General features: G+C 71.3%; 49 protein-coding genes and 1 tRNA gene (2 of these 50 only partly in view). 18 read left to right on the forward strand and 32 right to left on the reverse strand.

Annotated elements, in window-relative coordinates; genetic code table 11:
- The 7 genes from GQQ95_RS09170 to GQQ95_RS09200 form a co-directional block, all read left to right on the forward strand.
- On the forward strand, positions 1-755 hold the 3' portion of the coding sequence (locus GQQ95_RS09170; RefSeq protein ID WP_157427364.1) for a 1-phosphofructokinase family hexose kinase. Its footprint begins 229 nt before the window's first position; only the last 755 of its 984 coding nucleotides appear in the window; its start codon lies beyond the left edge, outside the window; the stop codon is at positions 753-755.
- Positions 752-1,606 (forward strand): class II fructose-bisphosphate aldolase, encoded by an 855-nt coding sequence (locus GQQ95_RS09175; RefSeq protein WP_157427365.1) that lies wholly within the window; start codon positions 752-754, stop codon positions 1,604-1,606. The genes GQQ95_RS09170 and GQQ95_RS09175 overlap by 4 nt, the downstream gene beginning before the upstream one ends.
- A complete protein-coding gene (locus GQQ95_RS09180; RefSeq protein ID WP_157427366.1) occupies positions 1,603-2,391 on the forward strand; it encodes a DeoR/GlpR family DNA-binding transcription regulator in 789 nt (262 codons plus the stop codon). Before GQQ95_RS09175 ends, GQQ95_RS09180 begins: the two co-directional genes overlap by 4 nt.
- Complete coding sequence (locus GQQ95_RS09185) at positions 2,388-3,542, forward strand: N-acetylglucosamine-6-phosphate deacetylase (protein ID WP_157427367.1); 1,155 nt, start codon at positions 2,388-2,390, stop codon at positions 3,540-3,542. The genes GQQ95_RS09180 and GQQ95_RS09185 overlap by 4 nt, the downstream gene beginning before the upstream one ends.
- 442 nt (positions 3,543-3,984) lie before the next feature.
- Positions 3,985-6,036 carry a sigma-70 family RNA polymerase sigma factor gene (locus GQQ95_RS09190; protein ID WP_157427368.1) on the forward strand — a complete coding sequence of 684 codons (2,052 nt, stop codon included), beginning with the start codon at positions 3,985-3,987 and terminating at the stop codon, positions 6,034-6,036.
- A 40-nt stretch (positions 6,037-6,076) separates the two neighbouring features.
- Entirely contained in the window at positions 6,077-6,949 is an 873-nt protein-coding gene (gene purU, locus GQQ95_RS09195) for a formyltetrahydrofolate deformylase (RefSeq protein WP_157427369.1), read from the forward strand.
- 77 nt (positions 6,950-7,026) lie between these two features.
- On the forward strand, positions 7,027-7,392 hold the full coding sequence (locus GQQ95_RS09200; RefSeq protein ID WP_246205338.1) for a YrdB family protein: 366 nt from the start codon (positions 7,027-7,029) through the stop codon (positions 7,390-7,392).
- Positions 7,393-7,465: 73 nt separating this feature from the next.
- Here the strand turns inward: GQQ95_RS09200 and GQQ95_RS09205 are convergent, their stop codons facing one another.
- A complete protein-coding gene (locus GQQ95_RS09205) occupies positions 7,466-8,518 on the reverse strand; it encodes a hypothetical protein (RefSeq protein ID WP_157427370.1) in 1,053 nt (350 codons plus the stop codon).
- A gap of 92 nt (positions 8,519-8,610) precedes the next feature.
- Here GQQ95_RS09205 and GQQ95_RS09210 point away from each other — a divergent pair, with 92 nt between their 5' ends.
- Positions 8,611-9,201: a TetR/AcrR family transcriptional regulator gene (locus tag GQQ95_RS09210; protein WP_157427371.1), complete on the forward strand. Its 591-nt coding sequence runs from the start codon at positions 8,611-8,613 to the stop codon at positions 9,199-9,201.
- Positions 9,202-9,254: 53 nt separating this feature from the next.
- Here the strand turns inward: GQQ95_RS09210 and GQQ95_RS09215 are convergent, their stop codons facing one another.
- The 9 genes from GQQ95_RS09215 to GQQ95_RS09255 form a co-directional block, all read right to left on the reverse strand.
- The gene (locus GQQ95_RS09215; RefSeq protein WP_157427372.1) at positions 9,255-10,040 is read right to left on the reverse strand and encodes a glucosamine-6-phosphate deaminase; all 786 of its coding nucleotides are present in this window, start codon (positions 10,038-10,040) and stop codon (positions 9,255-9,257) included.
- Positions 10,025-10,951, reverse strand: a complete 927-nt coding sequence (locus GQQ95_RS09220; protein ID WP_157427373.1) for an ROK family protein — start codon at positions 10,949-10,951, stop codon at positions 10,025-10,027. Before GQQ95_RS09220 ends, GQQ95_RS09215 begins: the two co-directional genes overlap by 16 nt.
- Positions 10,948-12,486 carry a glycoside hydrolase family 3 protein gene (locus GQQ95_RS09225; RefSeq protein WP_157427374.1) on the reverse strand — a complete coding sequence of 513 codons (1,539 nt, stop codon included), beginning with the start codon at positions 12,484-12,486 and terminating at the stop codon, positions 10,948-10,950. Before GQQ95_RS09225 ends, GQQ95_RS09220 begins: the two co-directional genes overlap by 4 nt.
- Positions 12,483-13,412, reverse strand: coding sequence for a carbohydrate ABC transporter permease (locus GQQ95_RS09230; RefSeq protein ID WP_157427375.1), 930 nt, complete (start codon positions 13,410-13,412; stop codon positions 12,483-12,485). The genes GQQ95_RS09225 and GQQ95_RS09230 overlap by 4 nt, the downstream gene beginning before the upstream one ends.
- Positions 13,409-14,392: a carbohydrate ABC transporter permease gene (locus GQQ95_RS09235; RefSeq protein WP_157427376.1), complete on the reverse strand. Its 984-nt coding sequence runs from the start codon at positions 14,390-14,392 to the stop codon at positions 13,409-13,411. The genes GQQ95_RS09230 and GQQ95_RS09235 overlap by 4 nt, the downstream gene beginning before the upstream one ends.
- 131 nt (positions 14,393-14,523) lie before the next feature.
- Positions 14,524-15,771 carry an extracellular solute-binding protein gene (locus tag GQQ95_RS09240; protein WP_157427377.1) on the reverse strand — a complete coding sequence of 416 codons (1,248 nt, stop codon included), beginning with the start codon at positions 15,769-15,771 and terminating at the stop codon, positions 14,524-14,526.
- A gap of 69 nt (positions 15,772-15,840) precedes the next feature.
- Positions 15,841-17,076 carry an ROK family transcriptional regulator gene (locus GQQ95_RS09245; RefSeq protein WP_157427378.1) on the reverse strand — a complete coding sequence of 412 codons (1,236 nt, stop codon included), beginning with the start codon at positions 17,074-17,076 and terminating at the stop codon, positions 15,841-15,843.
- Between the two features lie 85 nt (positions 17,077-17,161).
- Positions 17,162-19,045, reverse strand: a complete 1,884-nt coding sequence (locus GQQ95_RS09250) for a heavy metal translocating P-type ATPase (protein WP_157427379.1) — start codon at positions 19,043-19,045, stop codon at positions 17,162-17,164.
- Between the two features lie 119 nt (positions 19,046-19,164).
- Positions 19,165-20,382, reverse strand: a complete 1,218-nt coding sequence (locus GQQ95_RS09255; RefSeq protein WP_157427380.1) for an NADP-dependent isocitrate dehydrogenase — start codon at positions 20,380-20,382, stop codon at positions 19,165-19,167.
- Between the two features lie 193 nt (positions 20,383-20,575).
- On the opposite strand from GQQ95_RS09255, the gene GQQ95_RS09260 reads away from it, so the two are divergent.
- Together GQQ95_RS09260 and GQQ95_RS09265 are read left to right on the forward strand one after the other, a co-directional pair.
- Complete coding sequence (locus tag GQQ95_RS09260) at positions 20,576-21,028, forward strand: GNAT family N-acetyltransferase (protein WP_157427381.1); 453 nt, start codon at positions 20,576-20,578, stop codon at positions 21,026-21,028.
- 36 nt (positions 21,029-21,064) lie between these two features.
- Positions 21,065-21,379, forward strand: a complete 315-nt coding sequence (locus GQQ95_RS09265) for an MGMT family protein (RefSeq protein ID WP_157427382.1) — start codon at positions 21,065-21,067, stop codon at positions 21,377-21,379.
- A 10-nt stretch (positions 21,380-21,389) separates the two neighbouring features.
- On the opposite strand, the gene GQQ95_RS09270 is transcribed toward GQQ95_RS09265, so the two are convergent.
- A complete protein-coding gene (locus GQQ95_RS09270; protein WP_157427383.1) occupies positions 21,390-23,165 on the reverse strand; it encodes a sensor histidine kinase in 1,776 nt (591 codons plus the stop codon).
- Positions 23,165-23,827, reverse strand: coding sequence for a response regulator transcription factor (locus tag GQQ95_RS09275; protein WP_157427384.1), 663 nt, complete (start codon positions 23,825-23,827; stop codon positions 23,165-23,167). The genes GQQ95_RS09270 and GQQ95_RS09275 overlap by 1 nt, the downstream gene beginning before the upstream one ends.
- A 212-nt stretch (positions 23,828-24,039) precedes the next feature.
- Between GQQ95_RS09275 and GQQ95_RS09280 the strand changes: the two genes are divergently transcribed.
- Positions 24,040-25,455 (forward strand): type III PLP-dependent enzyme domain-containing protein, encoded by a 1,416-nt coding sequence (locus GQQ95_RS09280; RefSeq protein ID WP_157427385.1) that lies wholly within the window; start codon positions 24,040-24,042, stop codon positions 25,453-25,455.
- A gap of 80 nt (positions 25,456-25,535) precedes the next feature.
- Here GQQ95_RS09280 and GQQ95_RS09285 read toward each other — a convergent pair whose 3' ends face one another.
- From GQQ95_RS09285 to sp36, 18 genes are all read right to left on the reverse strand, one after another.
- Complete coding sequence (locus GQQ95_RS09285; protein ID WP_157427386.1) at positions 25,536-27,341, reverse strand: ABC transporter ATP-binding protein; 1,806 nt, start codon at positions 27,339-27,341, stop codon at positions 25,536-25,538.
- Positions 27,338-29,221, reverse strand: coding sequence for an ABC transporter ATP-binding protein (locus tag GQQ95_RS09290; protein WP_157427387.1), 1,884 nt, complete (start codon positions 29,219-29,221; stop codon positions 27,338-27,340). The genes GQQ95_RS09285 and GQQ95_RS09290 overlap by 4 nt, the downstream gene beginning before the upstream one ends.
- 342 nt (positions 29,222-29,563) lie before the next feature.
- Positions 29,564-30,817 (reverse strand): dimethylargininase, encoded by a 1,254-nt coding sequence (ddaH, locus tag GQQ95_RS19765; RefSeq protein ID WP_157427388.1) that lies wholly within the window; start codon positions 30,815-30,817, stop codon positions 29,564-29,566.
- A gap of 31 nt (positions 30,818-30,848) precedes the next feature.
- Positions 30,849-31,979 (reverse strand): Glu/Leu/Phe/Val dehydrogenase family protein, encoded by a 1,131-nt coding sequence (locus GQQ95_RS09300; protein WP_157427389.1) that lies wholly within the window; start codon positions 31,977-31,979, stop codon positions 30,849-30,851.
- 147 nt (positions 31,980-32,126) lie between these two features.
- Positions 32,127-33,737, reverse strand: a complete 1,611-nt coding sequence (purH, locus tag GQQ95_RS09305) for a bifunctional phosphoribosylaminoimidazolecarboxamide formyltransferase/IMP cyclohydrolase (RefSeq protein WP_157427390.1) — start codon at positions 33,735-33,737, stop codon at positions 32,127-32,129.
- Positions 33,734-34,324 (reverse strand): phosphoribosylglycinamide formyltransferase, encoded by a 591-nt coding sequence (gene purN / locus GQQ95_RS09310; RefSeq protein ID WP_157427391.1) that lies wholly within the window; start codon positions 34,322-34,324, stop codon positions 33,734-33,736. Before purN ends, purH begins: the two co-directional genes overlap by 4 nt.
- A 60-nt stretch (positions 34,325-34,384) precedes the next feature.
- Entirely contained in the window at positions 34,385-35,947 is a 1,563-nt protein-coding gene (locus tag GQQ95_RS09315; RefSeq protein ID WP_157427392.1) for a cell division protein PerM, read from the reverse strand.
- 31 nt (positions 35,948-35,978) lie between these two features.
- Positions 35,979-37,661 carry a hypothetical protein gene (locus GQQ95_RS09320; RefSeq protein WP_157427393.1) on the reverse strand — a complete coding sequence of 561 codons (1,683 nt, stop codon included), beginning with the start codon at positions 37,659-37,661 and terminating at the stop codon, positions 35,979-35,981.
- Between the two features lie 195 nt (positions 37,662-37,856).
- The gene (sucD, locus tag GQQ95_RS09325; RefSeq protein WP_157427394.1) at positions 37,857-38,759 is read right to left on the reverse strand and encodes a succinate--CoA ligase subunit alpha; all 903 of its coding nucleotides are present in this window, start codon (positions 38,757-38,759) and stop codon (positions 37,857-37,859) included.
- A gap of 18 nt (positions 38,760-38,777) precedes the next feature.
- Complete coding sequence (gene sucC, locus GQQ95_RS09330; protein WP_157427395.1) at positions 38,778-39,944, reverse strand: ADP-forming succinate--CoA ligase subunit beta; 1,167 nt, start codon at positions 39,942-39,944, stop codon at positions 38,778-38,780.
- 139 nt (positions 39,945-40,083) lie between these two features.
- On the reverse strand, positions 40,084-40,365 hold the full coding sequence (locus GQQ95_RS09335; protein ID WP_157427396.1) for a helix-turn-helix transcriptional regulator: 282 nt from the start codon (positions 40,363-40,365) through the stop codon (positions 40,084-40,086).
- Complete coding sequence (locus GQQ95_RS09340; RefSeq protein ID WP_157427397.1) at positions 40,362-41,261, reverse strand: ABC transporter permease; 900 nt, start codon at positions 41,259-41,261, stop codon at positions 40,362-40,364. Before GQQ95_RS09340 ends, GQQ95_RS09335 begins: the two co-directional genes overlap by 4 nt.
- Entirely contained in the window at positions 41,258-42,175 is a 918-nt protein-coding gene (locus GQQ95_RS09345; protein ID WP_157427398.1) for an ABC transporter ATP-binding protein, read from the reverse strand. The genes GQQ95_RS09340 and GQQ95_RS09345 overlap by 4 nt, the downstream gene beginning before the upstream one ends.
- Before the next feature lie 129 nt (positions 42,176-42,304).
- Positions 42,305-43,396 carry an FUSC family protein gene (locus tag GQQ95_RS09350; protein WP_246205340.1) on the reverse strand — a complete coding sequence of 364 codons (1,092 nt, stop codon included), beginning with the start codon at positions 43,394-43,396 and terminating at the stop codon, positions 42,305-42,307.
- Positions 43,393-43,935, reverse strand: a complete 543-nt coding sequence (locus GQQ95_RS09355; protein WP_157427400.1) for an NUDIX domain-containing protein — start codon at positions 43,933-43,935, stop codon at positions 43,393-43,395. Before GQQ95_RS09355 ends, GQQ95_RS09350 begins: the two co-directional genes overlap by 4 nt.
- Positions 43,932-46,400: an ATP-dependent helicase gene (locus GQQ95_RS09360; RefSeq protein WP_212275381.1), complete on the reverse strand. Its 2,469-nt coding sequence runs from the start codon at positions 46,398-46,400 to the stop codon at positions 43,932-43,934. Before GQQ95_RS09360 ends, GQQ95_RS09355 begins: the two co-directional genes overlap by 4 nt.
- A gap of 97 nt (positions 46,401-46,497) precedes the next feature.
- Positions 46,498-46,968 carry a RidA family protein gene (locus GQQ95_RS09365; protein WP_157427402.1) on the reverse strand — a complete coding sequence of 157 codons (471 nt, stop codon included), beginning with the start codon at positions 46,966-46,968 and terminating at the stop codon, positions 46,498-46,500.
- Positions 46,968-47,201, reverse strand: coding sequence for a Sp36 family protein (sp36, locus tag GQQ95_RS09370; protein ID WP_157427403.1), 234 nt, complete (start codon positions 47,199-47,201; stop codon positions 46,968-46,970). Before sp36 ends, GQQ95_RS09365 begins: the two co-directional genes overlap by 1 nt.
- Before the next feature lie 153 nt (positions 47,202-47,354).
- Here sp36 and GQQ95_RS09375 point away from each other — a divergent pair, with 153 nt between their 5' ends.
- The 3 genes from GQQ95_RS09375 to GQQ95_RS09385 all read left to right on the forward strand — a co-directional run bounded on the left by GQQ95_RS09375 (position 47,355) and on the right by GQQ95_RS09385 (position 51,167).
- Positions 47,355-50,003 carry a transglycosylase domain-containing protein gene (locus GQQ95_RS09375; RefSeq protein ID WP_170297026.1) on the forward strand — a complete coding sequence of 883 codons (2,649 nt, stop codon included), beginning with the start codon at positions 47,355-47,357 and terminating at the stop codon, positions 50,001-50,003.
- Positions 50,000-50,977 carry a metallophosphoesterase gene (locus tag GQQ95_RS09380; protein WP_157427405.1) on the forward strand — a complete coding sequence of 326 codons (978 nt, stop codon included), beginning with the start codon at positions 50,000-50,002 and terminating at the stop codon, positions 50,975-50,977. The genes GQQ95_RS09375 and GQQ95_RS09380 overlap by 4 nt, the downstream gene beginning before the upstream one ends.
- Before the next feature lie 116 nt (positions 50,978-51,093).
- Positions 51,094-51,167, forward strand: a tRNA-Pro gene (locus GQQ95_RS09385).
- Between the two features lie 210 nt (positions 51,168-51,377).
- On the opposite strand, the gene GQQ95_RS09390 is transcribed toward GQQ95_RS09385, so the two are convergent.
- Both GQQ95_RS09390 and GQQ95_RS09395 read right to left on the reverse strand, forming a co-directional pair.
- Positions 51,378-51,542 carry a hypothetical protein gene (locus GQQ95_RS09390; RefSeq protein WP_157427406.1) on the reverse strand — a complete coding sequence of 55 codons (165 nt, stop codon included), beginning with the start codon at positions 51,540-51,542 and terminating at the stop codon, positions 51,378-51,380.
- Positions 51,543-51,657: 115 nt separating this feature from the next.
- On the reverse strand, positions 51,658-53,043 hold the full coding sequence (locus GQQ95_RS09395) for a sugar transferase (protein WP_246205341.1): 1,386 nt from the start codon (positions 53,041-53,043) through the stop codon (positions 51,658-51,660).
- 388 nt (positions 53,044-53,431) lie between these two features.
- On the opposite strand from GQQ95_RS09395, the gene GQQ95_RS09400 reads away from it, so the two are divergent.
- The 4 genes from GQQ95_RS09400 to GQQ95_RS09415 form a co-directional block, all read left to right on the forward strand.
- On the forward strand, positions 53,432-54,352 hold the full coding sequence (locus tag GQQ95_RS09400) for an alpha/beta hydrolase (RefSeq protein WP_170297027.1): 921 nt from the start codon (positions 53,432-53,434) through the stop codon (positions 54,350-54,352).
- A gap of 113 nt (positions 54,353-54,465) precedes the next feature.
- Complete coding sequence (locus GQQ95_RS09405) at positions 54,466-55,848, forward strand: tyrosine-protein kinase domain-containing protein (RefSeq protein ID WP_281352028.1); 1,383 nt, start codon at positions 54,466-54,468, stop codon at positions 55,846-55,848.
- A 19-nt stretch (positions 55,849-55,867) separates the two neighbouring features.
- Positions 55,868-57,358: a hypothetical protein gene (locus GQQ95_RS09410; RefSeq protein ID WP_157427410.1), complete on the forward strand. Its 1,491-nt coding sequence runs from the start codon at positions 55,868-55,870 to the stop codon at positions 57,356-57,358.
- A protein-coding gene (locus GQQ95_RS09415) for a pectate lyase family protein (RefSeq protein ID WP_157427411.1) crosses the window boundary here: on the forward strand, positions 57,355-57,671 show its start. It continues 1,330 nt past the right edge of the window; the window shows 317 of its 1,647 coding nt (coding positions 1-317); its start codon is at positions 57,355-57,357; the stop codon falls past the right edge of the window. The genes GQQ95_RS09410 and GQQ95_RS09415 overlap by 4 nt, the downstream gene beginning before the upstream one ends.

Below are 57,671 nucleotides of genomic sequence, written 5' to 3' on the forward strand. Positions count from 1 at the left end.
CGCACCGGCTGCTGCCCGTCTCCGGCGCGACCAGGCGGAGTGTCGCGATCGTCGACACGGATGCCGCGGAGGCGTCGGTGCTCAACGAGCGCGGCGCTCCCCTCGACGACGACGAGGCGGCGGCGCTGGCCGCGGCGACCCTCCGGCTCGCCCTCGACGCGACCTCGCCCGCACGGGTCGTCGCGATCTCGGGCAGCCTTCCGGACGGCTTCGGCGGTGACCGCGTGACGGCGCTCGTGCGGGACCTCACGGCGGGCGGCGCACGGGTGATCGTCGACACGAGCGGCCCCGCGATGCTCGATGCCGCCCGGGCGGGCGCCTACGCCATGAAGCCCAACGCCGAGGAACTCGCCGCGGCGACCGGCCTCGAGGACCCGGTCGCCGGGGCACGTGTCCTGCTCGAGCACGGGGCGAGACTCGTCGTGGTCTCCCTCGGCGCGGAGGGCCTCATGCTCGTCAGCCGCGCCGAACGGGGCATGCCGATCCGGGCCCGTCTGCCACGCGTGCTGCGGGGCAACGCCACGGGGGCCGGCGACGCCGCCGTCGCCGCGATCGCCGCAGCGCTGCAACTGCCCGTCGACTTCGACGCCGACACGGGCGAGGCTGCGACCGCGCGCCGCGACCTCGCACGTCTCGCGACCGCGTGGTCGGCCTCGGCCGTGCTCGCTCCACTGGCCGGCTCGCTCGCCCGGAACCACCGGGACCTCGAATCCGAGGTGGCCGTGACTCCCCATACCCCGGAGGATCCCGCATGACGCTGACCGCCACCGCCGCCCTGCTCGACGAGGCCGTCGCGGCCGGCCGCGGCATCGGCGCCTTCAATGTGCTGCACCTCGAGACCGCCGAGGCGCTCGTCGCCGCGGCGGAACGCACCGGACTCCCGGTCATCCTGCAGATCTCGGAGAACTGCGTGGCGTACCACGGAAGCCTCGAACCCATCGCACGGGCGACGCTCGCGATCGCCGACGCATCTTCCGCTCGCGTCGCCGTGCACCTGGACCATGCCGAGGACCCCGACCTCGCCCTCCGGGCCATCGACCTCGGCTTCGGCTCCGTGATGTACGACGGCGCGAAGCTCGACGTCGCCGACAACGTCGCGACCACACGGCGGGTCGTCGCGCACGCGACATCCGCCGGGGTGCTGGTCGAGGCCGAGCTCGGCGAGATCGGCGGCAAGGACGGCGCTCACGCACCCGGGGTGCGCACCGACCCCGACGAGGCCTCGAGGTTCGTCGCCGAGACCGGCGTGGGCGCCCTGGCCGTCGCCGTCGGGTCCTCCCACGCCATGGTCGACCGCGTGGCGGCCCTCGACCTCGCGCTCATCGCGCGGCTGCGCGACGCCGTCCCGGTGCCGCTCGTGCTGCACGGCTCGTCGGGCGTGGCGGACGAGCTCATCGTCTCCGGCATCCGCGCGGGCCTCGTGAAGGTCAACGTGTCGACCCACCTGAACGTGCAGTTCACGGGCGCGATCCGCGCCTACCTCGACGCGCACCCGTCGACCGTAGACTCTCGGAAGGTCCTGGCCGCGGGTCGCGACGCCCTCGCCGATGAGGCAGCCAGACTGCTCGACCTCTTCGGATCCACTGGAAAGGATCGCACCGCATGAACCGTGCCGAACGCCTCAGCGCCGTGCTCGACCTGCTCGCCGAGGACAACCAGGTCGAGGTCGAGCAGATCGTCGAGCGGCTGAACGTCTCACCGGCGACCGCTCGCCGCGACCTCGACGCCCTTGCCCAACAGCAGCTGCTCACCCGGACGAGGGGCGGCGCGGTCGCGCACTCGGTCGCCTACGACCTGCCGATCCGCTACAAGAACCAGCAGAACCCCGACGCGAAGTCCGCCATCGCCCGCGCGGCGAGCGCGCTGGTTCCGCGCGGCGCGGTGATCGGGCTCTGCGGCGGCACCACCGCCACGGCCATCGCCGATGCGCTCATGTCGCGGGCCGACATCATGGAGCCGGCCACGGACCCCGGCCTCACCGTCGTCACGAACGCCCTGAACATCGCGATGCAGCTCGCGGTGCGCCCGCAGATCAAGACGGTCGTGACCGGCGGCGTCGTGCACGCACGCTCGTACGAACTGGTCGGGTCCTATGCCGACACCGTGCTCGGGAGCATCACGCTCGACCTGGCCTTCATCGGCGTGAACGCGATCGACGCGGTCGTCGGCCCGACCTCGCACGACGAGCGCGAGGCCGCCGTCAACACGCTCATGGCCTCGCGGGCGACGCACGCGGTGCTCGTCGCCGATGCGTCGAAGATCGACAAGCGCGCGTTCGCGGCGATCGGCCCGCGGCGGCTCTTCACGACCGTCATCACCGATGAGGGGGCGACCCCGGAGCAGCGCCAGCGTCTCGCCGAGTACGGCTTCGACGTTATCGTTGCCTCGTGAGCCACGGCACCACCCTCATCCACTCGGCGCGCCTGATCCGCCCGACCGGGGTCGTCGACGACGCCTGGGTCCGCTTCGGCGACGGTCGGGTGCTCGAGCAGGGCGTGGGGGGCGGATGGCGCACGGGCACTCCGGCCGATGCGACGACGGATGCCGCGGGCGCACTGCTGGCTCCCGGGTTCATCGACCTCCACTGCCACGGCGCGGGCGGGGCGGCCGCCGACGAGGGCACGGAGGCGATCGAGCGCATCCTCGACATCCACACCGCGCACGGCACGACCCGCACCGTGCTCTCGCTCGTGACGGCCGCGGTCGACGACCTCACCGCCCAGTTGCAGGTGATCTCGTCGGTCGCCGCGCGGGATCCGCGCGTGCTCGGCTCGCATCTCGAGGGGCCGTTCCTGGACCGCGAGTTCCGCGGCGCGCACGACCCGCTCCTGCTCAGGGCTGCGGATGCGGCATCCGTCGATCGACTGCTCGACGCGGCAGACGGTTCGCTGCGGCAGATCACGATCGCGCCCGAGCACGAGGGGGCGGTCGACGCGATCGGCCGGTTCACCGAGGCCGGCGTGCGGGTCGCCGTCGGCCACACCGGGGCCGACTTCGACACCTCGCTCGCCGCGTTCGACGCCGGCGCGTCGCTGCTGACGCACGCGTTCAACGGCATGCGCGGCATCCATCACCGTGCCCCCGGACCCGTCGTGGCAGCGATGCGCGCCACGCATGTGACCCTCGAGGTCATCAACGACGGGGTGCACGTGCACCCCGACGTGGTGCGCCTCGCATTCGCGGGCGCTCCCGGCCGCATCGCGCTCATCACGGACGCGATGGCCGCGACCGGTGCCGCCGACGGGCGGTACCTGCTCGGGTCGCTCGAGGTCGACGTGATCGGCGGCGTGGCCAGGCTGGTCGAGGGCGGCTCGATCGCGGGCTCCACGCTGACGCAGGATGTCGCGTTGCGCCAGGCCGTGAACGCCGCCGGGCTCCCGATCGAGCTCGCCGTCGCGGCGCTGACCGAGGTGCCGGCCGCCGCCATCGGTCGCGGTCACGACCTCGGACGCCTGGACGCCGGCTATGCAGCCGATGCGGTGCTCCTGGATGACGCGCTCGCGGTCACGGCCGTCTGGAGTGCCGGCGTGCGGCTGGTCTGACCGGGCCCTCGTCGTCACGACCGATCACGGCGACCGGTCGGGGTGCCGTGCCGGATGAGCGGGTCCGCAGGCGTGTTCCCCTTCGCCTCCGGACCCGCTCCGGGCGACCGGCCACCACCCCCATGGCCGCCAGTCGAGCGAGGCCACCGGAACAGGGTCGGGGTCCCCGTTCCGGCGCCCCAAGGGCTCCACTCGGTCGCCCTCACCTATGAGACGCGTCCAGGTCGGATTCATGACGCGGATTCGCGAGAAATCTGGTGGAATGGGTCGACCCGACCGAGTGGCGTCATGATCCGGCCCGGATCCCGTCTCTCAGTCGGGCTCACCCGAACGACCTGACGCGCTCCGACACCCGAACGCCCGAACACGCCCGAACGCCCGAACACGCCCGAACGCCCGAAGCCCCCGGCCGACCCGAGCCAGAACTCCCGAAGGAGGCGGCATGCCTCGCCTGCGCGAAGCGCCCTCCGCCGACGCGGCGCTCATCGAGCGCGTGCGCCGCGGCGACCGTGCCGCCTACGGCGAGCTCTGGCAGCGCCATGCTCCAGCCGCCCGCACCGTGGCCCGCTCGTACAGTTCGCTGGACCCCGACGACCTCGTGTCCGAGTCGTTCACGCGCATCTACGACATGCTGCTCGCGGGCGGGGGCCCGACGGGTGCGTTCCGGCCCTACCTGTTCACGACGGTTCGCAACACGGCCGCGAGCTGGGGCCGGGCCAGGCACGAGACGACTCTGGACACGCTCGAGTCGTTCGAGGACCCCGCCTCGAACGAGGCGTCGACGCTCGAGGCGCTCGACCGCTCGACGACCGCGCAGGCGTTCCGCTCACTCCCCTCGCGGTGGCAGGAGGTGCTCTGGTACTCGGAGGTCGAGCGGATGACCCCGGCGCAGATCGCGCCGCTGGTCGGCATGAGCGCGAACAGCACCGCCGCGCTCGCCTACCGGGCTCGCGAGGGCCTGCGCCAGGCCTGGATCCGCGCGCACCTCCGCGGTGCGAAGGACGAGCCCGAATGCGACTGGAGCATCGAGCGACTCGGCACGTACACCCGGGGCAAGCTCGGCACGAGGGAGACCGCGCGGCTCGAGGCCCATCTCGACGACTGCGCGCGCTGCACGATCGTCGCCGCCGAGGCGCGCGACGTCGGCTCGCGCCTCGCCCTCGTGCTGCTGCCTCTCGTCGCCGGTGTCGGCGGCGCGACCGCGTACTCGGCCTGGCTCTCGCAGGGCGCGCCCGTGACGAACATGGCACTCGGCGCCGGTGGCGCTGCGGCCGGGGTCGGCGGCAGCGGTGCCGGCACAGGCAGTGCCGGCGGCGCGGGCGCGGGTGCCGGCGGCGCGGGCGGAGGGGGCGCCTCCGCGACGGTCGCAGCGGGCGGTGGCGCGTCCGCCGGAGTCAGCGGCGTCGCGATCGGAGGCGGCATCGGGGTCCTGACCCTCGCCGCGGCAGCCGTGGCCGTGGCCGTCGTGCTGCCGTCGCTGGCTCCCGCCGAAGCGGGCGCACCGCCGGCCGCTGCTGCCGCTGCGGCCGCTGCGGCCGAGGAGTCCAGCACGTCCACCGGATCGGGCGAGGGAGGCGCACCGCCCGAGGGCGCGGTCGTTCCCGCGCCAGTCGCGGAGCTGCCGGGTCCAGACGATGAACCGGTGGCACCGCCGGTCGACGAGCGGCTGCCGGCCGTCGACGAGCCCGACATCCGGGCCGAGCGACCGGCCGAGAGCCCAGCCGAGGTCACGACGCCGCCGGAGCCGTCGGCACCGCCCGTGGGCCCGCAGCCCACCCCGACCCCGACCCCTCCGGCAACGCCGACACCGACCCCGACGCCGACCCCAGCCCCGACGCCCACGCCGACCCCAGCCCCGACGCCGACACCCACCCCAGCCCCGATACCAACGCCCACGCCGACGCCGACACCGACACCGACCCCAACGCCCACGCCGACGCCGACGCCCACCCCAACCCCGACACCCACGCCGGGTCCCGATCCCTTCGACACCGTCGCGCTGCCGCCGACCGTCGACGAGCCCGACACGGCGGGCGGCCTCGTCGACCCCGTCCTCTCGGGCACCGCCGAACCCGGCGCCCGCATCGAGACGACGGTCGGCGGGCGCACGGTCACGACGACCGCAGATGCCGCCGGGCTCTGGAGCGGTGCGTTCACGGGCCTCGCCAGTGGCACGAGCACGCTCGCCGTCACGCAGACCGACGTCGCGGGCAACCGATCCGAACCGACGCTCGTCACCGTCACGCTGGCCAGCCCTCAGCTGGTCATCACCCGCGCCCCGGGCCTGTGGCGCGGCGAGTTCATCGGCGTCCCGAACGCCGTCGTCGAACTGCGCATCGCACGGTTGTTCAGCTTCGAGGTCCTGCTCGACGCGAACGGCCGCGCCGCGGCATCCGGCAACCTGCTCGCGCTGGCCTCGAACTTCGCCGAGGTCAGCGTGCGCTACACCTCCGACGACCGCACGGGTCCGTCATCCGGCATCACCCGGGGCTGATGCGGCGACCCGGTCGCCGGGCTCCCGGTACGCTGGCCGGATGACCTCGGCCGCCGCCCACGAACACCTGAACCACTGGGTCCTGACCCTCAGCTGCATCGACTCCCCCGGCATCGTGCACGCCATCAGCGGTGCGATCGTCGCCGCCCGAGGCAACATCACCGAGAGCCAGCAGTTCGCGAGCCTCGACACCGGCCGCTTCTTCATGCGGGTGCAGATCGAGTCACCGGCGAAGCGCGACGAGCTCGAGGCGGAGCTGCGGCCGGTGACCGAGCGCTGGAGCATGGCCTGGGACCTCGACGAGGTCGGCCGCCCGCTGCGCACGCTCGTGCTGGCCTCGACCGCCGGCCACTGCGTGAACGACCTGCTGTTCCGGCAGCGCGCGGGCCAGCTCCAGATCGAGATCCCGTTGGTGCTCTCGAACCACGGCACGCTCCGAGACCTCGTCGACTTCTACGGCGTGCCCTTCGAGGCGTCCGCGGTCACCTCCCCCGAGTCCAAGGCGGCATTCGAGGCGCGGGTGCTCGAGGCCGTCGACACGCATGCCATCGAGCTCATCGTGCTCGCCCGCTACATGCAGATCCTCTCGCCCGAGCTGTGCGAGGCGCTCGCCGGCCGGTGCATCAACATCCATCACTCGTTCCTCCCGGGGTTCAAGGGCGCGAACCCCTACCGGCAGGCCCACGGCCGCGGCGTCAAGCTCATCGGCGCAACCGCCCACTTCGTCACGAGCGACCTCGACGAGGGCCCCATCATCGAGCAGAACGTCGTGCGCGTCGACCATTCCCGCTCGGTGTCCGAGCTCGTCGCCATCGGCCAGGACGAGGAGAGCCGCACCCTCAGCCAGGCGGTCAAGTGGTTCGCCGAACGACGCGTGCTGCTCGACGGCGCGCGCACGATCATCTTCCGCTGATCACGGTACCGCCGAGCGGTACCCGTGAAACCGGCCGGGGCGGAGCCACGAGCCGGCTCGAAGTAGGCTGGATCCCCGTGAGCACCGCACTGCCTGAGCCCCAGCCCAAGATCGGCCCGAACGACATCCTGCGCTTCCTGCTGGAGCTGTTCGCCTTCGTGAGCCTCGGCATTTGGGGCTTCCTCGCCTTCCCGCTGCCGTGGCCCGGGGTGCTCGTCGGCCTCGGCGCTCCCGCGCTCGCGATCCTGGCTTGGGCGCTCGTGCTCTCCCCGAAGGCGGTCTTCCGCGTCGACGTGTTCGGTCAGGCCCTCGTCGAGATCGTGATCTTCACCTGTGCGGCCATCGGATGGTGGATGCTCGGGCAGCCCGTCGTCGCCATCGTCTTCGCCGTGGTCGCCGCCGTGAGCGGCCTCATCCACGGTCGGCGCCAGCTCGCGGACTAGCCGCCGGCGCTCCGCGGGGTGAACGCCGGACGGCCCCGGGACCTGATGGATCCCGGGGCCGTCCGACTCCGGCTCAGACGGCGACGGCTGCCTCGGCATCGGGCTCCGCAGCGCCTGCGGTGCGGAAGTGCCCGACGACGGACAGCAGCAGTCCGCCGATCGTCCATGCGCCCAGCACGAGCCACGGGAACGTGGCATCGGCAGACGGGAAGTACGAGAGGTCGCGCAACAGGGTCGCGGCCGCTCCCGGCGGGAACCACTGCCCGACCTCGCCCCACGGCGCCACCAGGAACTCCTTCGGGGCGTTGGCGCTGGAGAGCGGGTTCGCGAAGAGCAGCATCACGAGCGGCCCGAAGGCGATGCCCGCCCGACCGATGAGGGCGACGAACCCCGTGATGGGCGCGGCGATGGCCATGAGCGCCAGGCCCAGGGCCGCGGCATCCACCCAGTACCCGCCCTGGAGCGCGCCGAACCAGCCGCCGAGCACGGCCGAGAGCACGAGGCCGCCCACCGCGCCGTACACGACGACCGCGAACACCCGACGGAGCGCGCCGATCACGAGGAACGAGATCGCGATGCCGCCGATCATGCCGCCGAGCACGAGCGGGAAGATCGACGTGGCGATACCGGTGCCGCGCGGGTCGCTCTCGGCGAGCGGGACCACGTCGGTCACGACGACCTCCACGGCTGGGGGTGCCTGGGCCCCCGCGGCCGCCGCTGCGGCCTGGACCTGCGCGTTGAGCCCCTCCTCGAGGTTCCCGGCGATGCCCGTGAGCAGCTGCGCCACGACGGTGCTGCCGCCCGATGCGACGAGCACCTCGGGCTCCGCCCCGAGGATGACCGCGCCGTAGACCTCGCGATGCTCGATCGCGTCGACCGCGGCGGAGCGGTCGTCGACCGTCGTGAGCTCGATGGCTCCGTCGGCCTTCTGGTCGATCGCCTGCGACGCGGCATCCACCGCATCCTGGGGTCCGGCGATGGCCACCGGCAGATCCTTGGGCTCAGCCGTCACGGTCGGCCATGAGAACGCCAGCACGATCACGCCGAGCAGGGCGACGAGCGCCACTGCGATCACCGCGACGCGCAGCAGCGGCGTGTGCATCTTCATCGCGTCCGGATGCGACATGATTCCTCCTAAAAACGAATGTTCGTTCTTTATTATGCGCCCGGCGCCTATGCTTGTCAAAGAACTCCCGTTCGGTTTCAGGAGGAGCGTGAATGCCCAAGGTCACGGATGCCCATCGCGCCGCACGGCGCGATGAGATCATCGATGCCGCGCTTCGCTGCTTCAGCGAGCGCGGCATCCAGCGGACGTCGATGGCCGACATCATCGACGCGTCGGGGCTGTCGGCAGGCGCGATCTACGGCCATTTCGCCGGCAAGAAGGAGCTCTTCGCCGCGACGGCCGAGCGCGTCCTCAGCGCACGGACGGCCGAGGTCGAGGACCTCCGCCATGCCGGCGTCGTCCCGTCACCCGGCGAACTCATGGCCACGGTCCTACGCGGCATCGACCGGGAACCCTTCAGCCACGTCATCGTGCAACTGTGGGGCGACGCCGCCGCCGATCCCGAGATCCGCGCGCTCGTGCAGGGCGTGTTCGCTCGCCTGCGCGGCATGATCGAGGCGAACCTCCTCGCCTGGGCGGTGGCGAATCCCGACCGCATCGAGGGGTCCGCCGAGGCATGGGCGAGGTCCGTCGCGCCCGCGGTGCTCGGTCTCGGGCCCGGCTTCCTGCTGCAGCGTGCCGTCATCGACGACTTCGACGCGGAGGGCTACATCCGCGCAGTGACGAGCCTGCTCCCCCGCTGACGCGGGAAGGCCGAAGCGGGAAGGCCGACCCAGCGGGGACGGCCGGGCTCAGCTCAGATGCCCTGCCACGCGGGCTTGTTGTCCCAGGCATGGCGGTAGTACGCCAGGTTCTCGAGCTTCGAGGCCGCGGCCTCGTCGACGATCACGGTCGTGTGCGGGTGCAGCTGCACGGCCGAGCCGGGCTGGCTCGCCGTGACCGGCCCCTCGACGGCGGCGGCGATCGCCTGCGCCTTGGCCTCCCCGAAGGCGAGCAGCACGAGGTGCCTGGCCCGCAGGATCGTGCCGATGCCCTGCGTGATGCAGTGCATCGGCACGTCCTCGGGCGACTCGAAGAACCGGGCGTTGTCGGCGCGGGTGGGCGCGGTGAGCGTCTTGACCCTGGTCAGTGAGGCGAGGGAGGAACCGGGCTCGTTGAACCCGATGTGCCCGGTGCGTCCGATGCCGAGGATCTGCAGGTCGACGCCACCGGCGGCGGTGATCGCCGCCTCGTAGTCGGCGCCGGCGTGCTCGACCGTCACGGGGTCGCCGTTGGGCACGCGCACGAGTTCGGGCGTGAGCCCCAGGGGTTCGACGACCTCGCGCGTGATGACGGCCCGATAGCTCTCGGGGTGGCCGGCCGGCAGCCCCACGTACTCGTCGAGCGCGAATCCGCGCACCCCGCGAACGTCGATGGCGTCATCGCCGATGCGGGTCGCCAGCGCACGATACGTGGCCAAGGGGGTCGACCCGGTGGCGAGTCCGAGCACGGCATCGGGCTTGCGACGGATGAGCGAGACGATCGCGTCGGCGACGAGCGCGCCCGCGGCGTGCTCGTCGGCGACGACTACGAGTTCTGCCATGAAGGTTCTCCTACCAGCGCAGCGCCCACGGCGGCGGCCGGGAATCCGAGGGGAATGACCTGCACGCGCTGTGCGAGATCGGTCGAGGCGAGGAACGCGGAATCCTTCGCCCACTCGTTCAGGATACGGCGTACGCCGAGCAGGAGCGGTTCCCCGAGCGCCGCGAGTCCCCCGCCGATGACGATGTCGTCGACGTCGGTCGTCAGGGCGAGCAGCCGGACCGCGGATGCCGCGCCGCGGAGGAACTGCTCGCGAACGTCGACGGCATGGGCCTCGCCTGCCTCGGCGAGGTCGAAGAGCTCGCGTGCGGGAAGCGGATGCTCGGTGGGCCACATCCGGGCGATCGCCGAACCCGACGCCACGGTCTCGAGGCAGCCGCGCTGTCCGCAGGTGCAGCGCACGCCCGCGGGATCGACGGGGATGTGGCCGATCTCGCCGGCGACGCCGTGGCCGCCGCGCAGGAGTTCGCCGTCGAGCACGATGCCGGCGGCGAGGCCCGTCCCGAGGTTGAGGTAGGCCATCGAGTGCGCGGTGACGCCGTCCGCGACGCCGAGGAGGTGATGCGCGCCGAGCGCGGCCGCCTTCACGTCGTTCTCCACGCGCACCTCGACCCCGAGCTCGTCGGACAGCTTCGGGCCGAGGTCCAGCCCCTCGAGCCCGAGGTTGACCGCATGCTCGACGCGGCCGGTGGCGGTGTCGACGGCGCCGGGGATCCCGATGCCGATGGAGTCGAACGCGGACGCCTCGACGCCGGCGAGCTCGCTCATGCGCCGCACGACCTGCCGCGCCGTCGAGAGCACCGCGGGTCCGCCGAAGCCGGTCGGGAGGCGGACGAGGTCGCTCAGCTCGCCGTCGGCGCCGATCGCGACGGCGGCGGTCTTCGTGCCGCCGATGTCGATGCCGAGCCTCATGCCGCGTCCACCGGGGCGCGTGCGAGCCGGCCCAGCGAGGAGCCCACGAAGGAGAGGAGGGCACGGCCGAGGAGGCGGCTGGCCCCGAAGGTCGCGATGTCGGCGTACGCCCGGTCGTTCGATGGCCATCCCATGTCGACGGTCACCACGTCGTCGCGCCCGGCCCGGAGGCGGTCGATCGCGTCGACGGCGAACGGATGGCGGTGCAGGTCCTTGCCCACGACGAGGACCGGTCCGGTCAGCTCACGGGCCTCGTCGAGCAGGTGCTCCCGGGAGACCGCCACCAGGTCCGCGTCGCCGAACCAGGCGGGCGCGTCGTCGACCGAGGACGCCGCGAACGGACCCCAGGGGGCCACGCCGACGGCGATGTTCGCGACGGTGTCGATGCGGACGACCGTGCCGATGCGTTCCGCGAGGGCGAGGCGCGTGCGCGCAGCATCCGACACCTCGAAGGATGCCGCGAGGACGGCGACCTCGTCCTCGTGGTGGGCGGGCTCGATCCCGCCCACCGCCGAGGGGAGCTCGGGGACATCGGCGCTCAGTGCGCGCACGCGCCCGGCGGCCTCGCGGATCCGCTCGGCCGGGATGCGCCCGACCGCGATCGCGGCCTCGACGGCGCCGATGATCTCGTCCATCTGCGCATCCGTGTTCTCGGAGCCGATGCAGAGCAGGTCGCAACCGGCGGCGAGGGCGCGCACGGCAGCCTCAGGGATGCCGTGCACGCCGCTCGCCCCCTTCATGTCGAGGGCATCGCTGACGATGACGCCCTCGAACCCCAATTCCTCGCGGAGCAGGCCTTGCAGGATGCGAGGAGAGAGGGTGGCCGGATTCTCCGCGTCGAGCTGCGGAAGCAGGAGGTGGCTGGTCATGATCGTGCGCGTCCCCGCCGCGATGGCGGCCCGGAACGGCACGAGTTCGCGGTCCCGGAGGACCTCGATCGGCTCGTCGACGACGGGGAGCGCGAGGTGCGAGTCCGTCGCCGTGTCGCCATGCCCCGGGAAGTGCTTCGCACTCGCGGCGATGCCGGTGGACTGCACGCCCCGCACCCACGCCGACGTGTGCCTGGCGACGAGTTCGGGGTCGGTTCCGAAGCTCCGAACGCCGATCACGGGGTTGTCGGGGTTCGAGTTCACGTCGACGTCGGGGGCGAAGGTCACCGTGCAGCCGGTCGCGGCGAGGGCACGGCCGACCTCACGGGCGACCCGCTCGGTCAGCTCGGTCTCGTCGAGGCGGCCGAGGACCGCGTTGCCCGGATAGGGCGCGCCGCGGTCGTAGAAGAGGCGGGTGACGTCGCCGCCCTCCTCGTCGATGGCGACCACGGCGAGCGGGTTCGCGCCGCGGAGGCTCGAGTTCAGCGCGAGCAGTTGCTCGGCGTCGACGATGTTCGGCCCGAAGACGCAGATGCCTCCGAGGCCGTCGCGGAGCCGGGCCAGCAGCCACTCGGGCGCCGCCGTACCGGCGAACCCCGGGAGCAGGGTCGTGTGGATGTCCCGACGCAGCCCGGATGCCGCGTCGGTGTGGTGCGGCTCGTTCATCCCTTGACGGCTCCGCTCACGAGCCCGCCGGTCATGCGGCCCTGCACGAAGAGGAAGAAGATCACGACGGGGAGCGCGATGAGCGTGGAACCGGCCATGACGGCGCCCCAGTTCGTCGCCTCGGTCGCCGACTGGAAGGAGTTCAGCCACGGCGGCAGCGTGAGGTTGTAGCCCTTCATGAGCAGGAGGGCCATCGTGAACTCGTTCCAGCTCTGGATGAAGGCGAAGATACCGGTGGACACCAGGCCCGGTGCGAGCAGCGGGAACGTGACCTTCCAGAATGCCTGCGCCTTGGTGCAGCCGTCGATCTGCGCCGCCTCTTCGAGGTCGGCCGGGACACCGGCGACGAAGCCGCGGAGCGTCCAGATGGTGAAGGGCACGACGGATGCGAGGTGCACGATGAACAGCCCGACCAGGGTGTTCATGAGACGCCAGTCGTCGACCATGTTGTAGATCGTGAACATCATCGCCTCGCCGGGCACCATCTGCACGACGAGCACGCTCACGATGAAGACGTAGCGGCCCCGGAAGGCGAAGCGGGCGATCGCGATCGACGCGAGGAAGGCGAAGAGGGCGCAGACGACCACGACGGCGAGCGCCACCGTGAGGCTGGATGCCAGCGCGTGCGGGAAGTCGGTCTGGCCGGGTGCGGCTTCACGCGTCCACGCGGTCACGTAGTTCTTCATCGTGAACTCGAACGGGAAGAAGCTCGGCGTGCGGCTGATGATCTGGTTCGACGGGGTGAACGACATGTTCACCATCCAGTAGACCGGGAAGACCGAGCACAGGAACACGAGGATCGCGACGGTGTTGACGACGACCTTGGGCGCACGACGGCGGTGCGTGCGGCGCGCCTTCTGCGGGCCGGGCGTCATGCGTCCGGGGGTCTCGGCGAGCTGGACGGCGGGAGAGATCTGCGTGGTCACGCTTCCTCCTCCTTCAGGCTGGAACGGACGTTGTAGTAGGAGATGCCCATGAGGAGGATGACCATGAACACGCCGATGGCGGCGGTCACACCGAACTCGCCGAGCCCCTGGCGGAACAGGTAGGTGCCGAGCACGTTCGTCTCGGAGGCGAGTCCGCCCTGCTGCTGCAGGGCGTAGACCTGCGTGAAGATGCGGAGGTTCCAGATGGTCTCGAGCACGATCACCGCCGTCACGACATTGCGGAGGTAGGGCATGACGATGAGCCGGAAGCGCTGCCAGGCGTTGGCGCCGTCGAGCTGCGAGGCCTCGAGGACCTCGTCGGGCACCTGGCCGAGACCCGCGTAGAGCGTGAACGCGGCGAACGGGATGCCCTGCCACACCACGATGATGATCAGGACCATGAAGAAGGAGAGCGGATCGGCGAGCCAGCCGTGCCCGCGGAAGTCCTGGGTGCCGGTGATGGTGTTCAGCAGCCAGTTGACGACGCCGTAATCGGTGTCGAAGATCCAGCCGAAGACCACGGTCGCCGACAGGGGCGGCATCGCCCAGGCGAGCAGCAGGCCGACGGAGACGAGGAGCCTCCAGCCCTTGGTGAGCCGCAGCATCAGCAGGGCGAGCAGCATGCCGCCGCCGACGATGAGCACGGTCAGGATGACCATGAGGGTCAGGCTTCGCACGAGCACGGCCGGGAAGTCGGACTTCGTGAAGACCTCGACGTAGTTGTCGAAGCCGACGAAGTTCGCCGGGGTGCCGAGCATCTTGTTCTTGATCTCGAGATCGGTGAACGAGGTGACGAACATGAGGATGGTCGGGTAGACGACCATGACGACGAGCAGGATGATGCTGGGGGCGAGCAGCATCCACGGCGCGAACGGGAACTTCCGCTTCTTCGGACCGCGTGCTGCGGGGGCGTCGGGTTTCGGAGGGCGGGGACCGGGCGTGCGCGGCGCTGCGTCGTGTTCCGTGAGGGTTGCGCTCATCGGCTGCTCCTCGGGTGGTTCGCGGCGGACCGCGGTGGGACTGATGGTACGCCGGTCGTGGGGCGATCCCGGCAGGGGAACGGGGGGCGGAGCTGTGTGGGACTCCGCCCCCCGCGATGGTTCAACAGCGACTAGCTGTTGAGGATGTCCTCGATCTGCTTGTCGAGGTCCGCGGCGATCGACGCGACGTCGCCGCCCTGGGCGATCTTGACGAGCGCCTCCTGGATGATCTGGGCAGCCTCGACCTCGGCCCACTTCGGGGTGGTCGGGGTGACCTTCGAGTTCTCAAGCGCGACGGCCTGGGCCTTGGCGATCTCGGTGTCGGGAAGGTTGGCCGCCGAGGCGGTGAGGCCCGGGGTCAGGCCGCCGGCAGCCAGGAGGTCCTGGTAGCCCGCGCCGGCCATGATGTCGAGCGCGGCACGAGCCTGCTCGGGGTTGGCGCTCTTGGTCGCCACGGCGACGTTCGAGCCACCCGCGAAGATCGGCGCGGTCTCGCCGGCCTCGAGGCCCGGGAGGGCGAAGGCGTGCAGGTCGGAGCCGTAGGTGTCGGCGCAGCCGGGCGCCTCGGCGTCTGCCGGAGCGGTGATCGACCACTGGACCCACGCGGGAGCCGAGAGGAAGACGTCTTCACCGGCGCAGAAGGGGACCTGCGGGTCGGTCTCGTCGCCGTCCTTGGCCGCGTTGGACGCGTTCAGGTAGACGTCCTGCAGCTGGGTGAGGCCTTCGATGCCGCCCTCGCTGGAGAAGCCGGCCTTCCATGCGTCGCCGTCCTGCTCGGCGATGAAGCCGCCGTGCGCCCAGACGTAGGGAAGCGCGTTGTACCAGTCGCGGCCGGGAGCCCAGATGCCCGAGACGGTGTCGGTCTTGCGAGCCTTGCCGGTCTCGACGTACTCGTCGAGGGTCGTCGGGACAGCCGTGTCGCCGAGGATCTGCTGGCTGTAGAAGACGATGCGGCCACCGGCGTAGTACGGAGCGGCGTAGAGGTCGCCGTCGTAGGTCGCCGACTCGACGAGTCCGGGCAGGTAGTCGTCAGAGGCGAAGTCCTCGAGCGGCAGGAACAGGCCCTGGTCCGCGAAGCTCGCGGTCTGGGTGTTGCCGACCTCGACCACGTCGGGCGAGTCGTTGGACTGGAGCGCCGCGGCGTAGGTGTCGCTGACGTCGGCCCAGGTCTTCTCCTCGACCGTGAGGGTCCAGCCGTCGTTCTCGGACTCGAACGTGTCCTTGAGGTAGGCGCGCGCGTCCTCGGGGGTGTCGGAGCCGACGACCCAGACCGTGATGTCGCCGCCGTCGGACGACGCCGACTCAGTGCCACCGGTGCTGCAACCGGCGAGGGTCAGGGCCGCAGCGGCGCCGAGCGCCACGATGCCGAGTTTCCTCATGTGCGTTTCCTTTCGTGGGGTGTGGGTCGTAGCGGGGGTTCGCTGGACCCTTGGTGCGTGGGGCCTCGGTCAGGAGACCCCGAGTTGTCCGGAGAGGACCATGACGGCCGCGCCGCGAAGGACGATGTCCTGCGCCTGCTCGGTCATCCGGAGCCTCAGATCACGGTTGTGTTCCGCCATCGTCCGCGTCCGGAGCGTGTCGACGGCCGCCAGGGCGAGCGGTCCGTCAAGCAGTTCGGCGGGGCCGCTCAGCGCGACCTCCGACAGGTTGAGCGCGCCGACGACCGGCGCGAGTACGATGCCGAGGCGACGGCCGGCCTCCGTGAGGATCGCCTCGCGGTCGGATGCCGCGTGCTCGGTCTCCGCGATCGCGTCGAGCTGTGCGGTGAGCCGAGGCACGGCCAGCCACGTCTCGAGGCACCCGGACTTGCCGCAGGCGCAGCGCGGTCCGCCGTCGGTGCCGACGATGACGTGGCCGATCTCGCCCGCGGCGAACCCGCCGCCGATGACCGGGCGGCCGCCGATGATGAGTCCGGCGCCGACACCGTGGCCGACCTTCACGAGCAGGAGGTCGTCGCTCGTGGACGCGCCGTGCTCGGCGAGCACCGCGACGTTCGCGTCGTTGCCGACGTGCACGGGCAGGTCGAACGCCGCGTGCAGGCGGCCCTGGAGGTCGAGTCCCCGCCAGTCGAGGTTCGGGGCGGAACGGATGACCCCGTTGGGGTCGACGACGCCCGGGGAGCCGACGCCGATGCCGAGCACGGGTGCGGTGGCCGCCGCGACGAGTCGTGCGACGAGCGCATCGACGAGGGCGACCGCGGCCTCCCCCGTCGCACCGTCGCGGGAGACCTCGGCTCGCGAGACGATCACGCCGTCGAGGTCGACGATCGCGCCGAGGAAGCGCTCGTGGTCGGAGAGGTCGACCCCGATGATCTGGAACGCCGCGCGATCGACGTCGATGAGGATGGCGGGCTTGCCCGGCCGGGCATCCTCGCGCTGTCCGAGCTCGATGACGAGGCGCTCGGCGATGAGCTCCGCGACGAGGTCGGAGATGGTCACGCGGGTGAGGCCGGTCTCGCGGGCGACATCCGCTCGGCTCTGCGGTCCGGCGGTGTAGAGCGTCTGCAGGACGAGGGCGCGGTTGTGGCTGCGCGCGTGCTCCGGCAACACCTTGCCGGTGGGGCGGAGGGCCCTGGACCTGGTGAAGATCGGGGCGTCGACGAACGGGGTCGTGAGCACGTCGGCTCCGGCACCCTGGGGGGCCGGGCTCTCGAGGGTCGAACCTCGCTGCGCCTCCGTTGACATGTTTGTTAGTAAACCTTACGAACAAATGAATTGCAAGAGTCGTCCGACGCGAATCCGCCTCGTTACCGAACCGTGACTCGGTCGGTCAGGCGGCCGTGGGCTCCGTCGCCTTCGCGCCCGACCCGCCGAGGCTCGGCGCCGTGTCGCGCCGGCTCCCGAGAGCTCGAAGCGCTGCGAGGATCGTGACGAGATCCACGATCTCCTGGAGCAGCGCGCCCACGACGGCCGGGATCACGCCGAATGCCGCGACGATCATCAGCGCCACGCTCACGACGATGCCGATCCAGATGCTCTGCAGGGCGATGCGCACGGTGTCCCGACCGACCTCGACCGCCTTGGCGACGCGCGAGATCTCGTCGACGAGGATGACCGCCGACGCCGACTCGCTCGCCGCCGTCGCGCCCTTCGCCCCCATCGCGATGCCGACGTCGGCCGCCGCGAGCACCGGCGCGTCGTTGACCCCGTCCCCGACCATGATGACGGGCCGCTCCGCGATCGCCGCGACCTCGTGCACCTTGTCGGCCGGGAGGCACTCGGCACGCACCCGCGTGATGCCGAGCTCCGCGGCGACGTGCTCCGCGGTGGCCGCGGCGTCGCCGGTGAGCATCATCGTCCGATGCACGCCGAGGGCGTCGAGCCGCGCGAGCATCGCCCTGGCGTCCGGGCGCACCCGGTCCCTCGCGAGGAGTGCGCCAGCGTACCGCCCGTCGATCGCGACGTAGATCGCCAGCTCGCCGGGGGCGATCGCGGTCCTCGCGGCATCCGGAGCGTGCTCGAGCACGAACGCGAACTTGCCGACCACGACCTCGCGTCCGCCGATCACGGCCTCCACGCCGTTCGTGGCCGCCTCCCGCGCCCGCTCGGCCTCCTGGAGGGTGAGCCCGCGCTCCCGGGCGGCGCCGATCATCGACGCCGCGAGCACATGCGATGAGTACTGCTCCGCCGACGCGGCGGCAGCGAGCACCTCCTCGTCGCCGAAGCCGCCCGCCGACCTGATCGCGACGAGTTCGGGCTCGCCGCGCGTGAGGGTGCCCGTCTTGTCGAACACCGCGGTCTTCGCGGCGGCGAGGAGTTCGAGCACTCCCCCGCCCTTGACGATCACGCCGTTGCGGGCGGCCCGGCTCATGCCGCCGAGGTACGCCACCGGGGCCGCGATGAGCAGGGGACACGGCGTGGCGAGCACGAGCACCTCCGCGAACCGCGCCGGGTCGCCGGACGCCCACCACGCGACCCCGGCGAGGGCGAGCGAGAAGACCGTGAAGGGCACCGCGTACCGGTCGGCGAGGCGCACGACCGGGGCCTTGGACTCGGCGGCGTCGGCCACGAGGGCGACGATCTGCTGGTACTGGCTCTCCCCCGCCGTCGCCGACGCCACGACCTCGATCGCGGCGAGGCCGTTCACCGAGCCGCTCAGCACGGCGTCCCCCGCACGCCGCTCGACCGGCACGCTCTCGCCGGTGATCGACGACTCGTCGAGCGTCGCCTCCTCGGAGCGGAGCGTGGCATCCACCGGGAGGATCTCGCTCGGCCGGATGAGCAGCAGGTCGCCCACGCGCACCTCGTCGGCGCGGATCTCGACGATCCGGTCGCCCTCGAGGCGGTGCGCGAGCTGCGGCGCCCGCCTGAGGAGCGCATCGAGTTCGCGCTTGGCCCGCCGGTTCGCGAAGTCCTCGAGGGCCTCGCCGCCGGTGAGCATGAGCACCACGAGAAGTGCGGCGACGTACTCGCCGACGGCGACGGTGGCGGCGATCGCGGTGATCGCGAGCACGTCGAGCCCCCAGTGCCCCCGCAGCATGTCGCGCACCATCCCGACCGCCTGCCAGGCCGCGACCACGAGCGCGTAACCGCCGAAGAGCCACGCCACGGCGGACCCCGCACCCGCGAGCGCGAGCGCGATGCCGAGGCAACCGATCGCGATGGTCAGCGTGACGGCCCAGTACCGCCGGGCGTACCTCAGGACACGGGCCATGCCCCCATCCTGCCCCGCCCGCCGTCCTCCGCCCCGAAGACCCGCGGCCGGAGGCCCGCGGCCGGGAACGACGAAGGGGCGGATGCCGCAGCATCCGCCCCTTCGCCTCGAACCGTGGACTACGCCGCGATGCGCGCCTTCAGGTTGTCGGCCAGCGTCTGGAGGAACTCCTCGGTCGTCTGGTAGGCCTGCTCGGGACCGACGAGGGCCGCGAGGTCCTTCGTCATGGCGCCCGACTCGACCGTCTTGATGACGACGTCCTCGAGGGTCAGCGAGAAGTCGATGAGCTCCTGGTTGCCGTCGAGCTTGCCGCGGTGCGCGAGACCGCGCGTCCAGGCGTAGATCGAGGCGATCGGGTTCGTCGACGTGGGCTTGCCCTGCTGGTGCTGGCGGTAGTGGCGCGTGACGGTGCCGTGCGCCGCCTCGGCCTCGACGACCTTGCCGTCGGGCGTGGCCAGGACGGAGGTCATGAGGCCCAGCGAGCCGAAGCCCTGCGCGACGGTGTCGGACTGCACGTCGCCGTCGTAGTTCTTGCAGGCCCAGACGTAGCCGCCCTCCCACTTGAGGGATGCCGCGACCATGTCGTCGATGAGGCGGTGCTCGTACGTGAGGCCGGCGGCGTCGAAGGCCTCCTTGAACTCGGTCTCGAAGACCTCCTGGAAGAGGTCCTTGAAGCGACCGTCGTACGCCTTGAGGATGGTGTTCTTCGTCGAGAGGTACACCGGGTAGTTGCGCGAGAGGCCGTAGTTCAGCGAGGCGCGCGCGAAGTCGCGGATCGAGTCGTCGAGGTTGTACATGCCCATCGCGACGCCCGAGCCGGGCGACTGGAAGACCTCGAACTGCTGCGGCTCCGAGCCGTCCTTCGGGGTGAAGGTCATCGTGAGCGTGCCCTCGCCCTCGAAGCGGAAGTCGGTGGCGCGGTACTGGTCGCCGAACGCGTGGCGGCCGACGATGATCGGCTTGTTCCAGCCGGGCACGAGACGCGGGATATTCGAGATGATGATGGGCTCGCGGAAGATCACGCCGCCGAGGATGTTGCGGATCGTGCCGTTCGGCGAGCGCCACATCTTCTTCAGGCCGAACTCCTCGACGCGCGCCTCGTCGGGCGTGATCGTCGCGCACTTGACGCCGACGCCGTGCTTCTGGATGGCGTGCGCCGCGTCGACGGTGATCTGGTCGTCGGTCTCGTCGCGCTTCTGGATGGAGAGGTCGTAGTACTCGAGGTTCACGTCGAGGTACGGGTGGATGAGCTGGTCCTTGATGGCCTGCCAGATGATGCGGGTCATCTCGTCGCCGTCGAGTTCGACGACGGTGCCTTCAACCTTGATCTTGGACACGGTTCGTGGTCTCCTTGCGGTCGTTCGGGAAGTTCGAGGAAGTCTCGAGAGGGCGCGCGAACGCCACCCGAGAGTTTACCGCGTCGGTCGGAATATCTTGACATCGAGACATTCACGGGCCGTCGGAGGCCGAACCGAGTGTTCATGACACCGCGCTACCGGCTCCGGCATCCCACACGTTAGCCTTGGCAGCATGGCTGAGCTGAGACTGGAAGAACTGAACGCGTCGAACATCGTGGCGGCGAACACGCTCTCACTCAAGCCCGGCCAGGAGCAGTTCATCGCTCCCGTCACCTACTCGGCCGAGGCGACCGTGGTCAACCCGGCGACCTCGTGGCAGCGCATCGTGACCCTAGATGACCGCGTCGTGGGCTTCATCCACGGCAACTTCGACCCCGAGAACCCGCACGAGGAGTTCCGTGCGTGCATCTGGCGCATCAATGTCGACGCCGACGTGCAGGGCCGCGGCGTCGGCCGCTTCCTCGCCAAGTCGCTCGCCGAGGAGGCCAAGCGCCGCGGGTTCGACCGCATCACGGTGCTGTGGGAGCCGGGCGAGGAGGGGCCGGAGGCCTTCTTCCACCGCATCGGCTTCACCGACGTGGGCGAGACCGCCTACGGCGACGTGATCGGCGCGCTCGAGCTCTAGCCGCCGAGCGAGGGCAGAGCGGACAGGGCAGAGCGGATGCCGCAGCAGCCCGTCGGCTTCGTCGAGGCGGTCCTCGCCGTGGTCGCCGACATCCCCCCGGGGCAGGTCGCGACCTACGGCGACGTCGCGGCGCTGCTCGGATCGCGCGGCGCGCGCGCCGTCGGCGGCGTGATGGCGAGGTACGGTTCGGATGCCGCGTGGTGGCGCGTCGTGCGCGCGGGCGGGCACCCGCCCTCGGGCCACGCCGCGTCGGCACGAGACCACTACGAGCGGGAGGGCACGCCGATCGTGGCGACGGCCGACGACGACGGCTACCGCATCGACCTCTCGGCCGCCCGCTGGCGCCCCTGAGCGCCGCCCCTCAGCCGTCGAGCGGGATCCGCATGATGATCGTGGTCCCGGCCCCCGGCGGGCTCGACACCGTGATCGTGCCGCCGACCGCGTCGATGCGGTCGGCGATGCCGAGCATGCCCGTGCCGGCATCGACCGAGGCCCCGCCCACGCCGTTGTCCCGCACCTCCAGCACGAGCTCGTCGCCGACGACGTTCGCCCGCACCCACGCCCTCGTCGCCCGGGAGTGCTTGGCCACGTTCGCCAGCGCCTCGGCGAGCACGAAGTAGGCGGTGGACTCGATGATCTCGGGCAGCCGCCCCTCGGCCTGCACGTCGACGTCGACGGGGACCGGGCAGCGGCCGGCGACCTCCGGCACGGCGAGCGCGAGCCCGCCCGACGAGAGCAGGCTGGGATGGATGCCGTGGGCGAGTTCCCGCAGTTCCCGCAGCGCCTGGTTCAGCGTGGTGATCGTCTGCTCGAGGTCCTCGGCGAGACCGGCCTGGCCCGCGTCGCGGGCGGCGTTCGCCGCGAGCCGCAGCCGCATGCCGAGCGAGACGAGGTGCTGCTGCGCCCCGTCGTGCAGGTCGCGCTCGATACGCCGGCGCGCCTCGACCCCGGCCTCGACGATGCGCTGGCGCGACAGGCGCACCTGCTCGAGGGTCCGCTCGATCTCGGAGCGCAGTCGCCCGTTGTCGACGGAGAGCCGCAGGGCGCTGGAGACGCCGTCGAGCAGGCGCATGTTGTCCGTGAGCACGCGGTCGTGGCGGATCAGCGCGATCGGCGCCCCGAGCGGAGACGCGACGGGCAGCACACCGTGGCCGTGGCGGGGATCGGCGTCCTCGTCGGTGATGGGCGTGCCCGCGGCATCCGCGTACCTGCCCTTCGCCTCGTCCCACCAGTAGACGCGCACGGAGTCGTCGCGCAGGGTGCGTGCGAGCGATTCGGCCCAGAGTCCCCGGTCGGCGCCCTCGCGCGTGATGCGCATGAGGTCGGCGACCCTGGCGCGCATGTTGCGGGCGTGCGCGATGCCGGCGTCGAAGCTCACGGGGATGGACGCGATGGCCACGAGCGAGACGGTGGCGAGCACCCCGTCCTCCGCGGCGGTCGCGTAGTTCACGGCCTGCGCGGCGAGGGTCAGCGCCCACGCGAGCAGGGCGACGGGCATGAGGAACGCGACCGTGCGGGCCGGAACGCTCGCGCGCATCCAACGCACGAGCAGGCGACCGGCGATGACGAGCGCGAGCGCTCCGCCCACGACCCGGTAACCGAGGTCGACCGCGGCGAAGAGGGCCGGTGCCTCGCCGATGCGGTACGCGTTCGGGGCGCAGTCGCACGGGTTCGCCTCGGGACCGGCGAACAGCACGACCACGACGAGGTTGACGAGGAACGAGACGAGCGCGATCGCGGCGATGGTGCGCTCGAAGCGGCCGCTGAGCCGGCCCTTCGGGTAGACGAGCACGAGGATGCCGGCGATCACCGCCCACGCGAGGTCGACGCCGCGCACGATCGGCCAGACCCACTCCCACTCGCCGATGATGCGGTACACCGACTGCGGGATCCACAGCACGACGAACGCGATCATGAGCCTCGCCGGGGTTCTGGCCGGGCCGATGTGCCACGCCACGCCGGCGCACGCGGCGAAGACGAGGGGCACGATCGCGTGCAGCGTGGAGTACGACACCTCGGCCCGCTCGGCCGCGGGGGTCGCGAGGTACCCCCCGATCTCCATGGCCAGGCTGAGGGCCACGGCCAGGCTGATCGTGATCGTGCGCCTGATGATCCGGCCTTTGCGGCCGGGCGCCATCACCTCTCGCCGAGGAGGGTCAGCACCGCCAGCACGCGGCGGTGGTGCTCTGGCGACTCCTCGAGGTCGAGCTTCTGCAGGATGCTGCGCACGTGCGTCTCGACGGTCTTCAACCCGAGGAAGAGCGTCTGCGCGATGCCGCCGTTCGAGTAGCCCTGCGCCATGAGCTCGAGCACCGAGCGCTCCCGCTCGGTGAGCCGCGAGATCGGGTCGTCGGCGCGGGACCGCTTCACGAGCTGCTCGACGACCTCGGGGTCGACGACGGACCCGCCGCCGGCGACCGTCTCGATCGCCCGCACGAGGGTCTCGGGCTCGGAGACGCGCTCCTTCAGCAGGTAGCCCGTGCCGCTGCCGGTCTGCATCACGCGCAGCGCGTACTCGGGCGTGGCGTACATCGAGAGCAGCAGCACGCCGATCTCGGAGCCGGATGCGCGGATCTGCTCGAGCGCGACGATGCCCTCGTCGCGGTGAGTCGGCGGCATCCGGATGTCGAGCACGGCGGCGTCGATGCCCCCGTCGCGCACCAGCCGTACGAGCTCGTCGCCCGTGCCGACCGAGGCGACCACGTCGAGGCCGCCGCTCTCGAGCACCTTCGCGATGCCCTCGCGCAGCAGGAGGGCGTCATCGGCGATCGCGACGCGCAGGGGGGAGGCGTCGTTCATGGACCCTCCGGTCGTCAGGCACGTGAACACGGCGGCAGCCGCTCCCGCGAACATACCGCGCCCACCGCCGCGCCCTGTACCCCCAAACTGGGGGTCCCCGGTCCGGATGCCTCAGGGCCGGCCACCCCGCAGCTCGGTGCTGGCCCCGATCCGGATCGTGCCGGCGCCCGTCAGGCTCGTGCCATGAGCACGGACCCGGGCGGAGCTCCGCGATGACCGTCACCACCACGGAGCACGGACGCCATGCCGAGGACGGACGCACGGCGACGCGACGATCGGCCGCCTCCGAGGACCGACGCGAGGCCCGGCGCGTCCGCGCCGACCGACGGGCACGGGCCTCTCGGGGCGAGTCGGCACCGGACGCGCGCGTCCCGGCATCCCCTGGCGAGGCGGAACGCCCGCCGCACCGTGAGCTCGTTCGACGCGATCTGGCCGAGCGCGCCCATCGCATCGGCCTCCTCCGCCTCGTCGAGGAGCACGGGACGCCGTTGGTCGTCCTCGATCCCGACCGGGTCACGGCGCAACTGCTCGAGCTGCGGCACCACCTCCCCGGCGTGGAGCTCCGGGTCGCGGTGGATTCCCTCCCCCACCCCGCGCTCATCCGCGCCGTCGACGCGTTCGGCGCGACGTTCGACGTGGGATCGCGGCACGAGCTCGACCGGCTCGAGGGCGGAGGCGTCGCCCTCGGCGGCTGCGTGCACACGCGCTCGTCACTGTCGACGGCCGACCTCACGGGTGCGTACCTGCGCGGCATCCGCACGTTCGTCCTCGACGACCCCGCCCCGGTGGGGGCCTTCGCGGGCCTGCCGGCGGACGCCCGCCTGCTCGTGCGGCTCGCAGCGCCCGCCGTAGCGGACATCGGGGACGGCGCATCTGCGGCGGTCGGCCTCGAGCCGGCGGCCGCCCGCGACGTCGTCGCCCGATGCCGTCGCGCGGGTCGCCACGTCGCGGGCTTCACCGTGCACGTCGGGGGCCGGGCGGCGGACGCCGGCGCCTGGGCCGAGGCGATCGGACGCGCCCTGGCGCTCATGCGCACGCTCGAGCGCGAGTCGGTCATCGGGTTCGACACGCTCGCCCTCGCCGGCGACATCCCGCTCGCTGAGGACGCGTCCTCCGCTGCTCCGCCCGCGATCGTCCGGGCCATCCGCGACTCCGTCGCCGCGGCGCCGTCCCACTGTCGGGTGAGTCTCCAGCCGGGCCGGTTCGTCACCGCTCCCGCGATGACCCTCGTGAACCGCGTGGTCGGCACGTCGGCGACGTCGGACCGGCGGTGGGTGCAGCCCGACGGCGACCTGGCGGCCGCGAGCGGCTCGCCGAGCGAGGCCGTCGCCGCCTTCGTGTTCGCGGCCTCCGAACTCGAGTACCGCTCGCCGGCCGACGGGGATGCCGAACGGGCGATCCGGCGCCTCCGCGAACGCGCCTACCAGGACGTGACCCTCACGGGCGGGGCATCCGACGGGGCTCGCCCGGGCGGGCGGGCGCTCCGGCTCCCACCGCTTTCGGTCGGCGACCTGCTCGTGAGCCCCGGGGTCGGCTCCGACGCGCGAGGTGCGGCGAGCGATTCCGCCCGGGGCCGGCCGGCCCGCGTCCACGTGCTCGCAGACCGGCGGCGGCCCGCCCGAACATGACCGGCCGGGCCGGGCCGACCCGGCGGGCGCAGCGCGGCCGCGGCATCCGCCCGATGAACGGATGCCGCGACCACCCCTGATCAGACCAGCGAGTCCCGCCAGGCCGCGTGCAGCGCTGCGAACCGGCCGGAACCGCCGATGAGGTCGGACGGCGCGCCGTCCTCGACGATGCGGCCGTGCTCCATGACGAGCACGCGATCGGCGATCGCGACCGTCGAGAGGCGGTGCGCGATGATCACGGCCGTGCGGTCGGCCAGCAGGGTCTGCAGGCCATCCTGCACGAGGCGCTCGCTCGGGATGTCGAGCGAGCTCGTCGCCTCGTCGAGGATCAGCACGGCCGGGTTCGCGAGGAACGCCCTCGCGAACGAGATCAGCTGACGCTGGCCCGCGCTCACCCGGCCGCCGCGCTTGTTCACGTCGGTGTCGTAGCCGTTCGGCAGGCCCTCGATGAACTCGTGCGCGCCGACCGCCTTCGCCGCCTGGACGATCTCCTCGAACGTCGCGTCGGGCTTGCCGAGCGCGATGTTGTCGGCCACCGAGCCCGAGAACAGGTACGCCTCCTGCGTGACCATGACGATCGCGCGGCGCAGGTCCTTCGGGTGCAGGCTGCGCAGGTCCACCCCGTCGAGGGTCACGACGCCGTCGCTCGGGTCGTAGAAGCGCGCGAGGAGCTTCGCGAGCGTCGTCTTGCCTGCGCCGGTGGACCCGACGAGGGCGACCGTCTGCCCGGCGGGCAGGTGCAGGTCGAACCGCGGCAGGATGATGCGATCGCGCGTGTACGCGAACTCCACGCCCTCGAACCCGACGTGGCCCTTCGCCTTCAGGAGGTCGACCGGGTGCGCCGGGTCGGGAACGCTCGGCTCCTCCTCGAGCACGCCCGAGATCTTCTCGAGGGCGCTCGACGCGGACTGGTACCCGTTGTAGAACATCGCCATGTCCTCCATCGGGTCGAAGAACCGCTTCGTGTAGAGCACCGCAGCGAGCAGCACGCCGATCTCGAGCGCGCCGTCGACGACGCGGAATCCGCCGAGCACGAGCGTGGCCGCCACCGCGGTGTTGCCGATGAACGCGAGGCCCGGGTTGTACACGGCGAACAGGCCGAGCACGCGGGCGTTGACGTCGCGGTAGTCCTCGACGAGGCCGCCGAACTCGCGCTCGTTGCGCTTCTCGGAGCGGAACGCCTGCACGGCGCGCATGCCGGTCATGGTCTCCACGAACTTCACGATGAGCTGCGCGGATGCCACGCGCGAGCGCCGGAACAGCGCCTGCGAGCGCACCTGGAACCAGCGCGTGAGGATGCCGAGCGGGACGAGCGCGACGAGCAGCACGAGCCCGGACGTCGGGTCGATGATGACGAGCGCGCCGGCCGTGAACACCATGTACATGAGCCCGCGCACGAGGAGCGTGAGGCCCTCGTCGAGGAGCTCGCGGATCGCGTCGAGGTCGCTCGTCTGCCGTGAGATGATGCGCCCCGACGTGTACGACTCGTGGAATTCGAGGCTGAGCCGCTGGGTGTGCAGGAACACGCGCGTCCGCAGGTCGATGAGGATCGCCTGCCCGATGCGCGCGGACATGCGGATGTACGTCGAGATCAGGAAGGCGCCCACGACCCCCGTCAGCAGGTAGGCCAGGCCCGCGAAGGCGGCCGGGTACCAGTCCTGGTCGATGAGTGCGGGGATGCCCTGGTCGATGCCGTAGGCGATGATCGCCGGCCCGGCGGCCTGCGCCGCCGAGGTGACGACGATCGCCGCCGCCGTCAGCCAGAGCTTCCCGCGCTGCGGCCGCAGCAGGGAGCCGAGCAGCCGCACGGACCGTGCCCGGATCTCCCGGGACTCCGCCTTCGTGTAGTCGAGGCGCTCCTCGCCCTGCACACCGGTGACGCTCATGATGCCGCTCCTCTCGCGGTCTGCCGGTCAAGGTCCTCGTCCGGCCCATCGGGGATGCCGGTCTCGGGGCGGACCGGATGGGCATCCGCCTCGTCCTCCAGGCTCGAGATCACGAACCGGTAGTGCTCGCTCTCGCGGAGCAGCTCGGAGTGCGTGCCCACGGCCGTCACCCGACCCGACTCGAGCAGCGCGACCCGGTCGGCCAGCATGACCGTCGAGGGCCGGTGCGCGACGATGAGCGCGGTCGTCGAGGCGAGCACCGAGCGAAGTTCGGCCTCGACCCTCGCCTCGGTGGCGACGTCGAGTGCCGAGAGCGGGTCGTCGAGCACGAGCACCGCGGGCTTCGCCGCGACGGCGCGCGCGAGCGCGAGGCGCTGGCGCTGGCCGCCCGAGAGGCTCATGCCCTCCTCGCCGACCTTCGTGTCGAGGCCGTCGGGCAGGTCGTACGCGAACCCGGCCTGCGCGATGCGGAGCGCCTCGTGCAGCACCTCGCCGGCGGCGTCGCCGTCGAGCTCGGGCCGGCCGAGGAGCACGTTCTCGCGCACGGACGCGCTGAACAGCGTGGCATCCTCGAACGCCATCGCGATGTGCCGGCGGAGCTCCTCGCGGGTGAAGGCGCGCACGTCGACGCCGTCGAGCGTCACCGAGCCGGCCGTCACGTCGTACAGCCTGGTGGTGAGCGCCGTGAGCGTGGTCTTGCCGCACCCGGTGAGCCCGACGAGCGCCATGGTCTCCCCGGGGCGGATGTCGAGGTCGACCCCGTCGAGCAGGTCGCCGAAGCGATCGGGCGAATCCTGGTACCGGAAGTGCACGCCGGTGAAGCTCAGCGCGCCGTGCGGCTCGCCGAGCACGCGCGGCGCCTCGGGGTCGACGATCACGTTCTCGCTGTCGAGCACCTCGAAGAAGCGGTCGGTCGCGGTCCGCGCGTCGAGCGAGAAGGCCAGGAGGAAGCCGATCGACTCGATCGGCCAGGCCAGCACGGTCGCGGTGGCGAAGAACGCCACGAGCGTGCCGACGGTGATGACGCCGTTGGCCGCGAGCCAGACTCCGAGCACGAGGCAGATCGCGAGGGCGATCGCCGGCACGAGGATGAGCCACACCCAGATGTTCGAGTCCAGGCGCGCCTTCGCGATCTCGGTGCTCCGCAGCGACTCGGCCTGCGCGCGGAAGGTCGAGAGGGCGTGCTTGCCGCGCCCGAACGCCTTCAGCACGCGGATGCCGTGCACGGACTCCTCCACCGCGGTCGCGAGGTCGCCCGCCTGGTCCTGGCTGCGCCGCGACATCTCGGAGTAGCGACCCTCGAAGAGGTAGCCCACGATCCAGAGCGGCAGCGAGCAGACGAGGAAGACCAGGCCCAGCATCCAGTTCATCGAGATGAGGATGCCGACGCCGACGATGATCGTCACGAGGTTCACGGCCGTCAGCACGAGGCCGAACGACAGCCAGCGACGGATGAGCCCGAGGTCGCTGACGGCGCGCGAGAGCAGCTGCCCGCTCGGCCACCGGTCGTGGAAGCTCACCGGCAGGTCCTGCAGCTTGGCGTACAGGGCGTTGCGCATGCGCGACTCGACCCGGGTGCCCGGACCCACGACGAGCCACCGCCGGAGGCCGTACATGAGGGCCTCGAGGGTGCCGAGCACGAAGACGAGCAGGGCGAGGGGCACGATCGCGTCGGCGTCGCCGTCGGCGAGCGGCCCGTCGACGATGGACTCGAGGACCTGCGGGATGCTGAGCGCGATGAGCTGGCCGAGCAGGGCGGCGAGCCCGCTGAAGGCGAAGGCCGGCGCGGAGCGGCCGACGTAGGTGCGCAGGCGCCACAACGCTCGGACGGTGCCGAGGCGCGGCGAGGCGGAATCGGGGTGGGGCTGGATGGCGGACAAGCCGGATCCCTTTCGAGAGTGATGCGAGACGACCGGAGATGAGGTCGGTCGGGCAGCGCGGCGAGCGCTGAATGACGTCGAGCGACGACGTGGATGCGGGGCTACCGCCGATCGGGGCAGGCCGAGCCTGCCGGGCCGGGTGGGATCTACCCGGAGATGCCCGTGACGACGTGGTACACCGGACGCAGAGCGCTACCGGCCACGAACGGGCGAGTGTAGCTGTCTGTCTGCATGGTGTCCTCCTGCGTCGTCATCGTCTTCATTCCATGCGGCTGCGGCGAGCGTGGCCAGCCCTGAAGCCTATGACAGATTCGACGCGGCGCGCAACACCGAATCTCGCCGTCAGCGCACGCGCACCGAGAGGCACGTGACGCAGCCCTCGAGCTTCTCGAACTCGCTGATGTCGACCGTGACCACCCGGTAGCCGAGGTTGGAGAGCATCGCAGCCGTCTGCGGTGCTGCCGAGGACATGAGCAGCGACTCGTCGCTGAGCGCCACGACGGCGACGCCCTCTGGCTCGACGACGGGCAGGAAGCGCGGGAACAGGCTCGGCACGTCGATGCGCTCGGGATCGCCGATGACGGTGCCGTCGGGCAGCGCGGTCACCGCGCTCTTCAGGTGCAGCGCCTTGGTCAGCGGCACGGCCACGACCTCGTAGCCGTGGGGCGCGAGGAGCGCCCGCAGCTGGCGGATGCCCTCGGCGTTGGTGCGCGACCCGGCGCCCACGTAGACCGTGGAACCGACCTTGAGCACATCGCCGCCGTCGAGCGTGCCCGGCGCGAGGATGCTCGCCACGCTGATGCCGGGGATCGACCGGACCGCGCGCTCGACGGCGTCGACCTCGGGCCGTCGCGACAGCGCGCCGGGATTGGCGAGCACGGCGAGGTCGCCGAACATCACGACCGTGTCCTCGACGAAGACGGAATCGGCGAGGTCGGGGGCCGCGTCGACCTCGATCGTCTCCCAGCCCTCGGAGAGCAGGGCCGCGCAGTAGTTGTCCCACTGCTCGTCGGCGAGGGCGTGATCGACCGGGCGGCGCTCGAGGTGCGTCAGCAGTCCCTCGTCGAGGTTCGTCGCGGGGATGCGGACGAGCGCGATGCGCCGCGACGGACGCTCGGGGGCGTAGTCCAGGATCGCGCGGAGGAGCTTGGGCGCCAGGAACACCTCACCGGCGATCACCGCGAGGATGAAGACCAGGTTGAGGCTCACGAGCGAGCCGACGACGAACATGAACAGCGGGCCGGAGAGCGGGTTGCCGACGGCCGCGGCCGTCACCGTGGTCGCGAGGAGCGCGGCGAGGCAGGCCGAGGTGAACCCCGTGATGAGGGTGAGGAACCACGCTCGCGTGGCGCCTGCGGCGTTCGCGACGGACAGGAGCACGAACGCGATGAAGCCGGCGAGCAGGAAGTGCCCGGTGAGCTGGCCGAAGGTCTGCGGCGTCTGGCCGTTGCCGATGAAGAACGCGAACAGCGCCGTGACCGCGGCGAGCAGGGCCACCGCCCCGGAGGACGCGAACACCGCGAGCACACGACGTCCGGGGGTCGGCGCGGGCTTGAACCGGGCAGGGCTCACGGGCGTGGCGGCGGGGGACGTCATGCCGACGAGCCTATCGGCCCCCGCCACCCGGTCAGACCGCGGCCTCGAGGCGCGCGCGTGCGAGCCGCTCCGCCGCCGCGAGCGTCGTCGTGCCGTGCTCCTCGGCCGAGCGCAGGACCGATGCGACGGTGTCGCCGATGCCGGCGATGCGGGCATCGAGCTCCGCCTGGTCGGCGTCGGGTGCGCTCGCGACGTCGAGGTAGATGACGCCTCCGGCGTTCACGACGAAGTCGGGCGCCCAGACGATGCCGCGCTCGGTGAGGCGGCCGGCGACCTCGCGGCTCGCGAGCTGGTTGTTCGCCGCGCCGACGACGGCGCGCACCCGCAGCTCCCCCACGACCTCGGGGGTGAGCACGCCGCCGAGTCCGCACGGCACGAAGACGTCGGCCTCGACCCGGTGCGCCTCGTCGGGGGCGACCCAGGTGGCTCCGAGCTCGTCGGCGAGCGCGCGCTTGCCCTCGGCGACATCCGTGACCGTGAGCCGCGCGCCGCCGGCGGCGAGCGAGCGGGCGAGGCGTCCGCCGACCTGGCCGAGGCCCGAGATCACGAGGTGGCGTCCGGCGAGGTCGCGCGAGCCGAAGACGTGCTCGAGCGTCGCGAGGATGGAGGCGTGCACGCCGGCCGCGGTGGCATCGGCCGGCTCGCCGACACCGCCCTGCTCGGGCGGCAGTCCGCAGACGTGCGCGGTGCGCTCGGCGACGACGGCCATGAGCTCGGCGCTCGTGCCGACGTCCTCGGCGGTCATGTACGCACCCTCGAGCGACTCGACGGCGTCGCCGAGGTCGAGCATCGCCGCGCGGACGGCGCGCTCGTCGAGGGCCGCGTGCTCGGGGATCACGACGACGGACTTGCCGCCGCCGCGTGCGAGTCCGGCCGCGGCGTTCTTCATGGTCATCGCCTGCGAGAGGCGGAGGGCGTCGGCGAGCCCGTCGGTCCAGCTCGCGTACCGCCAGAGGCGGGCGCCGCCGAGGGCCTGGCCGAGGCGGGTGGAATGCACCGCCACGATGATGGTGAGGCCCGAGCGACGGCCTCGCGAGATGAGGACGCGTTCGTGGTCGGGGGCCTCGAGCGGGAGGGCTGCCGCCGCTGCGGGGATCGCGCCGGTTCGGGTGGGCGCTGCGCCGGTCGCGACGGGTGCGGTCGGGGCGTGGGTGATCGTCATCGATCGGTCTCCTTGTTCATCCGCCTTGTGGGCGGAACGGTCGCCGGCGCCTCATGAGCGCCGTTCGCCTCAAGGATACCGCCGCCGGATGCCGCCGCCGACGGGGTTGACGGATGCCGCGGGGCTCGCTCGCGGCATCCGCAGGACTCAGTGGAAGAAGTGCCGCTCGCCCGTGAAGTACATCGTGACGCCGGCGGCGCGCGCGGCCTCGACGACCTCGTCGTCGCGGACGGACCCGCCCGGCTGCACGACCGCGCGGACGCCGCGGTCGAGGAGGATCTGCAGCCCGTCGGCGAACGGGAAGAAGGCGTCGGATGCCGCGACGGAGCCCGCGGCCCGGTCGCCGGCCCGCTCGACCGCGAGCTTGCACGAGTCGACCCGGTTGACCTGGCCCATGCCCACGCCGACCGAGGCGCCGCCGGACGCGAGCAGGATGGCGTTGGACTTGACCGCGCGGCAGGCGCGCCACGCGAACTCGAGGTCGGCGAGGGTCGCCTCGTCGGCGGGTTCGCCCGCGGCGAGGGTCCACTCGGCGGCGGGTGCGAAGTGGCGGTCGGCCTGCTGCAGGAGCATGCCGCCCGAGACCTGCCGCAGCTCGACGGCGGTCGGCTCGAAGCCCTCGGGCAGCGTCAGCAGGCGGATGTTCTTCTTCTTCATCAGGAGCTCGAGCGCCTCGGCCTCGAACGCGGGGGCGATGAGCACCTCGGTGAAGATGCCCGACACGGTCTCGGCCATCGCGAGCGTGACGGTGCGGTTCGCGGCGATCACGCCGCCGTAGGCCGACACCGGGTCGCATTCGTGCGCGCGGCGGTGGGCGTCGGCGATCGGGTCGGATGCCCCGGCCGATGCGATCGCGATGCCGCACGGGTTCGCGTGCTTGATGATCGCGACCGCCGGCTCGTCGAAGTCGAAGGCGGCCCGCACCGCGGAGTCCGCGTCGACGTAGTTGTTGTACGACATCTCCTTGCCGTGCAGCTGCACGGACTGCGCGATGCCCGGGCGTCCGCCGTTGGAGGCGTACAGCGCGCCCTTCTGGTGCGAGTTCTCGCCGTACCGGAGGTCGGCGTCCTTCGACCACGTGCCGCCGACCCAGGCGGGGAACGGGGACTCCTCGGCGGGCTGGTCGGGGGCGACGACGCTGCCGATCCAGGAGGCGACGGCCACGTCGTACGACGCGGTGTGGCGGAACGCCTCGCGGGCGAGCACCTGGCGCTGCGCGAGCGTCGTGCCGCCCGCGGTCACGGCCGCCGCGATCTCCTCGTACCGGTCGGGCGAGACGACCACGGCCACGTTCGCGTGGTTCTTCGCCGAGGCGCGCACCATCGCCGGGCCGCCGATGTCGATCTGCTCGATCGCCTCGTCGGGCGCGGCACCGGCCGCGACCGTCTCGGAGAACGGGTAGAGGTTGACGACGACGAGCTCGTACGGCTTGATGTCGAGCTCGGCGAGCTGGGTCTCGTGGTGCTCGAGTCGCAGGTCGGCGAGCAGCCCCGAGTGCACGGCGGGGTGCAGCGTGCGCACGCGCCCGTCGAGGTGCTCGGGGTAGCCGGTGACCTCGGCGACCTGGGTCACCGGCAGGCCGGCGTCGGCGATCGCCTTGCCCGTGCCCCCGGTCGAGACGAGTTCGACGCCCGCCGCGACAAGGGCGGTCGCCAGCTCGACGAGGCCGCGCTTGTCGCTCACGGCGATGAGGGCGCGCTGCACGGGCACCACGTCGCGGGGTCGGTACAGGCTCGGGTCGATCGTGGCTCCGCTCATCGGGCGAGCTCCTTCAGGTCGAGGTGGGAATTGGCGATGTCGAGCACGGCCTGGATCAGCAGGCGCCGTTCGACGGGCTTGATGCGGTCGTGCAGCGAGGACTCGGTGTCGCCGGGCAGCACCGGCACGCGCTCCTGCGCGATGATCGGCCCGCCGTCGACGGAGTTGTCGACCACGATGAGGCTCGCCCCGGTCTGGTCGACGCCGGCCGCGAGCGCGTCGCGCACGCCGTGGGCGCCCGGGAACTCCGGCAGGTAGGCCGGATGCGTGTTGATGAGGTGCGGTGAGAAGGCGTCGACCACCGCGGCGGGCACGAGGCGCATGAGCCCCGAGAGGATCACGAGATCGGGCTCCCAGAGCCGCACCTGCGCGATGAGCTCGGTGCCCCACGCCTCGCGGTCGGGGAAGGCGGTGAACGGCACCGTGAAGGTCGGGATGCCGAACTCCTCGCCGAGCGCGAGCCCGTCGGCGTCGCGGTCGGCGCCGATGGCGACGACCCGGGCGGGGAACTGGGCGTCCTGGGAGGCCTCGAGGAGGGACCGCAGGTTCGAACCGGTGCCAGAGATGAGCACGACGAGCTTCAGCACCATCCGAGCCTACCCGCTGACCGTGCCCGCCCCGTTCCGAGCGGATGCCGCGGGCCGGTGTCAGCGGTCGAGCGGGCCCGTGCGGTCGAAGGCCTCGGTGTCGTCGGCGTCCCCGCCGCGCGGGGCGTCGCCCCGGTCGCGGCGCCACCACGGCTCGTCGTCGTCGCGCCGCGCGGGCGGAGCGGTCGTCGGCGGAGCGGTGGGCGGCGGAGTCGTGGTCGGCCGATCGGTGGTCGGCGGAGTGGTGGTCGGCCGATCGGTGCTCCGCGCGGGCGCCTTGGGCGATGCCGGCGACGGGCGCGGCACGGGCGCGGGGGTCGCCCTCGGCTCGAACGCCTCCGTCGTCGCGGCATCCGCGGGCTCGATCCCGTCGTCGCGGCGCGCGAGCGACGTGCCCGCCGGCTCGGGCGCCCCGCGCCCCACCATCGCGGCGAAGCCGCCGGCCAGGGCGCCGAGCCCGATCGTGAGGGCCGCGACGGCGCCGACCGCCCACGGGTCGGGTCCGACGACCGCGAGCCGTCCGGGCCCGACGGCCCCGCCCGACCACCTCGCGAGCAGCCCGAGCGTCACGCCGGCCACGAGCGCGACGGCGAGCGCGACGACGACGGGCCGCCACCATTCCGTCGAGGCGTCCGCACGGCGGCGGGCGCTGCCGACGATCCAGGCGCCGACGAACCCGAGCAGCACCGGAACGACGAGCAGCAGCGCACCGAGCAGCGGAGCGCCGTTCGGGAGCGCGCCGAGCAGCGGGATGCCGGGGACCGGGCCGAGCACGGTGCCGCCCGGCGCGACCGACGATCCCGCGCCGATCGCGAAGCCCGGCCCCAGCATCCACGCCGCGGCCCAGATCACGAGGTTCGGCAGGATCGCGAGCTCCGCCATCGTCAGGGCGATGCCGCCGTCGATGCCGGCATCCAGCGCCTGGTACAGGCCTGCCACGGTCGCGTAGTCGACGAAGACCGCCACGCCGAGCATCGCCGCGGCGAAGGCGAGCACGCCGAACGCCGCTCCCCCGCCGACCCGGACGGCCGCGACCGTGACCTCGCCGAGGAGCGGCGGCAGGTCCTGCACCCTGCGGCGCACGAAGCCCGCGCCCGCGACATCCGTCGAGGGGTTGCGCACGCTCTCCTCGATCGCGCCGACCAGGGCTCCGAGGCCGACCACGAACGCCGGGAGCGCGAGCGCCCACCACGGGTTCGTGTGGAGCACCGGGGTGTCGGCGAGCGCTGCCGCACCGGACCCCGCTGCGGCGAACACGACCATCGCCGCGACGGCCCCCGTGAGCGCGTGCCCGCCCGCGGCGGACCGGCGCCCGATCCGGACCCCGGCCGCGAAGGTCAGGAGGGCGATGCCGAGCAGCGCGATCGCGATCGGGAACGGGTCGCCCGCCCCGGCCAGGCCGGTGCGCTCGGCCGTGACCGCATCGACCTGCACTGTGACGTTCACGCCGTGCCCGAGCAGCCAGACCCCGGCCGCCGCGTGCACGAACGCCATGATGTCGACGGCCAGGCCGAAGTGCACGGCCCACAGCAGCATGAGCGGCACGAAGGCGAGGGCGAAGCCGATGAGCGCTGCGACGAACGCCTCCAGGGAGGCGAGCAGGGCGATGGTGGTCCTTCTCATTCCTCCGGGAGCCTAGCCCGGCGCACGCCCGTCAGCGGGCAGGACGCCCGCGCTTCTTCGGACTCGCCGGCTTGGGCGCCGCCGCATCGCCCGTCTCGATCACGTCGGTCGCCTGCGCGTCGGCGGCCGCGGCTGCGACGTCGGCCTCGGATGCCTCGGATGCCTCGACGAGGACGGCGGTGCCCCCATGGGATGCCGCGGCGGAGCCCTCGTCGACCCCCTCGAGCACGGCGGTGTCGCCTCCGGCGCCGGGTGCGGCATCCGCCGGTCCCAGGTCCTCGACGGGCGCGGATCCCGCGGTGCCGGACGTGCGCTCGGCCTCGGCGGCCGCATCCGCCCACTCCGTCTCGGCCAGTTCGGCTTCCGCCGCCGCCGCCTCGGCCTCCGCCACCTCGAGCGGAGGACGCTGGAGCAGCTCGACGACCACGATGAGCAGCAGTGCGATGACGATCGTCCAGACCACGAGACCAGTGGAGATGGGCCGTACGAACAGGATCACGGCGACGGCTCCGAGCATGATGACCGTGGCCACGGCCGATCGCTGACGGCCCAGCCAGGCTCCGAACCTGCCGGTGGTCAGTCCGCGGGCGGCTGCGGCACGACGGACGGAGCCGAACCCGGCGTCGGCGAACCCGCGCAGCCGCACCGGCAGAGGGCCCGGCCCGCTCAGCCAGGTGATCAGCGCCACCGCGACCGCGAAGACGATGAGCGCGACCGTGGTGGCGAACATGCGCTCGATGATCTGGTCGTAGATGACCTCGGCCGCTCCGGTCGGAACGATGCCCGGCGAGACGCTGCCGATGAAGTAGAGGCGGCCGATGCCGAATCCGCTCGCGAGGATCGCCATCATCACGGCCAGGGTCGACGCGGTCCAGACGATCGCCGTGCGCCGGCGAGGGGCCACGAGGATCCCCGCGATCAGGAACAGCAGCGCGACCCAGGGAAGCCACGTGCCCGCGGACACCGCGAGCTGGTACACGAGCTGCACCGTGGTCATCGCCTCGGACTTCGCGACGACGATCGTGCGGTCGATCTCGGGGATCGCCGACGCGAATCCGACGCCCTGGTCGACGAGTCGCTGCTTGACCGCCTCGACGATCGGACCCAGCTGGATGCCGATCTCGCCGGACTCCGTGATCTCGAGTGCGGCGTCGGGATCGCCCTGCAGCGCCTTGATGGTCTGGGTGTGCGTCGTGCGGAGCGCCTGCTCGAAGATCTCGCTGAAGGCCTCGGAGGTGACGAGCCGATTCACGATCTGCCCGATGAGCGTCTGGATGCCCTGCGTCGCCGGGCCCTCGAGGAGCTGGAGCGCCTGCTCCGCCCGCGGCGGCAGCCCGAGTTCCGCGATGCCGTCGAAGACCGACGAGGTCAGCCCCTCGATGTCGGCCGCATCGAGGATCGCCGTCGTCGCCTCGTCGGCGACGTAGGCCTGCACGTCGGGGTCCTCGGCGATGGGCGCGAAGGTGGCGACGAAGGTGTCGGTGTCCACGAGCTGGTTCTTCGCCCACCCGCCGAGCACGGCGACCGGGGTCAGGATGGCGCCGATGAGCACGAGGATCGTCGCGACGGCCACTCGTGCGCGTCCTGACGAGCGCTTCGCCTCGCGGCCGGGACCGGCGGCGGCCGGCGCGGCCACCTCGTCCCGCAATCTCGCGTTCTCGGCCTCGAGCGCCTCGATGCGTGCCAGCAGTTCGTCGTCCCGTGTCGTCCCCATGCCGTCCCCCTCGGACTCGCCTTCCCACACCATATCGGCGGCGGTGGTCCGGGCACAGCAGTTGCGACGGATGCGCGAGCCATGACGCGAGAACGCCCGTCCCCGTCCGATCGCGCGAGGCGCGAACGGACGGGGACGGGCGTTCGGTGCAGAATCCGGTCGCGGCGCCGCACACGCGCCGCCGCGACCCCTGGGTCAGAGGGCGGCGTAGACCTCGCGGAGGAGGGCGGCGGTCTCGGACGGCGTCTTGCCGACCTTGACGCCGGCGGCCTCGAGGGCCTCCTTCTTGGCCTGCGCCGTGCCGGCGGAGCCGGACACGATCGCGCCCGCGTGACCCATCGTCTTGCCTTCGGGAGCGGTGAAGCCGGCCACGTAGCCGACGACCGGCTTGGTGACGTTGGCCTTGATGAAGTCGGCCGCGCGCTCCTCGGCGTCGCCGCCGATCTCGCCGATCATCACGATCGCCTTCGTCTCGGGGTCGGCCTCGAACGCCGCGAGGGCGTCGATGTGGGTCGTGCCGATGATGGGGTCGCCGCCGATGCCGATGGCGGTCGAGAAGCCCAGGTCGCGCAGCTCGTACATCATCTGGTACGTGAGCGTGCCCGACTTGGACACGAGGCCGATCGGGCCCTTGCCGGTGATGTTCGCCGGGGTGATGCCGACGAGCGACTCACCGGGGCTGATGATGCCGGGGCAGTTCGGCCCGATGATGCGGGTCGTGTCGCCCTTCTCCTTGGCGTACGCCCAGAACTCGGCGGAGTCCTGCACGGGCACGCCCTCGGTGATGATGACCAGCAGCGGGATCTCGGCGTCGATGGCCTCGATCACGGCGTCCTTGGTGAACGCCGGGGGCACGAACGCGATGGAGACATCCGCCCCCGTCTGCTCGATGGCCTCGGCGACCGAGGCGAACACCGGCAGCTGCACGGCGTTGCCGTCGGCGTCGGTGTGCAGCACGGTGGTGCCGGCCTTGCGGGCGTTCACGCCACCGACAACCTGGGTACCGGCCGCGAGCATGCGCGCGGTGTGCTTGGAGCCCTCGCCGCCGGTGATGCCCTGGACGATGACCTTGGAGTCCTTGTTGAGGAAGATCGTCATTGCTCTGCAGTCCTTCTTCTACGCGGCGTTCGCGAGCTCGGCGGCCTTGTCGGCGCCCTGGTCCATGTTCTCGGCGAGGGTGACGAGCGGGTGCGCCGCCTCCTCGAGGATGCGACGGCCCTCGACGACGTTGTTGCCGTCCAGGCGCACGACGAGCGGCTTGTTCGCGGTCGAGCCGAGCTCGGCGAGCGCGCCGACGATGCCCTTGGCGACCTGGTCGCACGCGGTGATGCCGCCGAAGACGTTCACGAACACGCTCTTGACCTGCGGGTCGCCGAGGATGATGCCGAGGCCGTTGGCCATGACCTCCGCCGAGGCTCCGCCGCCGATGTCGAGGAAGTTGGCGGGCTTGACGCCGCCGTGGTTCTCGCCCGCGTACGCGACGACGTCGAGGGTGGACATGACCAGTCCCGCGCCGTTGCCGATGATGCCGACCTCGCCGTCGAGCTTGACGTAGTTGAGCTCGAGCGCCTTGGCCTTGGCCTCGAGGGGGTCGGCCGCGTCCTTGTCCTCGAGGAGCGCGTGACCCGCGTGGCGGAACTCGGCGTTCTCGTCGAGCGTGACCTTGCCGTCGAGCGCGATGACGTTGCCGTCCTCGTCGAGGATCAGCGGGTTCACCTCGACGAGCGTCGCGTCCTCGCCCTTGTAGACCTCGTAGAGCTTCACGAAGACGTCGGCGACCTTGTCGACCAGCTCGGCCGGGAAGTTCGCGGCGACCGCGATCTCACGGGCCTTCGCCGCGTCGATGCCGGCGATGGGGTCGACCTCGATACGGGCGAGGGCTTCGGGCTTCTCGACGGCGAGCTGCTCGATCTCCATGCCGCCCTCGACGCTCGTGAGCGAGAGATAGGAGCGGTTGGCCCGGTCGAGGAGCACCGAGAAGTAGAACTCCTGGGCGATGCGCGCGCCGCCGGCGACCATGACGCGCTTGACGACGTGGCCCTTGATGTCGAGGCCGAGGATGGCCTGGGCCGCCTCGAACGCCTCATCGGGGTTCTTCGCGACCTTGACGCCGCCGGCCTTGCCGCGGCCGCCCGTCTTCACCTGCGCCTTGACGACGACCACGCCTCCGAGCTTCTCAGCCGCTGCGCGGACCTCCTCGGCGGTGTCGGCGACGATGCCGGGGAGCACCGGCACCCCGTACTGCTCGAACAGGTCTCTGGCCTGGTACTCGTAAAGATCCACGCTCTACTTCCAATCGGTCCGCACGCGCGACCGCGCACAGTGGCTGGTGGGTGTCGCCCCGCGAAAGTCTCTCGAAGTCGAGAGATACGGGGCCGTCGTCCATGCTACTCCGCTTGCACTGCGCCTCAGAATCGGCGCATCACGGGTTCCGAGGGCCGATACGGGCGAACTCGTCGAGCGAGAAGACGAACTCGACCGGGACCTCGAAGAACCGCGCGATGCGCAGCGCGAGGTGGAGGCTCGGGTTGAACTCGCCCCGCTCGAGGTATCCGACGGTCTGGTAGTGCACGCCGATCGCCTCGGCGAACTCCCGGCGGGTGACGCGTCGCTCTGCGCGCAGCATGGCGACGCGATTATGGACCACGTCGGCGCGTTCGCCGCTGCGGTCGCCCGCGCGCTCGGCTCGGCCCGGGTCGGTCATGCGCGCTGCAGCGCGGCCTGCCGGCGCGCTTCGATGGCCGACCCGGTCTCCCGGCGTGCGACTCGATGGAGCAGCCGGGGTGCGAGCACGAGGCCGACGATCGCCCACGCGGCGACGACTGCGAACGCGATGCCGAGCTGCCAGTCCCCTCCGGGCTCCATCGCTCCGGCCTCCGGGGGAAGAAACGCCCACCGGAAGGCCTGCCCGATCCAGAACAGCGGGGAGCCCTGTCCGATGACCTGCACCCATGCCGGCATGGAGACCAGGGGCTGCACGAGCCCGGACACGTACGCGAGGGCGCCCACGACGAGGAAGCCCCAGCCGCCGACCGAGCGCGGGTTCTTGAAGACGGTGCCGAGCACGAAGCCGAACGTCGTGAGCGCGACCGTGCCGAGCACGAGCATGCCGAGGATCACGGCGACGCCGGCCGGGCCGACGTCGAAGGAGGAACCGAGGATGATCGCCGCGATCACGAGCGTGAGCACCATCATCTCGACGAGTTCGCACATCGTTCGCGTGAGGAGTCCGGTCGAGTACGCGCGCAGCCCGTTGGGCAGCGAGCGGGCACGGATGAGCGTCCCGTCCTCGCGCTCCGTGACGATGACAGTCGCGAGGCCGTAGCAGGTGATGAACAGCAGCTGGATGGTGATGATGCTCGGCAGGATGAAGGAGTTCAGGGATGCACCGGGCGCGATCTCGGAATCGCGGTTCACCCACAGCACGACGCCGATGACGGCAATGCCGATGACCATGAAGGCGGTCTCGCTCGGCGTGCGCAGCGAGATCCAGTGCTCGATGAGGCCGCGGCGGACCCCCGCCCGGATGGCATTGGCATTGGCGTTCGCGGCCGACGTGGCACTCGCTTCGCCGTCGGGCCGGGCTGCTGCGGCGCTCATGCGGCTTCGACCTCTCCGACCGGGGTGACCGCCTCCGCTGATTCGGTGCGTGCGACCATCGCGAGGTAGGTCTCCTCGAGGGTCTGGGCACGCACCTGCAGCTCGGTGACCTCGGTGTCGGGCCGAGCGAGCAGGTCACGGACGAACGGCACCGGGTCCGCCGCACTGTGCACGTGCCGCGCGCCGTCCTCGCGCCAGGTGATCTCGCTCATGCCCGCCACCTCTCGCGCGAGCGCCGCTGCACTGCCGTCCGCCACGATCCGGCCTCCGTCGAGGATGAGGATGCGGCCGGCGATCTTCTCGGCCTCGGCGAGGTCGTGGGTCGTCAGGAGCACGGTGGTGTCGTCGAAGTCGCTCAGCCGGTGGACGAGTTCGTGGAACTCGTGCCTGGCGACCGGATCGAAGCCCGTCGTCGGTTCGTCGAGGAAGAGGAGGCGCGGTCGTCCGACGAGCCCTATGGCCACATCGAGACGACGCCGCTGCCCGCCGGAGAGGGTCCGGACCTGCGCCCCCGCGTGGGGGGCGAGGCCGACGAGTTCGAGGAGGTCGCCGGCACGGTACGGGCGGTCGCGATCGGATGTCGCATACGGGCCGTAGAGGGCGCCGAACTGTTCGAGCAACTGGGCCACCCGCCACCGGCCGTGGTCTCGCCACGACTGCAGCACCACGCCGACGTCAGCGCGCCAGGCATCGCCTGCGTGCGCGGGATCCTCGCCGAGCACCGTGACCTCGCCCCCCGCGCGCTGCCGAAAGCCCTCGAGGATCTCGATGGTGGTGGTCTTGCCCGCCCCGTTGGGTCCGAGCAGCGCCACCACTTCGCCCCGCTCGATGCGCAAGTCGATACCGTCGAGCACCGTTCGGCCCGAGTACTCCATTCGGAGCCCACGGACGTGGACGATCGGCTGGTCGGTCATTCCACCGCTCCCCTCGACTGCATCGTCGGTTCACTATCAGATGTAGCATACATGCGACATCCGAACCGTCGAAGGCGCGCGATTGATTCGTGCGCCGGAGTGGCAGCCCGACGCGGGGGCGCCGAGAGGTCAGGAACCGTTTCGCAAGCCCGGCATCGCCCCGGTGGCCGGCGGCATCGGACGCACCTCGACGAAGCGCCTCGCGGCGATCACCGCAGCCAGGCCCACCCCCGCACCGAGCACCGTCTCGAGCACGCGGTCGGCGAGCAGCCCGAGCAGCGGCGCGGGCGAGGCGAGGTGCACGACGGTCAGCGCGAGCGGGGTGATGAACACGAGCGCGGCACCGTAGTGCCGGCCGACGAGCAGTTCGGCACCGAACTGGCACACGGCGATCACGAGGATCAGCACCCAGACCGGCGGTTCGGGCCAGAGGACCAGCCCGGTGACGACGACGCCGATGAGCGTGCCGACGACGCGGTGCACCGCGCGCTGGGCGGTGTGCGCCGCGCGCGCCGGCGGGATCACGGCGACGGCACTGACGACCGCCCAGTACGGGTGTCCCATGCCGAATGCCACGGCGATGGCACCGGCGATGAGCGCGGCCGCGACGTTCTGCACCACGTTGAGCCACAGCCTCGGATCCGCCCACGCCCTCGGCCTGACCGGCGTACGGCGGGACAGGTCGCGGAACACGGAACCGGCTCGATCCGGCGCCGCCCGTCGAAGCACCCAACCCGACATCGTGAGGAGCCACGCGAACGCCGCCGCGGCCCACGCGACGCCCCATCGCTGCCACTGCGTGCCGTCCTCGATGGGCTGCGCAGCGCAGACGAGCAAGCCGAAGACCGCGAACAGCGGACCGGACGGTGCGACGCCGAGCAGGTTGAAGGCGAGGATCACGCTGGTGATGAGCACTGCCAGCACCAGGGCCTCCACACCGAGCGGCGCCGCGCTCGCGGCGAGCAGGATGCCGAGCCCGGTCGTGGTCAGCTGGGCGGCGGCCGCGGCGGTGACCGTGCGGATTCGCGTGCCGTAGGGTTCGCTGCGACCGAAGATCGCCGTCATCGCCCCGAAGGCGGCGTATGCGGCCCATTCGGTCCGGTCGGCGGCGACCAGGACGGCGAGCGGCACGACGGCCGCGACGGCGGCGCGGAAGGCGACCTCGATGTCGAGCGTGCGCAGCGGCCGCACCCAGCGGCCGGCGTCGCGCGCCGGGCTCACGACACGCGGCTCAGGTGCAACGCCGCGAACCCGAGTGCGGCGATGGTCTCGCCGTCGGTGATCCCACCGGCGCCCACCAGCCGCCACACCTCGGGCCATGCCACGGCCCGAGCCTCGCTGATGCCCTCCTCGTGCTGGGAGTGCGCAGCGGATGCCGCGACGCCGAGGCCCGTCGCGAGGAAGACGTGCTCGGGCGCCCTGGCGATGCCGTTGAGGGCGGTCATGCGACCGATCTCCCGCCATTCGGCGGCCTCGTACCCCGTCTCCTCGAGTAGTTCCCGCTGGGCCGCGAGGAGCGGATCCTCGCCGTCGGTGCCGCCGGCCGGAACCTCGATCGACGGGCCGACGGTGTGGCGGTCGACCGTCACGAGCAGCACCTCGTCATCGTCGGTCATGGCGACGACGAAGACGGCCGGATTGCGCATCTCGACCACCCCGTAGATGCCGGGCTCGCCGTCGGGACGGATGACGTCGTCCTCGGTCACGCGGATCCACGTGTTCTCGTAGACCGTGCGGCGGTCGCGGGTCTGCCAGGTCACAGCTTCTCGATCGGCGCGATCTTGATGAGCAGCTTCTTCTGCCCGGCCGTGTCGAAGCTGACGTGGGCGATGCGCTTGGTGCCCTCGCCCGTGACCTGCGAGACCCGGCCCTCGCCGAAGTCGACGTGGCGGATGCGGTCGCCGGCCTCGAGGGTGAGGTCGCCGTTGTCGCGGACGGTGCCCGTCACGCGGTTGGCCCACTCGGCCTTCGGCTTGGCGGACGCCGTGACGCTGAACCGCTCGAGGTCGCGGTCGCGCGTGCCCCATGCACCGCCCTGGCCGGGCCGCGCGTTCAGGGCGCGAGGACGGGTGCCGCCTCGCGAGGTCGCCATGCCGGGCGACTGCTTCCAGTCGACGAGGTCCTCGGGGATCTCCTGCAGGTACCGGGAGGGCATCGCCACCGCGACCTCGCCGAACTGCGCGCGGCTCATGGCCAGCGAGATGTAGAGGCGCTGGCGGGCGCGCGTGATGCCGACGTAGAACAGCCGGCGCTCCTCCGCAGGACCGCCCGGCTCGGACGCCGACATCTGGTGCGGCAGCAATCCCTCCTCGAGTCCGGTGAGGAAGACCGCGTGGTACTCGAGGCCCTTGGCGGTGTGCAGGGTCATGAGGGAGACGGTTCCGGAGGCGTCGTCGAGCTCGTCGGCCGCCGCGACGAGCGAGACCTGCGTGAGGAAGTCGACGAGCGTGGCCTGCGGGTTGTCGCGGTCGAAGTCACGGGTCTGGGCGACGAGCTCGTCGACGTTCTCGGCGCGGGTCTCGTCCTGCGGGTCCCGGCTGTTGCGCAGCGCGTCGATGAGCCCGGACTTCTCGAGCAGGAACACGAGCACGTCGGAGACCTTGGACGCGCCCTCGTTGGTGCCGGCCGCGACCCCCGCGCTCGACGGGACGAGCATGGCCGCGGCCTCGTCGAGCACCCGCGCGAGCGCCATGATGGCCCCGGTCACCTTCGGCCCGAGGCCGAGCGCGTCGGCCGAGCGCATCGCCTCGCGGAAGGAGAGACCGTTCGCCTCGGCGAAGCCGGAGAGGGCCGTCTCGGTCGCGGGGCCGATACCCCGCTTCGGGGTGTTCAGGATGCGGCGCAGGGCGAGTTCGTCGAGCGGGTTCGCCACGGAGATGAGGTACGCCATGGCGTCCTTGATCTCGGCGCGCTCGTAGAACTTCGTGCCGCCGACCACCCGGTACGGCAGCGCGGAGCGCACGAAGATCTCCTCGAGGGCGCGCGTCTGCGCGTTGGTGCGGTAGAACACGGCCATGTCGCGATAGGCCACGCCCGCCCGGTGCAGGGCCTCGATCTCGTCGGCCACGAACTGCGCCTCGTCGTGGGCCGTGTACCCCGTGTAGCCCGTGATCTTCTCGCCGTCGCCGACGGCCGTCCAGAGCTTCTTGTCCTTGCGGTCGAAGTTGTTCGAGATCACCGCGTTCGCCGCGGACAGGATGTTCTGCGTCGACCGGTAGTTCTGCTCGAGCAGGACGACCTTCGCACCGGGGAAGTCGCGCTCGAACTCCGAGATGTTGCGGATGTCGGCTCCGCGGAACGCGTAGATCGACTGGTCGGAGTCGCCGACCACGGTGAGGCTCGCGCCCGGGATGCCGCCCGAGGCGTCGGTGATGCCCCTCACGTTGAACCCGTGCTCGGACATCTCGGCGACGCGCTCGGCGGGCACCGGCTGCGTGAACTCGCGGATGAGGGAGTACTGCGCGTGGTTCGTGTCCTGGTACTCGTCGACCAGGATGTGGCGGAATCGCCGCTGGTAGAGGGAGGCGACGTTCGGGAAGGCGCGGAACAGGTAGACCGTCTCGGCGATGAGGTCGTCGAAGTCGAGCGCGCTGGCCGCCCGCAGCCGACGCGTGTACTGCCGGAAGATCTCGAGGAACATCGCCTCCTGGGGGTCGTTCATGTTCGCGTTGCGCGCGTACGTCTCGACGTCGGAGAGCTCGTTCTTGAGCTTGGAGATCTTCGACTGCGCGCTCGCGGGCGTGAAGCCCATCGTGTCGGCGTCGAGTTCCTTGATGATGCGCTTCAGCACCGTTCGCGTGTCGGCCGAGTCGTAGATCGTGAACGTCGACGACAGCCCGATGGCCTCGGCCTCGCGCCGGAGGATGCGCACGCACGCCGAGTGGAACGTCGAGATCCACATGCCGGAGGCGCCCTCGCCGAGCAGGCTCTCGACGCGCTCGCGCATCTCGGCCGCGGCCTTGTTCGTGAACGTGATGGCGAGGATCTGGCTGGGCCAGGCCTCGCGGCTGTCGATGAGGCCGGCGATGCGGTGCGTGAGCACGCGGGTCTTGCCCGAACCGGCGCCCGCCACGATGAGCAGCGCCTGGCCGCGGTACTCGACCGCCTCGCGCTGCTCTGGATTCAGGCCTTCGGTGAAGCGGTTGCCGGATGCCGCGGGCGTGCCGGGAACAGCGGCGGGCGCCTCGCGCCAGCCGGCCGGGTCGTCGGGGTCGAGGATCAGCATCATGTCACCGACAAGTCTAGGCGCGGCATCCGACACCGCCCCCGCCCACCGGGTCGACGTGGACACGGGCGGACGAGGGCGGGTACGACGTCGCGGTCTAGGCGAACTCGACGAGCAGCTCCACCTCGACGGGCGAATCGAGCGGCAGGACGGCCACGCCGACCGCCGAGCGGGCGTGGCGCCCGGCGTCGCCGAACACCTCGCCCAGGAGCTCGGAGGCGCCGTTGATCACGCCCGGCTGCCCGGTGAACGAGGGGTCGGATGCCACGAATCCGACGACCTTCACGATGCGGGCCACGCGATCGAGGGACCCGATCTCGGCACGCACGGCCGCGAGCGCATTGAGGATGCAGGTGCGGGCATACGCCTTGGCGTCCTCGGCCGGCACGAGTCCGTGGCCGTCGCCGACCTTGCCGGTCGCGGGCAGCGCGCCCGCGGTGAAGGGCAGCTGGCCCGACGTGTGGACGTACTGGCCCGTTGCCACCGCGGGGATGTACGCCGCGACGGGGGGCGCGACATCCGGCAGCTCGATGCCGAGCTCGGCGAGGCGCGCCTCGAACCCGGCCATCAGGCCCGCCCCTCGCCCTCGAACGCCTTCGAGGCCTGGGCCGCTGCGGCCGCACCCGCGGACGCCGCGGCGGAGGCCGAGTCGCCGGCGGGGCGTTTCAGGTAGGCGACGAGTCCGCCCTCTGGGCCCTGGACGACCTGCACGAGCTCCCACCCCTCCGATCCCCAGTTGTTCAGGATCGCCGCGGTGTTGTGGATGAGGAGCGGGGTGGTGATGTACTCCCAGGTGACCATGTGATTCTCGTCTCTGACGTCGACAGCGGCTGGTGGAACGGCGGCGGCCGACGGCTCGACTCGCTCGGGCGCCATGGGTACACCCAGCGTCCGTGCCGCGGTTTGTCAGCCTTCTCCGTTACGCTCCACTATATGTCTGCCCAAAAACCTTCGATGAGCGACCTCGGCACCGGAGTGCTCGCATTCGTCGGGATGAGCGCCCTCGCCGGCGTCCTGGTGACCGCCGCGGTGACGCCCGCCCTCGCCGTCACCGGCCTGGCTGCGAACAACAGCATCACGATGTTCGAGAACCTCCCCGGCTTCCTCGACATCGACGAGCTCGCGCAGAAGTCGACCATCTACGCGATCCAGCCCGACGGCTCCCCCGCGGCCATCACGTCGTTCTACGACGACGACCGCGAGGAGGTGGAGTTCGACTACATCTCCCAGTACCTGAAGGACGCCGCGGTCGCCGGTGAGGACCCCCGGTTCTACGAGCACGGCGGCATCGACATCAAGGGCACGCTGAGCGCCGTCGCGAACGAGTTCATCCCGGGCGGCGCGACGCGAGGCGGCTCCTCGATCACGCAGCAGTACGTCAAGAACGTGCTCATCAACAACGGCATGAACGAGGCGAAGACCGAAGAGGAGAAGAAGGCCGCGTACGAGGACGCGACGGCCACGACTCCCGAGCGCAAGCTGAAGGAGATGCGCTACGCGATCTCCATCGACAAGAAGTACCCGAAGGACGAGATCCTCAAGGGATACCTCAACATCGCCGCGTTCGGCGGCCAGGTGTACGGCGTGCAGTCCGCCGCGCAGTACTACTTCGGCACCAACGCGAAGGACCTCACGCTGCCCCAGGCCGCGAGCCTCATCGCGATCGTGAACTGGCCCGAGAAGTTCCGCCTCGACTACCCCGAGAGCGAGACGAACGGCGCCAACACCGTGGTCGACGGCGAGAACGTGCCGTACGCCGACAACAAGTCCCGTCGCGACTACATCTTGAAGGAGATGCTCGACGAGAAGAAGATCACCAAGGAGGACTACGACGCCGCCGTCGCGACTCCCGTGCAGCCCGCGATCCACGAGCCGACCACCGGGTGCCAGGCCTCGCCGTACTACGCCTACTTCTGCGACTACGTGACGTGGGAGATCAAGGACAAGATGGACGACCCGGCAACTCCCGACGTGAACGAGGGTGCCGAGAAGCTCTCGCGCGGCGGCCTGAACATCTACACGACGATCGACATGCAGATGCAGGATGTCGCGACCCAGGCGCTTCGCGAGAACGTGCCGTCGTCCATCCCCGAGATGGATCTCGGCGGCTCGGTGGTCTCGGTCGAGGTGGGCACCGGTCGCATCCTCGCGATGGTGCAGAACACCGACTACAACGTCGACCCCGAGGTCACGGGCGACAACTACTCCGCGGTCAACTACAACGCGGGCATCGACTACGGCGGGTCGAGCGGCTTCCAGCCGGGCTCGACCTTCAAGACTTTCACGCTCGCCGAGTGGCTGAAGGAGGGCCACTCGCTGAACGAGAGCATGAACGCCACCAAGCGCAGCAACTGGGGCACGTTCAACGACAGCTGCAACGGCCCGGTCGACGCCGGCGGCTGGGATCCCGGCAACGACGAGGGTGGCAACGGCGGCTTCTGGACGGCGCTGTTCAACACCATCAACTCCGAGAACACGGGCTTCGTCGCGATGGCGAAGCAGCTCGACCTCTGCGGCATCAAGAACACCGCGACGGCGCTCATGAGCGCCGGCCGCGCTGACGGCAAGCCACTCGGCGAGGGCATCAACAGCGACGGCGACCCCATCCCGTTCGGCCCCTCGGCCGTGTTGGGAACCGAGGAGATCGCACCGCTCTCGATGGCCACGGCGTTCGCCGCATACGCCGGCGGCGGCGTGTCGTGCACGCCGATCGCGATCGATCGCATCGAGGACGCCGAAGGGAATCCGGTCGAAGCACCGAAATCTACGTGCACCCAGGCGATCACCGCCGATGTCGCGGCCGGAATGACCTACGCCCTGAACAAGGTCATGACGCAGGGCACCGGCACGTCCTCGCTCTACAAGATGGACACCTCCGACACGCCGATGATCGGCAAGACCGGCACCACCGACGAGAACGTGGCGACGTGGATGAGCGGCGCCTCCTCGAAGGTCGCCACCGTGGTCGGCGTCTACAACTCCACCGGACAGGTCGACCTGCGCCAGACGTACATCAACGGCGAGCAGGCTGCGGTGCTGCGTCACAACATCTGGCCGCGGGTCATGGACTTCGCCAACATGAAGTACGGCGGCGACCCGTTCCCCGAGCCGAAGGGCGAGTTCCTCAACGCGCCCCAGGCGAACGTCCCGAGCGTGCTCGGCCTCGCCCCCGATGCCGCGAAGCAGGCGCTCGAGGCGGCCGGCTTCGGCGTCGCGCTCGACGGCGAAGTCGACTCGGCCCAGCCCAAGGGCACGATCGGCGAGCAGAGCGCCACGGGCACGGCGGCTCGCGGCTCCCTCATCATGCTGAAGGTCAGCCGGGGCAACCTCGGTGCGGTGCCCAACGTGGTCGGCCAGCAGGCCGACGCGGCCGAGGCCGCCCTGAAGGAGGCCGGGTTCAAGGTGAAGCGCCAGGACGAGGCGACGACCGACCCGACGAAGGCCGGCACCGTGCTCTCGCAGAACCCGGGCTCCGACGCAGCCGTGAGGGCCGGCGACACCATCACGATCAGCGTCGGCAAGCTGGAGGCCGGAGGTGGCCCAGGTGAGAAGCCGGGCGAGGACACCGACGGCGAGGACACGGAAGCCGGCGGCGAGGGTTGAGCCGTTCGAAGCTCGCGCCGGCCGCGCAGATCGCACTCGCGGTCGGCGCGGCTGGCGCTGCCGCGTTCGCCTGGGGTTCACTCGTCGAGCGCAAGCGCTGGACGCTGCGCCGCGTCGAGGTGCCCGTGCTTCCCGCCGGCTCGGAGCCGATCAAGGTCCTGCACCTCTCCGACCTGCACATGGCACCCTGGCAGCATGAGAAGCAGGCCTGGGTGCGCAGCCTCGCGCAGCTCGAGCCCGACCTCGTGGTCGACACGGGCGACAACCTGGGCCACGAGCGCGGGCTCGAGGGCATCCGTGCCGCGTTCGAGCCGTTCCGGGGCGTTCCCGGCATCTTCGTCAACGGGTCGAACGACTACTTCGGGCCTGTGCTGAAGAACCCGTTCCTCTACTTCTCCGGCCCATCGGGGCACGTGCCCCGCAGCGCCCGGCTCGACATCGACGCCCTGCACGCCTACTTCGCCGAACTCGGGTGGACCGACCTGGACAACACGGCGACGAGCCTCGACCTGCGCGGCACCCACTTCGAGTTCTTCGGGGTCGATGACCCGCACAAGGGCTTCGACCGACTCGATCTCATCGCGAGCGCCATCGACGACCTCCGCGCCGAAGACCCGCTCGGCGACGAGTCCTGGCCCGACGTGGCATCCGCCTCGCCGAACCGGCCGACGGTCACCGTGGGCGTCGCGCACGCGCCGTACCAGCGCGTCCTGAACTCGTTCGTGAACCACGGCGCGCAGCTGATCCTCGCCGGCCACACGCACGGCGGGCAGGTCTGCGTGCCCGGTTTCGGCGCGCTCGTCACGAACTGCGACATTCCGCGCGAGAAGGTCAAGGGCCTGAGCGTCTGGCGTCACGGCCTCCGCTCCGCGTACCTGAACGTGTCCGCCGGACTGGGAACCTCCATCTACGCGCCGGTTCGCTTCGCGTGCCCGCCCGAGGCCACGCTGATCACCCTCGTCGCGTCGAGCTGAGCCGGGCCGTCGGGTTGCCGTTCCGACTCGGGCACGACCGTCGTCTCCGTGCGGCGCGAACCGTGGTCGGGACGGCCCCGTTTATCGGCTATCCTTGTTGAGGCCCGCAAGGGCACCGGGGTGTGGCGCAGCTTGGTAGCGCGCGTCGTTCGGGACGACGAGGTCGCAGGTTCAAATCCTGTCACCCCGACACACAGCGAAACCCCCTCCTTCGGGAGGGGGTTTCGTCGTTTCCGGGCATTGATCTGCCCATCGGCCAGCGGCCCTGCTCAGCCGCATCGATCTGCGGCGAGGGCATGCGTCTGAGTTGGCGGCCGTCGTCGGCGCGCAGCTGCACGAACGGTGAGGCGCTCGCGCAACACCGATCGGCGAGGTCGCCGAGCCGGACCCGATGCGAAGGTCAGCGCTCGTTGCGCGTGTCGTGGCTGACGCGCACGTTCATCAGCGGCTCGACGACGGGACGCTCGTCTCGTCGGGATCGGCGGATGACGCGACCGAGCAAGACCGCCAGGACGCAGGCGCCCGCCACCCATGCGGCCAGGAACACGAATGGCAGCAGATCCATCTTCGACTCCTCCTCGAGTCCCGGACCCGGGACGCGAAGGGTCGTCACGGTGAGGCGAGTATACTCGCCGGCCGCTCCGGCCGCGGAGAAGTTGTGGAGAACCCTCCCACGGCCATCAGTAGGCGCCGTCGCTGCCGACGACCGCCCTGAAGGTCTTCCAGAGGATGATCAGGTCGCCCGTCATCGTCCAGTTCTCGACGTAGAAGAGATCCAGGCGCACGGTCTCGTCCCAATCGAGGTTCGACCGGCCGCTCACCTGCCAGAGGCCGGTGATGCCGGGCTTGACGAGGAATCTGCGGTGCACGTGCCGCGCATACTGCTCGACCTCGCGCTCGAGCGGCGGTCGCGGACCCACGATCGACATCGAGCCGAGGAAGACGTTGAACAGCTGCGGCAGTTCGTCGAGGCTGTAGCGACGCAGGATGCGGCCGATCGGCGTGACCCTGGGGTCGTCCTTCATCTTGAACATCACCGAGTTGCCCTCGTCGCGGTCGAGGGCCGCCAGGTCGGCCAGCCTGGCCTCGGCGTCCTCGTACATGCTCCGGAACTTGAGCATCTCGAAGTGCTCGCCCCGCCGGCCGATCCGGTCCTGACGGAAGATGACCGAACCGGGCGTGCTGAGCCTGACGATGAGCGCGATGCCGAGCAGCACCGGGGAGAGGAAGAGGATGAGCGCGCCGGAGAGGATGATGTCGAACAGGCGCTTCGCGTAGAGCTTGCCGCCGTCGTACCGCGGCGTCTCCACGTGGATCAGCGGGAGGCCGGCGACCGGACGCGTGTGCAGGCGCGGTCCGCCGATGTCGGTGAGGCTCGGTGCGACGACCAGGTGGTGGCGTCCCGGCTCGAGCTTCCAGCTGAGCTCGCGGACCTTGTCGGCCGCGAGCTCGTTCGAGCTCGTGATCACGACGGTGTCGGCCCCGACGGCGTCCAGCGCCTCGATCAGGTTGTTCATCGACCCGGACATCGGGATGTCTGTTCCCGGTATCGTGCCGCTGACGATGCCGCTCGGCGTGCAGGCGCCGACCACCTTGAACCCGGCCTCGGGGCTCTTGCCGAGGTCCCGGGCGATGGTCGCGATCGACGACTCGGACCCGACGAGCAGGACCCGGCTCGACAGCTGCCCGTCTCGGCGTCGCCGCGCGAGCCACTTGCGCCAGGCCCAGCGGTTGGCCAGGAGGCCGACGAGACCGACGGCGAGCGCGATCGCGAGGAACCACTCCAGTCCGTCGATCGAGAGCACGTACGCGAGCAGGCCCGCCGTGCCGAAGACGACGAACGTCACGTGCACGACGCGGCGGTATTCGGCCGCCCCGGTGCCGACGACCCGAGGAGATCGGCTCCCCGACACGCTGAGCGCGAGCATCCAGACCGTGATCATGCCGAACGCGAGCAGTCCTGAGGACGTGGGCGGGATGTGCGCGGCGAGTTCGAATGGCGAGGCATCCCGAGCGGGCGCCCGCACTCCCCCGAAGTACTGTGCCGCGAACACGGTTACGGTCACGACGAGAAGGTCGGTGGAGACCAGCATCCGACCGTAGCGTTGCGCCCAGGTCAGTTGCCGCGTCCCCCTCGAACTCCTCGCCATCTGCGTTGCAATGGCTTGAGTCAAGAGCGTCTCCCTCGATTGGGCCTCAATCTATGAGCAAGGACGGAGATCGGTCACGCATCTCACGCAGAGTTAACACACCCGTCACGTTCGGGCCCGATCCAGGGCCGGATGACGGACGCGGGCGCGTGTTCGAGAGTTAACACGTTCGACACGAGCCCGTCACCGCCCGGCATGGTCGCGACGATGGAATGGACGGGACGGACGCGATGCCGCGGAGCAGCACTGCTCGCGAGCCACCTCGGGAGCACCACAACCGAGGGGAGCGACGCCGATGGATTCCATGCAATCACCCGGAGCACGTCGCCCGCACGGCCCGGGCATCGCGCTCGGCCGACGCACCATGCTCGCGTTGTCGTGCGCATCGCTGCTCCTGCTGGGCGGATGCGCGATCGCACCGGCTGACGCCGACTCCGACGCCTCAGTGACGGAGAAGGTTCCGTTCGCGACGGCGGGCGACCAGGAACTGCTCCTCGATGCCTGCCTCCCCGACGGCGGGAAGCCGGCACCCGCCGTCGTCCTGCTGCACGGCGGCGGATTCACCGAGGGAAACCGCGTCGCCGGTGGCATGCGCGAGTTGTGCACCCGTTTCGCCACGGCGGGATTCGCGGCGTTCTCCATCGACTACCGGCTCGTGCCCTCGACCGTCTACCCGGGTCAGGTGCAGGACGTGCAGTCGGCGATCACCTGGCTCCGCGAGGATGCGCAGGTCGAGCGCTTCGGCATCGACCCGGAGCGCATCGGGGTGCTCGGCAGTTCGGCGGGGGCGATCCTCGCGCAGGAGGTCGGCACGCTCGGCGACGGTCCGCTGGACACGGGTGCCCGCGTCGCCGCGGTGGCCTCCCTCTCGGGCGTCTCGCTGATGACCGAGGAGGCGCTCTCGCTCGGCCGTCCCTCCGAGGAGGCGATCGGCATGATCCTCGCCTATCTCGACTGCGAGAGCCCTGCGGCCGACGTCTGCCCGCAGTCGGCCGAGGCATCGGCGGCGCTGCACGTCGATCCGACGGATCCCCCGATGCTCCTGGTGAACGGCGAGGACGAACTCGTCCCGGCCGAGCAGGTGGAGGCCATGCACGCGGCGCTCGACTCCGCCGGAGTGAGCTCCGAGGTGATCATCGGTCGCACCGGCGCCCATGGGGTGAGCCTGCTGGCGCCTGCGGTCAGCGATGCCTTGCTCGAGTTCTTCACGGAGGCGCTCGGATGAGCCGCCGCTCGTCTCGCATCGGGCCGCGAAGCCGGATGCCGCCCTCCGGCACTCCATCCGAGTGACCCCATCAGCCGTGACACGAAGCCGACCGACAACACAAAGGGGACCGAGTGGAACTCCATGACAGCATGCGAACGATCAGGCGGAACTGGGTCGTCATCGTCGCCATCCTGCTCGCCGCGCTCGCCGCAGGCGTCCTGTACTCGGCATCGGTGAAGCCCCAGTACCAGACCGCGGGAGAGCTGCTCTTCACGCCGACCGCCGAGGCGACGAGCACGCAAGAGGTGGTGCAGGGCAACACCGTGGCCATCCAGATGACGGCGCTCTACTCGCAGGTCGCCGTGACGCCGCTGGTCCTGCAGCCCGCGATCGACGCCCTCGCGCTCGACGAGACGCCCTCCGACCTCGCCGAGCGGGTCTCGGCGGGCATCACGGAGGAGTCGCCGGTGATGTTCGTCGCCGCGACCGCCGATTCGCCGCAGGAGGCCGTCGAACTGGCCGACGCCGTGATGGACAGTCTCCTCGCGACGATCGAGGATCCCGAGAAGGGCCTGCAGAGTGCGGTCCCGCTGAAGCCGACCGTGCTGCAGGAGCCGCCGCTGGCCGACCTGCCGGTCACCGGTGCGCCGCTCGTGAACACGCTGGTCGCCCTGGCAGCCGGGCTGGCGATCGCGTTCATCGTCGTCGTCCTGCGGGAGAGCCTCAACCGACGCATCCGGGGCGTGCGGGACCTCCGCAAGGCCACGGACGTCGCGCTCCTCGCCGCGATCCCACGCGATCGTTCGCTGCGCTCCCTCCCGCTGTTGTTCACGGCGAAGCCGCTCAGCGCGTTCGCCGAGTCCTTCCGCCTCCTGCGACAGCGCGTGCCGGTCGCGTCGACCGCCGGCACGGGCGCCGGCGCGCCGGTCATCGTGCTCTCGTCACCGGAGTACGGCGACGGCAAGTCCACGGTGGCGGCCAACCTCGCGCTCTCGCTGGCCGAGGCCGGCCGCCGCGTCACGCTGGTGGACGGCAACCTCAGGGCACCCGCGCTCGCGAAGGCCTTCGCCGTCGATCCGGCCGGCGGGCTAGCCGACCGACTCACGGGCGACTCGGGCATCGGCGCCGGCGCGGGCGGGGGCAACGGCACCGCGACGGCCACCGCAACCGCCGTGGCCACCACCACGGTGGCGCCGAACCTCACCCTCATCCCGACATCGGCGCTCGGGGGCGACTTCAGCGAGATGCTGGAATCCGACGAGCTCGGCGCCGTGCTCGATCGAGCGCGCAGCACGTCGGACATCGTCCTGGTCGATGCCGGGCCACTGCTCCCCGTGGCCGACGGCGCCGCGCTGGCCGCGCATGCCTCGGCCTACGTGATCGTCGTCCGCGCGGGACGGTCCCGCATCGCCGATGTCCAGCAGTCGGTCCAGTCGTTGTCGGATCTCGGGGCACCGCTCGCGGGCATCGTCCTGGATGCCGCACCGACCCGCGGTGCGGATGCGATCGACTGATCGGGCCGGAGGCTCCACGATGACGCGACGCCCTCGGCGCACGCTCGGCGTCGGCGCGACGACGGCCGTGTGGGCGGGCGTCGGGGCGCTGGTCGCCGCGGCCGCGACGCCCCTGATGCTCATCGCCCCGCCGCTCATCGCGGTCGTGGTCGGCGGGTTCGTGCTCGTCGCGCTCGCCGCGTTCATGCCGAAGGCGTTCGCGTTCGCGGCGCTGTGCACGATCATCCTCTCGACGCTGGCGCAGACCTTCCTCGGCAGCGGCGGCAGCCTGGCCGACGAGGCGGTCATCATGCTCGCCCTCGTGGCGTTCAGCACGCGGCGACTGGTCACGGAACGCCGCCTCGTCGCGCTGCCCGGCATGTGGTGGTTCCTCGCGTTCATCGTCATCGGCATGCTGAGCGCCGTCATCGGCTCGGTCTCGATCTCCACGAGCGTCCAGGCGATGTTCCTCGCCGTGAAGGGGCTCGTGTTCGCGTTCGCCCTGGCGCAGCTGCGGTGGAACGTCGAGGACGTGAAGGTGCTCGTGCGGCTGGGGGCGATCGCCGGCGGCGTGCTCGTCGTCACCGCGGTGGCGAACCTGGTGGCGCCCGGTCCGTGGTCCCAGTTGGTCGCCAACCGTCCGCCGTTCGCCATCGTGAACGGCATCCCGGCCCTCCAGGGCCCGTTCCAGCATCCGGCCGCGTTCGGTCGCCTGAGTTCGATCCTCGCCGTCGGCGTGCTCAGTTATCGCCTGCTCGTGCGCCGGACCTGGGTGAGCGCGGTCCTGCTCGGGCTCTCGAGCGCGATGGCGTTGCTGACGTTCCAGGTGAAGTCGATCGTGAGCCTGCTGAGCACCATGGGCCTCCTGCTGCTCCGGTACGGCGGACCGGTCCGCTACCTCGCGATCCTCGCCTTCGGTCCGCTCGTCGCCATGCTCGTGGCGCCCCCGCTCTTCGAACTGGTCGGCGGAGACGTCGAGATCTACATCGTTCAGGAGTCCGCCCGGTCGCTGATCACGACCGGTTCGCTCCAGGTGGCCGCGGACCACTTCCCGTGGGGAGCCGGCTTCGGCAGGTACGGGAGCTTCTACGCCTCGCTGTACTACAGTCCCGAGTACGTGAACCTCGGTTTCGAGGACGTGTACGGACTCGGACGGGGCGAGGACGGTATGTTCCTGAATGACACGCAGTGGCCCGCGATCCTGGGCGAGACGGGGTGGTTCGGAGCCGCGTGCTTCGCCATCGGCATCATCGCGGTCTTCGTCTCGCTCGTGCGACGGACCTCGGCCGACGAGCACCGGCTCGTCCGCTGGCTTCGCGTCGCGGGCATCGCCTGGCTCTTCCTCATCATCGTCGAGTCGGTCGGCGCCCCGGTGTTCGTGTCCGCCCCGGCCTTCCCGTTCGCGTTCGCCGCCGCGGGCGTGATCGCCTCGTTCCGCGATCAGGCGCATCGGTCGGGGCTGCGCGAGCGGCATGCCGAGCCGCCCGCACCGTCGCCGTCCGTGGCGCCCCGGGTGGAGTCGCTCGCATGAGCTCCACGCGCAGGGCCTTCCTCACCGCCACCGCGCTCGGCGCTTCGGCCTTCGCCTCCGGCGCCGGCACGGCCGGGATCCTCCCGCTCGTGAACGCGGCCGACGCCGGCCTCGTCGGTGACGGAACGACGAACGACTCCCCCGCGATCCAAGCCGCGTACGATGCAGGCGGCACGGGCCTCGCCCTCGAGGCGGGCAGGACGTACCTGCTCAACAGCCCGATCTTCCTCGATCGCTCGGACCCGTACGCCCTCTTCACGCTCCAGATGAACGGGGCCACCTTCGCGCTCGGCCCCGGCCTCCCGCGCACCGA

Origin of the sequence: Agromyces salentinus, from assembly GCF_009749395.1 — a bacterium.
Taxonomy (GTDB): Bacteria; Actinomycetota; Actinomycetes; order Actinomycetales; family Microbacteriaceae; genus Agromyces; species Agromyces salentinus.

Excerpts from the sequence above, each read along its gene's own strand:
- GQQ95_RS09175 (WP_157427365.1), top strand. The coding sequence starts at position 752 with ATGACGCTGACCGCCACCGCCGCCCTGCTCGACGAGGCCGTCGCGGCC.
- GQQ95_RS09180 (WP_157427366.1), top strand. The coding sequence starts at position 1,603 with ATGAACCGTGCCGAACGCCTCAGCGCCGTGCTCGACCTGCTCGCCGAG.
- GQQ95_RS09190 (WP_157427368.1), top strand. The coding sequence starts at position 3,985 with ATGCCTCGCCTGCGCGAAGCGCCCTCCGCCGACGCGGCGCTCATCGAG.
- purU (WP_157427369.1), top strand. The coding sequence starts at position 6,077 with ATGACCTCGGCCGCCGCCCACGAACACCTGAACCACTGGGTCCTGACC.
- GQQ95_RS09205 (WP_157427370.1), bottom strand. The coding sequence starts at position 8,518 with ATGTCGCATCCGGACGCGATGAAGATGCACACGCCGCTGCTGCGCGTC.
- GQQ95_RS09210 (WP_157427371.1), top strand. The coding sequence starts at position 8,611 with ATGCCCAAGGTCACGGATGCCCATCGCGCCGCACGGCGCGATGAGATC.
- GQQ95_RS09215 (WP_157427372.1), bottom strand. The coding sequence starts at position 10,040 with ATGGCAGAACTCGTAGTCGTCGCCGACGAGCACGCCGCGGGCGCGCTC.
- GQQ95_RS09220 (WP_157427373.1), bottom strand. The coding sequence starts at position 10,951 with ATGAGGCTCGGCATCGACATCGGCGGCACGAAGACCGCCGCCGTCGCG.
- GQQ95_RS09225 (WP_157427374.1), bottom strand. The coding sequence starts at position 12,486 with ATGAACGAGCCGCACCACACCGACGCGGCATCCGGGCTGCGTCGGGAC.
- GQQ95_RS09235 (WP_157427376.1), bottom strand. The coding sequence starts at position 14,392 with ATGAGCGCAACCCTCACGGAACACGACGCAGCGCCGCGCACGCCCGGT.
- GQQ95_RS09240 (WP_157427377.1), bottom strand. The coding sequence starts at position 15,771 with ATGAGGAAACTCGGCATCGTGGCGCTCGGCGCCGCTGCGGCCCTGACC.
- GQQ95_RS09245 (WP_157427378.1), bottom strand. The coding sequence starts at position 17,076 with ATGTCAACGGAGGCGCAGCGAGGTTCGACCCTCGAGAGCCCGGCCCCC.
- GQQ95_RS09250 (WP_157427379.1), bottom strand. The coding sequence starts at position 19,045 with ATGGCCCGTGTCCTGAGGTACGCCCGGCGGTACTGGGCCGTCACGCTG.
- GQQ95_RS09260 (WP_157427381.1), top strand. The coding sequence starts at position 20,576 with ATGGCTGAGCTGAGACTGGAAGAACTGAACGCGTCGAACATCGTGGCG.
- GQQ95_RS09265 (WP_157427382.1), top strand. The coding sequence starts at position 21,065 with ATGCCGCAGCAGCCCGTCGGCTTCGTCGAGGCGGTCCTCGCCGTGGTC.
- GQQ95_RS09270 (WP_157427383.1), bottom strand. The coding sequence starts at position 23,165 with ATGGCGCCCGGCCGCAAAGGCCGGATCATCAGGCGCACGATCACGATC.
- GQQ95_RS09275 (WP_157427384.1), bottom strand. The coding sequence starts at position 23,827 with ATGAACGACGCCTCCCCCCTGCGCGTCGCGATCGCCGATGACGCCCTC.
- GQQ95_RS09280 (WP_157427385.1), top strand. The coding sequence starts at position 24,040 with ATGACCGTCACCACCACGGAGCACGGACGCCATGCCGAGGACGGACGC.
- GQQ95_RS09285 (WP_157427386.1), bottom strand. The coding sequence starts at position 27,341 with ATGAGCGTCACCGGTGTGCAGGGCGAGGAGCGCCTCGACTACACGAAG.
- ddaH (WP_157427388.1), bottom strand. The coding sequence starts at position 30,817 with ATGACGTCCCCCGCCGCCACGCCCGTGAGCCCTGCCCGGTTCAAGCCC.
- GQQ95_RS09300 (WP_157427389.1), bottom strand. The coding sequence starts at position 31,979 with ATGACGATCACCCACGCCCCGACCGCACCCGTCGCGACCGGCGCAGCG.
- purH (WP_157427390.1), bottom strand. The coding sequence starts at position 33,737 with ATGAGCGGAGCCACGATCGACCCGAGCCTGTACCGACCCCGCGACGTG.
- GQQ95_RS09315 (WP_157427392.1), bottom strand. The coding sequence starts at position 35,947 with ATGAGAAGGACCACCATCGCCCTGCTCGCCTCCCTGGAGGCGTTCGTC.
- GQQ95_RS09320 (WP_157427393.1), bottom strand. The coding sequence starts at position 37,661 with ATGGGGACGACACGGGACGACGAACTGCTGGCACGCATCGAGGCGCTC.
- sucD (WP_157427394.1), bottom strand. The coding sequence starts at position 38,759 with ATGACGATCTTCCTCAACAAGGACTCCAAGGTCATCGTCCAGGGCATC.
- GQQ95_RS09335 (WP_157427396.1), bottom strand. The coding sequence starts at position 40,365 with ATGACCGACCCGGGCCGAGCCGAGCGCGCGGGCGACCGCAGCGGCGAA.
- GQQ95_RS09340 (WP_157427397.1), bottom strand. The coding sequence starts at position 41,261 with ATGAGCGCCGCAGCAGCCCGGCCCGACGGCGAAGCGAGTGCCACGTCG.
- GQQ95_RS09345 (WP_157427398.1), bottom strand. The coding sequence starts at position 42,175 with ATGACCGACCAGCCGATCGTCCACGTCCGTGGGCTCCGAATGGAGTAC.
- GQQ95_RS09360 (WP_212275381.1), bottom strand. The coding sequence starts at position 46,400 with ATGCTGATCCTCGACCCCGACGACCCGGCCGGCTGGCGCGAGGCGCCC.
- GQQ95_RS09365 (WP_157427402.1), bottom strand. The coding sequence starts at position 46,968 with ATGGCCGGGTTCGAGGCGCGCCTCGCCGAGCTCGGCATCGAGCTGCCG.
- sp36 (WP_157427403.1), bottom strand. The coding sequence starts at position 47,201 with ATGGTCACCTGGGAGTACATCACCACCCCGCTCCTCATCCACAACACC.
- GQQ95_RS09375 (WP_170297026.1), top strand. The coding sequence starts at position 47,355 with ATGAGCGACCTCGGCACCGGAGTGCTCGCATTCGTCGGGATGAGCGCC.
- GQQ95_RS09390 (WP_157427406.1), bottom strand. The coding sequence starts at position 51,542 with ATGGATCTGCTGCCATTCGTGTTCCTGGCCGCATGGGTGGCGGGCGCC.
- GQQ95_RS09400 (WP_170297027.1), top strand. The coding sequence starts at position 53,432 with ATGCAATCACCCGGAGCACGTCGCCCGCACGGCCCGGGCATCGCGCTC.
- GQQ95_RS09410 (WP_157427410.1), top strand. The coding sequence starts at position 55,868 with ATGACGCGACGCCCTCGGCGCACGCTCGGCGTCGGCGCGACGACGGCC.